Genomic DNA, 57671 nt, shown 5'->3' with positions numbered 1-57671 from the left:
TCGGTTTTCGCGGCGAAGCGCTGGCCAGTATTAGCTCCGTTTCGCGCTTAACGCTGACCTCCCGTACCGCTGAACAGCAGGAAGCCTGGCAGGCTTACGCTGAAGGGCGCGATATGGATGTGACGGTCAAACCCGCGGCGCACCCTGTCGGCACGACGCTGGAAGTCCTGGATCTGTTCTACAACACCCCCGCCCGACGCAAGTTTATGCGTACCGAGAAGACCGAGTTCGGCCATATCGACGAGATCATTCGCCGTATTGCGCTCGCCCGATTCGATGTCGCCATCAACCTCAGCCATAACGGTAAGGTGATGCGCCAGTACCGCGCGGTGGCGGAAGGTGGACAGAAAGAGCGTCGCCTGGGCGCTATCTGCGGGACGCCGTTTCTGGAACAGGCTCTGGCCATTGAGTGGCAGCACGGCGATCTGGCTTTACGCGGCTGGGTTGCCGATCCAAACGCGAGCAGTGCTGCGTTCTCTGAAATTCAGTATTGCTACGTGAACGGGCGCATGATGCGCGATCGTCTCATCAATCACGCGATTCGCCAGGCCTGCGAAGACAAACTCGGGGCCGATCAGCAGCCAGCTTTCGTCCTTTATCTGGAAATCGACCCCCATCAGGTGGATGTAAACGTTCATCCTGCCAAGCATGAGGTGCGTTTCCACCAGTCGCGTCTGGTTCACGACTTCATTTATCAGGGCGTGGCCGCCGTGTTGCAGCAGCAGGCAGCGCCAACTCTGCCGCTGGAGAAGGACGCCCCTGCGCCGCGTCCGCTGCCTGAAAACCGTGTAGCGGCAGGGCGCAACCATTTTGCTGAGCCTGCCGTCGCGCGTGAACCGGAAGCTCCGCGTTTCTCCCCGACCGGGAGCGCACCGCGTCCAACGGGCGCGAACTACCCGAATGCCCAGCCGGGCTATCAGAAGCAGCAGGGAGCGTTGTACCGCAAGCTGCTGGAAACGCCCGCCGTGGAGCGTAAAGAGCACATTCCGCCCGCTCAGCCTTCTCTGGACGGCCATAGCCAGAGTTTTGGCCGGGTGCTGACGATTATCGCGCCCGATATGGCGCTGCTTGAGCGTGACGGCAAACTGATGCTTCTGGCCCTGCCGGTCGCTGAACGCTGGCTCAAGCAGGTGCAGCTTACGCCAGGCGAAAATGCAGCCTGCGCGCAGCCGTTATTAATTCCGGTTCGCCTGAAAATATCCCCTGATGAAACGAGGGTATTGCAGCGCGCAGAGCCGCAGCTGGCGCAAATGGGTATTGAAACTGTGCTCGAACCACAACATGTGACAATTCGTGCAGTGCCTTTACCCTTACGCCAACAAAATTTACAAAACTTGATTCCTGAACTGATAGGCTACCTGGCGCAGCAAACATCATTTGATGCCGCCAACACCGCGCAGTGGATCGCCCGCCATCTGGCAAGCGAACACGCGCCGTGGAGTATGGCGCAGGCCATTAGCGTGCTGGCGGAGGTGGAACGCCTCTGTCCGCATCTGGTGAAAACGCCGCCGGGTGGGTTATTACAACCTGTTGATTTACAAACGGCGATGAATGCCCTGAAACATGATTGACGCAAGTAAGGCGAGCCTGCCTAAGGCAATTTTTTTAATGGGCCCAACGGCCTCCGGCAAAACGGCGCTAGCCATTGAGTTGCGTAAAGTTTTGCCTGTAGAGTTGATTAGCGTCGACTCCGCCCTCATCTACCGGGGGATGGACATCGGCACGGCGAAGCCTGACGCAGAAGAGTTGCGTGCGGCACCGCACCGTTTGCTGGATATTCTCGACCCGGCTCAGGCCTATTCCGCAGCGGATTTCCGCCGGGATGCCTTAGCCGAAATGGCCGAGATAACGGCGGCGGGACGTATACCGCTGTTGGTTGGCGGAACCATGCTCTATTTCAAGGCGTTGCTGGAGGGGTTGTCACCTCTGCCATCCGCGGATCCGGAAATAAGAGCGAAAATTGAGCAGCAGGCGGCAGAGCAGGGTTGGGACGTTTTGCATCAGCAACTGGCGGAGATTGACCCGGTTGCTGCAGCACGGATCCATCCAAATGATCCGCAAAGGCTTTCCCGGGCACTGGAAGTTTTTTTCATTTCGGGTAAAACTTTAACGGAACTGACGCAAACGTCAGGAGACGCTCTGCCGTATCAGGTGCATCAGTTCGCCATCGCCCCGGCGAGCCGTGAACTGCTCCATCAGCGAATTGAGCAGCGTTTTCATCAGATGTTAGCTTCAGATTTTGAAGCAGAAGTGCGGGCGCTATTTGCCCGTGGAGATTTGCATACGGACATGCCTTCCATTCGTTGTGTGGGATATCGCCAGATGTGGTCGTATGTTGAAGGTGAGATTTCATACGATGAAATGGTTTATAGAGGTGTTTGCGCCACGAGACAGTTAGCGAAGCGCCAGATCACCTGGTTGCGCGGTTGGGAGGGTGTTCACTGGTTAGACAGTGAAAAACCGCAACAGGCGTTAAACGAAGTGATTGAGGTTGTTGGTGATATCGCTCACTGAATGTGTACAATTGAGACGTATCGTGCGCAATTTTTCAGAATCGCAAGGTTCTAAGTACAAAACAAGCATATAAGGAAAAGATAGAATGGCTAAGGGGCAATCTTTACAAGATCCGTTCCTGAACGCATTGCGTCGGGAACGTGTTCCAGTTTCTATTTATTTGGTGAATGGTATTAAGCTGCAAGGTCAGATTGAGTCTTTCGATCAGTTTGTGATTCTGTTGAAAAACACGGTCAGTCAGATGGTCTACAAGCACGCTATTTCTACTGTTGTTCCGTCCCGTCCGGTATCTCATCACAGCAATAACGCTGGCGGCGGCACTGGTAGTAACTACCATCATGGCAGCAGCGCGCAGGGTTCTTCAACGCCGGCGCAGGACAGCGACGAGACCGAATAAGGTTTCGCACTGTTATCCACACGGGGAGCCAGGGATCCTGCGTTCCCCGCTGATCTTTTTAGAGAGGTTTACGCTTGTTTGACCGTTATGATGCCGGTGAGCAGGCGGTGCTGGTACACATCTATTTTTCGCAAGACAAAGATATGGAAGACCTCCAGGAGTTTGAATCTCTGGTCTCTTCCGCCGGTGTCGAAGCAATGCAGGTGATTACCGGTAGCCGTAAAGCGCCGCACCCAAAGTATTTTGTTGGTGAAGGTAAAGCAGTCGAAATTGCGGATGCCGTAAAAGCAACCGGCGCGTCAGTCGTGTTGTTTGATCATGCGCTGTCTCCAGCCCAGGAGCGCAACCTGGAAGCCCTTTGCGAATGCCGTGTTATCGATCGCACGGGTTTGATTTTAGATATCTTTGCTCAGCGTGCACGTACCCACGAAGGGAAACTGCAGGTTGAGCTGGCGCAGCTGCGCCATCTGGCAACGCGTCTGGTGCGTGGCTGGACACACCTTGAAAGACAAAAAGGCGGGATTGGTTTGCGCGGCCCGGGTGAAACCCAGCTCGAAACCGACCGTCGTTTGCTGCGTGGCCGAATTACCCAGATCCTTTCACGTCTGGAACGTGTAGAGAAACAGCGTGAACAGGGGCGTCGGGCGCGAACCAAAGCCGACATCCCGACGGTGTCGCTGGTGGGCTATACCAACGCCGGTAAATCCACCCTGTTTAACCAGATAACCGAGGCCCAGGTGTATGCCGCAGACCAGCTGTTTGCGACCCTGGACCCTACGCTGCGCCGTATTGACGTTGCAGACGTCGGTGAAACGGTGCTGGCGGATACCGTAGGGTTTATCCGCCACCTGCCGCATGACCTGGTGGCGGCGTTTAAAGCCACCCTGCAGGAGACGCGACAGGCGACTCTGCTGCTGCACGTGATTGATGCGGCAGACGTGCGCGTGCAGGAGAACATCGACGCGGTCAACGTGGTGCTCGAAGAGATCGACGCCCACGAGATCCCAACGCTGTTGGTCATGAACAAGATCGATATGCTGGACGATTTCGAACCGCGTATCGACAGAGATGAAGAAAACAAACCGATTCGGGTCTGGCTTTCTGCCCAGACCGGTATTGGTGTGCCACTGCTTTTCCAGGCTTTGACAGAACGTCTTTCCGGTGAGGTAGCTCAGCACACGCTGCGACTGCCGCCACAGGAAGGCAGGCTGCGCAGCCGGTTTTATCAGCTTCAGGCGATAGAAAAAGAGTGGATGGAGGATGACGGCAGCGTGGGGATGCAGGTGCGTATGCCGATCGTTGACTGGCGTCGCCTCTGTAAACAAGAACCTGCGCTGGTCGACTACATCGTCTGATCAGAAAGGGGATGCCTGAATAATTCGCCCTTGCATAACAAATATGGAGCATATACATGGCGTGGAATCAGCCCGGTAATAACGGACAAGACCGCGACCCGTGGGGAAGCAGCAAACCTGGCGGCAACTCTGAGGGAAATGGCAACAAAGGTGGTCGCGAGCAGGGGCCGCCGGATCTGGATGATATCTTCCGCAAACTGAGCAAGAAGCTTGGTGGCCTTGGCGGAGGAAAAGGTTCTGGCTCGGGTGGCAATTCCACTCAGAGCTCGCGCCCGCCAATGGGTGGCCGCGTAGTGGGCATCGTGGCCGCTGCGGTAGTCATCATCTGGGCAGCCAGCGGGTTCTACACCATTAAAGAAGCAGAACGCGGCGTAGTCACCCGTTTCGGTAAGTTCAGCCATCTGGTTGAGCCGGGTCTGAACTGGAAGCCGACCTTCATTGACGATGTGACCGCGGTAAACGTGGAATCCGTCCGTGAACTGGCCGCCTCTGGCGTGATGCTGACCTCTGACGAAAACGTGGTGCGCGTTGAGATGAACGTGCAGTACCGCGTGACCGATCCTGAGCGTTATCTGTTTAGCGTGACCAGCGCCGATGACAGCCTGCGTCAGGCGACCGACAGCGCCCTGCGCGGTGTGATCGGTAAATACACCATGGACCGTATTCTGACCGAAGGTCGTACCGTTATTCGTAGCGATACCCAGCGCGAGCTGGAAGAGACCATTCGTCCGTACAACATGGGTATTACTCTGCTGGACGTCAACTTCCAGGCTGCGCGTCCGCCGGAAGAGGTGAAAGCCGCATTTGACGATGCGATTGCTGCCCGTGAAAACGAACAGCAGTACATCCGTGAAGCTGAAGCGTACACCAACGAAGTTCAGCCACGCGCTAACGGTCAGGCGCAGCGTATTCTGGAAGAAGCGCGCGCGTATAAGACGCAGACCATCCTGGAAGCTCAGGGTGAAGTGGCTCGCTTTGCGAAGATCCTGCCGGAATATAAAGCGGCACCGGAAATTACCCGTGAGCGTCTCTATATCGAGACCATGGAAAAAGTGCTGAGCCATACCCGCAAAGTGTTGGTTAACGACAACAAAGGCGGAAACCTGATGGTTCTGCCGCTGGATCAGATGCTGAAAGGCAGTTCTGCGCCAGCAGCGAAAGGCGACACCAGCGGAGCGAATAACCTGCTGCGTCTGCCGCCAGCCTCAACAGGCAGCGCCAGCACGAACACAACGCCTTCTTCGAACGATGGTGACATTATGGACCAACGCCGTGCTAACGCGCAGCGTAACGACTACCAGCGTCAGGGGGAATAAGGATGCGTAAGTCAGTTATTGCGATCATCGTCATCGTACTGGTCGCGCTTTATACCTCGATCTTTGTGGTGAAAGAAGGCGAGCGTGGGATTAAGTTTCAGTTCAGCAGCGTCGTGCGTGATGGCGACAAACGCCCGGTGATTTACGAGCCGGGTCTGCACTTCAAGGTACCGTTTATTCAGTCCGTGAAAACGCTTGATGCGCGTATCCAGACCATGGATAACCAGGCCGATCGTTTCGTGACCAAAGAGAAGAAAGATCTCATCGTTGATTCCTATATCAAATGGCGCATCAGCGATTTCAGCCGTTACTTCCTGGCAACGGGCGGTGGTGACGTTTCTCAGGCAGAAGTGCTGCTGAAACGTAAGTTCTCTGACCGCCTGCGTTCCGAGATTGGTCGTCTGGATGTGAAAGACATCGTGACCGACTCCCGTGGTCGTCTGACCCTGGAAGTTCGCGATGCGCTGAACTCCGGTACAGCGGGCACTGAAGATGAAGTTTCAACGCCGGCAGCAGATGATGCGATTGCCAAAGCGGCTGAACGCGTTCAGGCGGAGACCAACGGTAAAGTGCCGGTGATCAACCCGAACAGTATGGCTGCGCTGGGTATCGAAGTGGTTGACGTGCGTATCAAGCAGATCAACCTGCCAGTTGAAGTGTCCGAGGCGATTTACAACCGTATGCGCGCCGAGCGTGAAGCGGTAGCCCGTCGTCACCGTTCCCAGGGCCAGGAAGAGGCTGAGAAGCTGCGTGCTGCAGCGGACTACGAAGTCACCAAGACGCTGGCGGAATCTGAGCGCCAGGGCCGTATCCTGCGCGGTGAAGGCGATGCCGAAGCGGCGAAGCTGTTCGCGGATGCCTTCAGCCAGGATCCTGACTTCTACGCCTTTATCCGTAGCCTGCGCGCTTACGAGAATAGCTTCCAGAGCAACCAGGATGTGATGGTGCTCAGCCCGGACAGCGATTTCTTCCGTTATATGAAGACGCCGACTAACGCAACGCGATAAACTCAGGCCCGTTTGAGTATTCAAACCACCGCTCCCAACGGAGCGGTGGTTTTCTTTTATAAGGAATAAAAATGAATTCAACGATCTGGCTCGCACTGGCTTTGGTCCTTGTGCTGGAAGGTCTTGGACCGATGCTTTATCCGCGTGCCTGGCGCCGAATGATCGCCACGATGAGTCAGCTGCCGGATAATATTTTGCGTCGTTTTGGCGGCGGTCTTGTGGTTGCGGGCATCGTGATCTACTACATGTTGAGGAAAACGATTGGCTGATCAAAAAGTAGGCGCAATCGGCGTATTTTGAGGTCAAAAAGTGCTGTATATCTGAAAAAGCGATGGTAGAATCCATTTTTAAGCAAACGGTGATTTTGAAAAAAATGGGTAACAACGTCGTCGTACTGGGCACCCAATGGGGTGACGAAGGTAAAGGGAAGATTGTTGATCTTCTGACTGAACGGGCTAAATATGTTGTACGCTACCAGGGCGGTCACAACGCAGGCCATACTCTCGTAATCAACGGTGAAAAAACCGTCCTCCATCTTATTCCATCAGGCATTCTTCGTGATAACGTCACCAGCATCATCGGTAACGGCGTTGTGCTGTCTCCTGCTGCGCTGATGAAAGAGATGAAAGGTCTGGAAGACCGTGGTATCCCTGTTCGTGAGCGTCTGCTGCTCTCCGAAGCCTGCCCGCTGATCCTGGATTATCACGTGGCGCTGGACGTAGCGCGTGAGAAAGCGCGCGGCGCGAAAGCGATCGGCACCACCGGTCGTGGTATCGGTCCGGCTTACGAAGATAAAGTTGCACGTCGCGGTCTGCGCGTGGGCGACCTCTTCGACAAAGCAACCTTCGCTGAAAAACTGAAAGAAGTGATGGAATATCACAACTTCCAGCTGGTGAACTTCTACAAAGCTGACGCTGTTGACTATCAGAAAGTGCTGGATGACGTCATGGCGATCGCTGACATTCTGACCGGTATGGTTGTTGACGTATCCGATCTGCTGGACCAGGCGCGCAAGCGTGGCGATTTCGTCATGTTCGAAGGTGCGCAGGGTACGCTGCTGGACATCGACCACGGTACCTATCCGTACGTAACGTCCTCTAACACCACAGCAGGTGGCGTGGCGACCGGCTCTGGCCTGGGTCCACGCTATGTGGATTACGTACTGGGCATCATCAAAGCGTACTCCACTCGCGTGGGTGCGGGTCCATTCCCGACCGAGCTGTTTGATGAAACCGGCGAGTTCCTCTGCAAGCAGGGTAACGAGTTTGGCGCGACCACCGGTCGTCGTCGTCGTACCGGCTGGCTGGATGCGGTTGCAGTGCGTCGCGCAGTGCAGATCAACTCCCTGTCTGGCTTCTGCCTGACCAAGCTGGACGTACTGGACGGCCTGAAAGAAGTGAAAATCTGCGTAGGCTACCGTATGCCAGATGGCCGCGAAGTGACCACCACTCCGCTGGCTGCTGACGACTGGGAAGGCATTGAGCCAATCTACGAAACCATGCCGGGCTGGTCTGAGACCACTTTCGGTGTGAAAGAGCGTAGCGGCCTGCCGCAGGCGGCGCTGGATTACATCAAGCGTATTGAAGAACTGACCGAAGTGCCGATCGATATTATTTCTACCGGCCCGGATCGTACTGAAACGATGATCCTGCGCGACCCGTTCGACGCATAATCTTCGTGACTGCTGGCCTGCGGGGAGACCCGTAGGCCGGATAAGCGTAGCGCCATCCGGCGACCGCTCCTGGATCTCCGCTTTTTCGCCCCGTCTGTCAAATAAATTAGCCGCTAACTATCTGGCTGGTTTATCATCATTAATGAATATCTCTGCGGTTTGACCGCGTTTTCCCTTTTTCCTGAGGTTGATGTGCAGTTAACAAGTTTCACCGATTACGGCTTACGTGCGCTGATTTACATGGCGTCGTTACCCGAGGGGAAGATGACCAGTATCTCTGAAGTGACAGAGGTCTACGGCGTATCCCGTAATCATATGGTCAAAATAATCAATCAACTTAGTCGTGCCGGATACGTTGCTGCCGTCCGCGGGAAGAATGGTGGGATCCGTCTCGGTAAACCGGCACAGAGTATTCGTGTTGGCGATGTGGTACGTGAACTGGAGCCGCTGTCTCTGGTGAACTGCAGCAGCGAGTTCTGCCACATCACGCCCGCTTGCCGCCTGAAAAAGGCGCTTTCAAAGGCCGTGCAAAGTTTTCTCATGGAACTGGATAACTACACGCTGGCCGATTTGGTTGAAGAGAATCAACCGCTTTATAAATTATTGCTGGTGGAATGAAGAAAATTTCCACCGGAGCTGACAACGGAGGAACCGACATGTCACATGATCCTTTCCAGGAACGCGAAGCCGAAAAATACGCGAATCCTATTCCCAGCCGCGAGTTCATCATTGAACACTTAACAAAACGCGAAAAACCCGCCAATCGTGAAGAACTTGCCGTTGAATTAAACATTGAAGGTGAAGAGCAAATTGAAGCCCTTCGCCGCCGCCTGCGCGCGATGGAGCGTGACGGGCAGCTGGTCTTTACCCGCCGCCAGTGCTACGCGCTGCCAGAACGCCTCGATCTGCTGAAAGGGACCGTCATTGGTCACCGCGATGGCTTCGGCTTCCTGCGCGTAGAAGGCCGTAAGGACGATCTGTACCTCTCATCTGAACAGATGAAAATGTGCATCCACGGCGACCAGATCCTGGCGCAGCCGCTGGGCGCTGACCGTAAAGGCCGCCGCGAAGCGCGCGTGGTACGCGTTCTGGTGCCAAAAACCAGCCAGATCGTCGGCCGCTACTTTACCGACGCGGGCGTAGGCTTCGTGGTGCCGGACGACAGCCGTCTGAGCTTCGACATTCTGATCCCACCTGAAGAGGTGATGGGCGCCCGCATGGGCTTTGTGGTGGTGGTGGAACTCACCCAGCGCCCAACCCGTCGCACCAAAGCGGTAGGTAAAATCGTCGAAGTGCTTGGCGACAACATGGGCACCACGATGGCCGTTGATATGGCATTGCGTACCCATGAAATTCCGTACATCTGGCCGAAAGCGGTTGAAGAGCAGATCGAAAGCCTGCGCGAAGAAGTGCCGGAAGAATCCAAAGTGGGCCGCGTGGATCTGCGCTCCCTGCCGCTGGTCACTATTGATGGCGAAGACGCCCGCGACTTCGATGACGCCGTATACTGTGAGAAAAAACGCGGCGGTGGCTGGCGTCTGTGGGTTGCTATCGCTGACGTAAGCTATTACGTCCGTCCGCACACCCCGCTGGATAACGAAGCCCGCAGCCGCGGTACGTCGGTCTACTTCCCGTCCCAGGTCGTGCCGATGCTGCCGGAAGTGCTGTCTAACGGCCTGTGCTCCCTGAACCCGCAGGTTGACCGCCTCTGTATGGTTTGCGAGATGACCATCTCCACCAAAGGGCGCTTAACCGGCTACAAGTTCTACGAAGCGGTGATGAGCTCGCACGCGCGTCTGACCTATACCAAGGTCTGGCATATGCTGCAGGGCGACCAGGATCTGCGCGAGCAGTACGCGCCGCTGGTCAAACACATCGAAGAGCTGCATAACCTCTACAAAACGCTGGATCAGGCGCGCGAAGAGCGCGGCGGGATCTCGTTTGAGAGTGAAGAAGCGAAATTCATCTTCAACGCCGAACGCCGCATTGAGCGTATCGAGCAGACCCAGCGTAACGACGCGCACAAGCTGATCGAAGAGTGTATGATCCTGGCGAACATCTCGGCGGCACGTTTCGTCGAGAAAGCCAAAGAGCCAGCGCTGTTCCGTATTCACGATAAGCCGACCACGGAAGCCATTACGTCGTTCCGCTCCGTGCTGGCTGAACTGGGTCTGGAACTGCCCGGAGGCAACAAGCCAGAGCCGCGCGATTACGCCGAGCTGCTGGAATCCATTAGCGATCGTCCGGATGCAGAAATGCTGCAGACGATGCTGCTGCGCTCTATGAAGCAGGCGATTTACGATCCGGAAAACCGCGGCCACTTCGGCCTGGCGCTGCAGTCTTACGCCCACTTTACGTCGCCGATCCGTCGTTATCCTGACCTCTCTCTGCACCGTGCGATCAAGTATCTGCTGGCGCAGGAGCAGGGCCATAAAGGGAACACCACCGAAACCGGTGGCTACCATTATTCGATGGAAGAGATGCTGCAGCTGGGTCAGCACTGCTCCATGGCCGAACGTCGTGCCGATGAAGCAACACGCGACGTGGCGGACTGGCTGAAGTGTGACTTTATGCTCGATCAGGTCGGTAACGTCTTCAAAGGCGTGATTGCCAGCGTGACCGGCTTTGGTTTCTTCGTTCGTCTGGACGAGCTGTTCATCGACGGTCTGGTGCACGTCTCCAGCCTGGATAACGACTACTACCGCTTCGACCAGGTCGGCCAGCGCCTGATTGGCGAATCTGGCGGCCAGACCTACCGTCTGGGCGACCGTGTGGAAGTGAAGGTCGAAGCCGTGAATATGGACGACCGTAAGATCGACTTCAGCCTGATCTCCAGCGAGCGCGCGCCGCGTAACGTCGGTAAAACCGAGCGTGAAAGGGCGAAAAAAAACGGTAACGGTAAACCGGGCGGCGGTAAACGTCGTCAGGCGGGCAAGAAGGTAAACTTCGAGCCGGACAGCGCGTTCCGCGGCGAGAAGAAACAGAAGCCGAAGGCGGCGAAGAAAGAAGCCCGTTCAGCGAAAAAACCTTCCGCGAAAACGCAGAAAATCGCTGCCGCCACCAAAGCGAAGCGCGCGGCCAAGAAAAAGCAGGCGGAGTAAATTCTCCCCTCAACCTGACCCTCTCCCCAGCGGGGGGAGGGGAAATACTTATTACGAGAACCATCAATGAGTGAAATGATTTACGGCATCCACGCGGTGCAGGCCCTTCTCGAGCGCGCACCGGAGCGTTTTCAGGAAGTGTTTATTCTGAAAGGGCGTGAAGATAAGCGTCTGATGCCGCTGATCCACGCGCTGGAAGCGCAGGGCGTGGTGATTCAGCTGGCGAATCGCCAGTTCCTGGATGAGAAAAGCGAAGGCGCGGTCCACCAGGGGATCATTGCCCGCGTGAAGCCGGGTCGTCAGTATCAGGAGAACGATCTGCCGGATCTGATTGCCGAGCTGGATAACCCGTTCTTCCTGATCCTCGACGGCGTTACCGATCCGCACAACCTCGGGGCGTGCCTGCGCAGCGCCGATGCGGCGGGCGTGCACGCGGTGATCGTGCCGAAAGATCGCTCCGCGCAGCTGAACGCGACGGCGAAGAAGGTGGCCTGCGGCGCGGCGGAAAACGTTCCGCTGATCCGCGTGACTAACCTGGCGCGCACTATGCGTCTGCTGCAGGAAGAGAATATCTGGATCGTCGGTACCGCCGGTGAAGCGGATCATACTCTGTACCAGAGCAAAATGACCGGCCGTCTGGCGCTGGTGATGGGTGCGGAAGGCGAAGGCATGCGTCGTCTCACCCGCGAGCACTGCGACGAGCTGATCAGCATCCCGATGGCGGGCAGCGTGTCGTCCCTGAACGTTTCCGTTGCGACGGGCATCTGCCTGTTTGAAGCGGTGCGTCAGCGGGGAGAATAAACAGCAAGGCCGTCCACAGGACGGCCTTTTGTGTTTTCTCTCTCTCCCTGTGGGAGAGAGCACCAGACGTTGACAGCCTCACTCCTCCAGTGACCGCAAATGGTCGTCCTTCCTCAGCGTCATCAGCGCGAAAATACTCACTACCGCCGTCGCCATCACGTAATACGCCGGAATATCCAGGTTGCCCGTCTGCTTAATCAGCCCGGTAATAATTAACCCTGCGCATCCCGAGAAAATCGCGTTCGACAACGAGTAGGCCAGCCCCAGCCCCGTATAGCGCACGCGCGTCGGGAACATCTCAGACAGCATCGCCGGGCCCGGACCCGCCAGCATGCCCACCAGACCGCCCGCAATCAGTACCACAACAGCCTTCACCGCCAGCGTGCTCGACTCCGCCTGCAGGATTTTCAGCAGCGGAAGGGCGAGGATCAGCAGCAGCGCGGTGGCGATAATCATCACCGTGCGGCGTCCGATCCGGTCACTCAGGATCCCCGACGGAATGATGGTCAGCGCAAAACCAATATTCGAAATCACCGCTATCAACAGCGCCTGGTTGAACCCGGTGTGCAGCGCCGACTGAAGATAGGTCGGCATAATCACCAGGTAGGTATACCCCGCCGCAGACCAGACCATGACGCGCCCAATCCCCATCACGATGGCCCGGAGCGTGGCGACAGTATCCGCCTGAGCGACAGCCGGTTTATCCTGCTGCTGCACAAAGCTCGGTGTCTCTTCCATACTGACGCGAAGCCACAGCGCCACAACGCCCATGGGCAGCGCCAGGAAGAACGGAATGCGCCAGCCCCAGTCGTGCAGGGCTTCAGGCGTGAGAAGGGTGGAGAGCAGCGCCACGATGCCTGCGCCCGCCAGCAGCCCCAGCGCCACGGTAAAGGACTGCCACGCGCCATAGAGCCCACGCTTGCCGCGCGGGGCGAACTCCGTCATCAGCGAGACCGCGCCGCCGTACTCGCCGCCCGCGAACAGCCCCTGCAGGATGCGCAGCAGCGTAATAATCAGCGGCGCGGCAATCCCGATGCTGGCGTAGACCGGCACAACGCCGATGGCGGCGGTAGCGAGCGTCATCAGCACCAGCACGATGATGAGCGTCGGCTTACGGCCAATCCGGTCGCCGATGCGGCCAAACACCACCGCACCCAGCGGGCGGAAGAAGAAGGCGATGGCAAACGAGGCGTAGGTGAGGATCAGGCTGGTCAGCCCCGCCTCTCCTTCAAGCTGGAAGAAGTTTTTCGCAATGACGGTCGCCAGAAAACCGTAGACCGCAAACTCATACCACTCGATAAAGTTACCAATGGAGCCTGCAATTAATGCTCGCTTGTGCGCGTCCGGTTGCATAACGATCCTCACTTAAGGTGTAAGAATAAATTATTCAACAAAAGCGGAGTCATGAAATAGTTTATTCTTATGTTCTGTGAGCTATTTCACGAATGATATCAGCGGGATCGTGAACGTGTGACTCCCCTCCCATGCAGCGTGCGCGCGGTCTGTCCATACTTATCGTCATTGCCACTGAAGGAGGGAGACAGCATGCACTGGCAGACCCATACCGTTTTCAATCAACCTGCACCGCTTTCCAATAGCAACCTTTTCCTCTCGGACTGCGCCCTGCGCGATGCGGTCGCGCGTGAAGGGGCCGAGTGGGATATTGAGCTGCTCGCCAGCATCGGGCAGCAGTTGGGCACCGCGGAGTCGCTGGAGCTGGGCAGGCTGGCTAACGTCAACCCGCCCGAGCTGTTACGCTATGACGCCACCGGAGAGCGGCTGGACGACGTGCGTTTTCATCCGGCATGGCACTTGCTGATGCAGGGGCTTTGCGCCAACCGCGTGCATAACCTGGCGTGGGAAGAGGAGGCGCGTAAAGGGTCGTTTGTCGCTCGGGCCGCACGCTTTGTGCTTCATGCTCAGGTAGAGGCAGGCACGCTTTGCCCGGTCACTATGACGTTTGCCGCCACGCCGCTGTTGCAGCAGGCGCTCCCCAAAGCATTTCACGACTGGCTGACGCCGCTGCTCAGCGATCGCTATGATCCGCACCTTGCCCCTGGCGCGCAAAAGCGCGGCCTGCTGATTGGCATGGGGATGACGGAAAAGCAGGGCGGCTCGGACGTGCTCAGCAACACCACCAAAGCGGAAAAATGCAGCGACGGCAGCTACAGGCTGGTGGGGCATAAATGGTTTTTCTCCGTCCCGCAAAGCGATGCGCACCTGGTGCTGGCCCAGGCGAAGGGCGGGCTATCCTGCTTTTTTGTGCCGCGCTTTTTGCCTGACGGACAGCGCAACGCCGTGCGTCTGGAGCGCCTTAAGGACAAGCTCGGGAACCGCTCCAACGCCAGCAGCGAGGCGGAGTTTCTCGATGCCTCCGGCTGGCTGTTGGGGGAAGAGGGCGAAGGGGTACGGCAGATCCTCAAAATGGGCGGTCTGACGCGCTTTGACTGCGCGCTGGGCAGCCACGGACTGATGCGTCGGGCGCTCTCGGTGGCGCTGTACCATGCCCACCAGCGTCAGACCTTCGGCAAAAACCTCATCGATCAGCCTTTAATGCGCGAGGTATTAAGCCGGATGGCGCTGGTGCTGGAGGGGCAAACGGCGCTGCTGTTCCGCCTGGCCCGGGCGTGGGACAAGCGTGCCGATCCGCAAGAGGCCGCCTGGGCGCGGCTGTTTACCCCGGCGGCGAAATTTAGCGTCTGTAAAGCGGGCATCCCGTTTGTCGCTGAGGCGATGGAGGTGCTGGGTGGGAATGGATATTGCGAAGAGAGCGAACTTCCCCGCCTGTACCGCGAGATGCCGGTGAACAGCATCTGGGAAGGGTCAGGAAATATTATGTGCCTGGACGTTCTGCGCGTGCTGGCGAAGCAGCCGGGTATTCACGACCTGCTTGCCGACGAGTTTGCGCAGGTGAAAGGGCAGGACAGACACTTCGACCGCAGCTGGCGACAGCTTCAGCAAAAACTGCGTAAACCGCAGGAGGCACAGGGGCGGGAGATCGCGCAGCAGCTTTTCTTGCTGGGTGCCGGAAGCCAGATGCTGCGGCACGCATCGCCCCCGGTGGCGCAGGCGTGGTGCCGTATGATGCTGGATACCCGTGGCGGCACGCTGATGAGCGAGCAGGTGCAAAGCGACCTGCTGCTGCGTGCGACGGGCAGAGTCGGTTAGCCTTTTAGCTGGAACAGGCTCACCAGCTGAGTCAGGTGTGAACCCTTCTCGCGCAGCGTTTGAGCGGTTTGCTCGCTGCGTGAGATGCGGTCGGCATTGATATGCGACGCTTCGCCAATATGGGTCATGGCGAGGTTCACCTGGCCGATCCCGGCGGACTGCTCGCGTGAGGCATGGTTAATCTCGGTGACCAGCTGGCTGATGTTATCGATATGAATGATGATGTCGTCCATCGCCAGGCGCGTCCGTTCAGACAGCGCATGACCCTCACTCACTTTTCTGAGCGTATCGCCAATCAGCTGCTCAATCTCCTTCACCGCGTTAGCGCTGCGACCCGCCAGCGCGCGAACTTCCTGCGCGACTACCGCAAACCCTTTTCCGTGCTCGCCTGCGCGGGCCGCTTCCACTGCCGCGTTCAGCGCCAGAATATTGGTCTGGAAAGCGATGGATTCGATCACGCGCGTGATGTCTTCGATGCGTTTTGACGCTTCGCGAATGTCGTCCATGGTCGACACCGCGTGGGTGACCGTCTCACCGCCCTGATGGACCGCGAGCGAGGTTTCACCCACCAGCTGCTGCGTTTGCTCCATGTTGGCGGCATTTTGCTGCACGGTGGCGGCCAGCTGCTCCATGCTGGCGGACGTCTCCTCCACGCTGCTGGCCTGCTTGTTGATCTGCTCTGAAATCTCGCCAGTGTCGGCGGCCAGCGCGTTGGTGCCCAAATGGATCTCGCCTGCGGCCTCACGAACCTGCAGCACAATTTTTTGCAGGCCGCCGCCGATACCGTTGATAGCATCGATCAGCTGGCCGACTTCGTCCTGACGCGTCACGGGCAGGCTGGAACGGAGATCCCCTGCGGCATATTGTCGGGCAAGATGGATCACGTTGCGCAGCGGTCGGGTCAGCACGCGGCGAATAATGACCACGAACAGGCCAGCAAAAAGGATGGATAAGGCCACGCCGGCCAGCAGGAAGCGATCGCGCATGGCGGTAACGCTTGAGAGCAGCACCGATTTATCCACTTCGCCCACGATAGTCCAGTTCCAGCCCGGCAGCGGGGTATAGGCCATTTTCAGCGTCCGGCCGTCGTCGCTTGTACGCTCCAGCGTGCCGGGTTTGTCACTCAGAAGCTGTTGCTGCGTCGCGCCGTCCCACTGCGGCAGTTTTCCCTCTTCGCTGGCGTGGAACAGGTATTGCCCGCGCGTTTTGCCGTTGCTGCGATCCAGCACGAAGAAGCGACCGCTCTCGCCCAGGCGGCGGTTGAGGATTTTCTCGCGCATGACGTTCCAGGAGTGGGTGATGTCCACCCCGACAAAGACGATCGCAATGACCTGCCCTTCGGCGTTTTTAACGGGCTGGTACTGGGTGATGTAGCGTTTGCCGAACAGCAGCGCCAGGCCGCGGTACACTTCACCTTTGTTGACGGCGGCAAAGGCCGGGCTGGCGTTATCCAGAACGGTACCCATTGCCCGATCGCCATTCTCTTTGCGCAGGGAAGTGGCTACGCGCACAAAGTCGTTACCGCTGCGTACAAACAGCGTCGAAATGGCTCCCGTACGGTTCAGGAACTCGTCCGAAAGGGTGTTATTTTCATGCAGCCCGGTGTCTCCGCCTTTCAGAAGCGGAACGCTAAGTCCGTTAATCGTCTGGGGTTGGGAATTATCAATGTTCAGGGGCTGCGGTAAGAAGGTGGTAAACAGGCGGGTATAGCTCTCAACCTCTTCACTCAGGCTGGTGTTGAACATCTGCACCATGTCGACCATGCCGGTGGACTGATTATGCAGATCTTCGACCGCAAGGGCTTCAAGCTGCTGGCTGGCTTTTTGGCTGAGCAGAAAAGTGAATAGCAGAAACAGCGTGGCGACACTGACGCCAGTTAGCAGCGAGAGTTTCGACCCCAGGCCCGCACGGCGGAAAAAGTTGATCATAAATTGCTCATCATTGAAAAGTTATGGTTCTTCAACGGCAGAGCGGGGATTACGTTTACTGTTTTAATGTAACAAAATGTTATTTAATTGTTCTTTATTGGTTTTATATAAGATAAAAAATTTGCAAAAACGAAAAGCCACTAAAAATAAGTGGCTTTTATCAGGAGGGAGTTTACACGTAGAGAATGGCCTGTACCCGCCAGCGATCGATATGGTTATCTTCCTGCATCTGGATGATGCGATACCATGAAGCACCCTGCTCATCGGCCTTTAATGCCACGACACGTTCAACGTCTTGCGGGCTCCCCGAGATATTATTCACGGAGATCTGGCCAATTTCATTCAGGCCAGTCACACAATCAGCACTGGCGAATTCTGCTGACTGCGCGGTGGTGCTCAGCAGGCCTGCTGAGAGCAACAGTGAGGTCAAAGCAAGAGTTCGTTTCATCGTCAGCTCCATTTCACATATATCCGGTATCCGCCGGGCAATCCTTCGCTAATAAACTCCCTTCCATTGATGCGGGCGTGGAGTTTATTGTGGACAGGAAAATGTCTATGGACGCAAAGCAGTGTAAATCTCGTTCAAAGGAAAACCATTATTTGCGGTACAAAATGGCCTGTGAATACCACTGTCCCGTTATGATGGTTTCGTCGATCATAATGATGACGTAATAATCTGCTTTGGCGGCGACGGCCTGTGCTTTTATTGCCGATTCTGCGTCATCCGGAGAGCCGCGAACCAGCGCGGAGATGGTGCCCATTCGTTGTAATCCTTCCGTCTGATTACGACGAATCTCCTGTGGATGATCGGCGACCGGTGGAGCGGGTTGCGGCGTTCCCTGCAGCGCGCTACAGCCACTCAGCAGAAACACCAGCAATAAAGCAGCAAACCTGCGCATAACCATATCTCGTTTCCTGATAGCCATAGTGTAGTTGTCTGTGAATTTAGTTTTGGGGGAATGTTCCCGAAGTGTTATCTGGTACGTATATTTCGAATGAAAATGACGCGAAAGCGTAACCCAGTTCTCAACATTATGAATCATAGATTCGCACAGGGTCGACAATGATTGAAATTGAAATACGCCACCTCGGCGACCATGAAATTTTACACGCGATGCCGGTGGGTAAACGTGATAAATCGCTGCCTGTTGTGGTTTTTTATCATGGGTTTACCTCATCGAAGCTGGTTTACAGTTATTTTGCGGTAGCGCTGGCGCAGGCGGGTTTTCGCGTGGTGATGCCAGATGCACCCGACCACGGCGCACGCTTTACGGGTAATGAACAGGCGCGGCTGGGTCAGTTCTGGCAGATTCTGCACGGGAGTCTGACCGAGTTTGCCGGGCTGCGCGATGCGCTTTATGGGGCAGGGCTGGTGGCCGGCAATCGTCTGGCGGTAGCCGGGGCATCGATGGGCGGTATGACGGCGCTGGGGATTATGACGCATCATCCTGAAGTGAAGTCTGTCGCCTGTCTGATGGGCTCGGGCTACTTTACTTCGCTGGCGAAGACCCTTTTCCCCCCTCAGAATTTAGCGGAAATGACGGCGACGCTGGCAGAGTGGGAAGTGACCCGGGCATTACCGCGCGTGGCCGATCGTCCGCTGCTGCTGTGGCACGGTGACGCGGATGATGTGGTCCCGCCCGAGGGAACCTTCCGTCTGCAGCAGGCGTTAATCAATGAAGGGCTGGACGGTAATCTGACCTGCCTGTGGGAACCGGGCGTCCGCCACCGCATTACGCCAACGGCGCTGGACGCCACGGTGGCGTTTTTCCGCCAGCACCTGTAACGCGCGGGACTTTGACGCCCTTATCTTCCCGCTTCGGGAGGATCTCTGGGGGCTCTTTTACCGGGAGTATTCCGGAGCTATTCACAAAAAAAAGCCCCCGGGCAGGGGGCAACGTCAACTATGGCTATGTTCTCGTTGTTGGCTTTCCTGGTGCTAGCGTTAAAGCGTTATCGGTAAATATCTGCACTGGCGTGCATATTGCCGTTGCTGCCGGGCTCACGCGTTAACATCACGTAGTAATAGGTTGCGCCCTGCGCATCGGTTTCTTCATTTAGTGCCTGATCTGCTTCACTTTCCGTGGCGAAATTATGATTGATGTAAATTACGCCCAAGCTTTGCACATCATCCATGTTTCTGGCCTGTCGGCTGTCTATCTTGATGGCTGCCATCGCGTTTGCACTGAGCAAAAGCGCCGCCATCATGGCTAATGCGATTTTTTTCATGATATGCGCTCCACGACTACGTGCTGCGAGAGGGGGGATGCTCCTTCTTTAATTCAGGCGATCTCTGATTAAAGTGTAATCACTCATCCGGCGGGGATGCGTGACCATTTCTGATGCAGTTGTTCAAAAAAACAACGCTTCCGGGTGTGACCAATTTTAAATCACCCACTTAGACCCGCTTCGCGCTTTGTGCGAATTATTTGTGCAATCAGCTTGAGTTTCCAGGGGCGCGCAAGTATTATGACGCGTCAATTTTTCAGCCGACCTTTAACACGTTCCTTGCCTCCCCGGGCCTCGGCTGACCCAGACAGGAGGCTGAATAATCCGTAAGGAGCAATTCGATGCGTCATTACGAAATCGTTTTTATGGTCCATCCTGACCAGAGCGAACAGGTTCCGGGTATGATCGAGCGTTACTCTGCTGCCATCACTGGTGCAGAAGGTACGATCCACCGTCTGGAAGACTGGGGCCGCCGTCAGCTGGCTTACCCGATCAACAAACTGCACAAAGCACACTACGTTCTGATGAACGTTGAAGCGCCGCAGGAAGTGATCGATGAGCTGGAAACTACCTTCCGCTTCAACGATGCCGTTATCCGCAGCATGGTTATGCGTACCAAAAACGCAGTTACCGAAGCATCTCCGATGGTTAAAGCGAAAGACGAGCGCCGTGAGCGTCGCGATGATTTCGCAAACGAAACCGCAGATGATTCTGATGCTGGGGATTCTGAAGAGTAATTTCTGATGACCAACCGTCTGGCGTTGTCCGGCATCGTATGCAGGGCTCCCCTTCGAAAGGTCAGTCCATCAGGAATTCCGCATTGCCAGTTCGTGCTTGAGCATCGTTCTGTGCAAGAGGAAGCCGGGTTTCACCGGCAGGCGTGGTGCCAAATGCCCGTTATTATTAGCGGACACGAAAACCAGGCCATTACTCACAGTTTAACGGTCGGTAGCGCAGTAATCGTTCAGGGGTTCATCTCTTGCCACAAGGCAAAGAACGGCCTGAGCAAAATGGTTCTGCATGCCGAGCAGATTGATTTGATAGATTCTGGAGACTAGCCATATGGCACGTTATTTCCGTCGTCGCAAGTTCTGCCGTTTCACCGCGGAAGGCGTTCAAGAGATCGACTATAAAGATATCGCAACGCTGAAAAACTACATCACCGAAAGCGGTAAGATTGTCCCAAGCCGTATCACCGGTACTCGTGCAAAATACCAGCGTCAGCTGGCTCGCGCTATCAAACGCGCTCGCTACCTGTCCCTGCTGCCGTACACTGATCGTCATCAGTAATCGGGCACGGTCCATTAATACGACTTTAAGAGGATAAGGTAATGCAAGTTATTCTGCTTGATAAAGTAGCAAACCTGGGCAGCCTGGGTGATCAGGTTAACGTTAAAGCGGGTTACGCACGTAACTTCCTGGTTCCACAGGGTAAAGCTGTTCCAGCTACCAAGAAAAACGTAGAGTTTTTCGAAGCACGTCGCGCTGAACTGGAAGCCAAACTGGCTGACGTTCTGGCGGCTGCTAACGCTCGCGCTGAAGCAATCAACGCACTGGGCACCGTTACCATCGCGTCTAAATCTGGCGACGAAGGTAAACTGTTCGGTTCCATCGGTACCCGCGATATCGCTGATGCAGTTTCTGCAGCAGGCGTTAAAGTGGCTAAGAGCGAAGTTCGTCTGCCGAACGGCGTTCTGCGTACCACTGGTGAGCACGAAGTTGACTTCCAGGTTCACAGCGAAGTGTTCGCTAAACTGGTTGTTAACGTTGTAGCTGAGTAATTTTTTACTCTGCTCACGTTGAAACGCCGGCCTTGTGCCGGCGTTTTGCTTTTTACAGATCCGGGCCTTAACGCGCCCTGATAAAACTGCCGTCTGGCTGGCGGGTAAACAGCACCTGTTGTCCACTTCCCGTATCAATCGTTAACCCTGTCACCACCCCGCTGGCATTCTGGCGAACCTGTACCATCTGTCCATTCTGCAGGTTACTGAGCGGCTTACCCGCACCTTCCACCTTCGCCATGGCATACACGTCGGTTGGCGGCAGGTTGTGGTCGCGGAACAGCTGTGCCAGCGTTTTACCCGGCTCTACGCGATAGGAACGCCACTGTTGCTCAATGCCGGTAGGCTGTTGCGTCTGAGGCTGAGACGGGGCGGCGGCTTGATCCTGCGGCTGTTCATCCTGAATAGGTTCTGGCTCAACCGGCGCGACCTGACCCGGATCGTTAGACGGGGTCACAAGCTGCGTCTGCATCGGCTGTGCGTCAGGCTGTGGCCGCGCCTGCGACTGAATATCCAGCTGAGCATTGCGGGCGACGGGGGCGGTATCGACATCATCGCCCCCGGAAGGAAGCAGGAAGCCCACGATCACCATCAGCGCGCCAATGATGATCCCTCTGCGATGCAGAGGAGGCAGCGGGTCCATGATGCGAAAATTGTCCGGCGCCTGCCAGATTTTCGCCAGGGTAGGTTTCAGTTCAAATCGCCCGGGCATGGCACTCCTCCTGCTCCGCGTATTTTTTATCCTGTGCCCCGAAGTATAGTTTGCTAACTGCCTGAACGGCGTAGTAAACCCGACATCCGTGACATCAGTTCGGGATTAATCCTGGTTATCTCTATTGTTTCTGTTTCGTCGCGGTTTGTCACCTTAACTTCAGACAAAGTTTTACCCATAAGGGCATGGCTGATATGCTGCCCGCTACTTTAAATGTGATGGAAGGAAAACCCATGACCACCCCGACTTTTGACACTATCGAAGCGCAGGCAAGTTACGGTATCGGCTTGCAGGTAGGACAGCAGCTGAGCGAATCCGGCCTGGAAGGTCTGTTACCTGAAGCGCTGGTGGCGGGTATCGCTGACGCGCTGGAAGGCAAACAGCCTGCCGTTCCGGTAGACGTTGTGCACCGTGCGCTGCGTGAAATCCACGAACGTGCTGACGCCGTGCGTCGCGCGCGCTTCGAAGAGATGGCAGCCGAAGGTGTGAAATATCTGGAAGAGAACCGCGAGCGTGAAGGCGTGAACAGCACCGAATCCGGTCTGCAGTTCCGCGTGATCAATCAGGGCGACGGCGCAATCCCGGCGCGTACCGACCACGTTCGCGTGCATTACACCGGTAAACTGATCGACGGTACCGTGTTCGACAGCTCCGTGGCGCGCGGCGAACCGGCTGAATTCCCGGTCAACGGCGTGATCGCAGGCTGGATCGAAGCTCTGACCCTGATGCCGGTCGGTTCCAAATGGGAACTGACTATCCCGCATAACCTGGCCTATGGCGAGCGCGGCGCTGGCGCGTCCATCCCGCCATTCAGCACCCTGGTCTTTGAAGTCGAGCTGCTGGAAATTCTGTAATCGAATTTTCTTATTTCCTCTCCCCGGTAGGGGAGAGGAAAATAGTGTAAAAACCTATAGTTACGGTGCTATCAACATTTTATCTTGCAAACGAAACTGTTGCGTGTATTTTTGTGAGCTGTTTCGCGCTGTATGAGTGATATGACACTCACTTTCAACATATTATTAACATAATATCTAAATCATAGTATTCATCCCGCCGATTCTTACCTAATATCGATTAGCCCTTACAAGGGAACGTCATCTTTTGACGTATTTAAAGGCCAGAAGAGCCTTAACAACACAGACAGGCATAAACAGGAAAATATCACATGGTAGATCAGGTCAAAGTCGTCGCCGACGAAGAGGCGTCGTCTGAACAGTCGCTACGGCGCAATCTCACAAACCGTCATATTCAGCTCATTGCGATTGGGGGTGCCATCGGTACCGGGCTGTTTATGGGGTCAGGCAAAACCATCAGTCTCGCCGGGCCGTCGATCATATTCGTTTATATGATCATCGGTTTTATGCTGTTCTTCGTGATGCGTGCAATGGGTGAACTGCTGCTCTCGAACCTCGAATACAAATCCTTTAGCGACTTCGCTTCTGACCTGCTCGGGCCGTGGGCGGGCTATTTCACCGGCTGGACCTACTGGTTCTGCTGGGTCGTCACCGGTATGGCGGACGTCGTGGCGATTACCGCCTACGCGCAGTTCTGGTTCCCGGGGCTGTCGGACTGGGTCGCCTCGCTGGCGGTCATTGTTCTGCTGCTGAGCCTTAACCTCGCCACCGTTAAAATGTTCGGTGAGATGGAGTTCTGGTTCGCGATGATCAAAATCGTGGCGATTGTCGGGCTTATCGTCGTGGGTCTGGTGATGGTGCTCACCCACTTCCAGTCGCCAACGGGCGTTCAGGCGTCGTTTACCCATCTGTGGAATGACGGCGGCTGGTTCCCGAAAGGCATTAGCGGCTTCTTTGCCGGCTTCCAGATCGCGGTTTTTGCTTTCGTGGGCATTGAGCTGGTGGGCACGACGGCAGCGGAGACCAAAGATCCCGAGAAGTCTCTCCCGCGCGCGATTAACTCTATTCCGCTGCGTATCATCATGTTCTACGTCTTCGCGCTGATCGTCATTATGTCCGTGACGCCGTGGAGCTCCGTGGTGCCAACCAAGAGCCCGTTCGTTGAGCTGTTCGTGCTGGTAGGCCTGCCTGCTGCCGCGAGCCTGATTAACTTCGTGGTGTTGACCTCTGCGGCGTCTTCCGCGAACAGCGGCGTGTTCTCCACCAGCCGTATGCTGTTTGGCTTGGCACAGGAAGGCGTGGCGCCGAGCGCGTTCGCCAAGCTGTCCAAGCGCGCGGTACCGGCAAAAGGGTTGACCTTCTCCTGCATGTGCCTGCTGGGCGGCGTGGTGATGCTCTACGTGAACCCAAGCGTGATTGGCGCGTTCACCATGATCACCACGGTCTCTGCGATCCTGTTTATGTTCGTCTGGACCATCATCCTCTGTTCATACCTGGTGTACCGCAAGCAGCGCCCGCACCTGCATGAAAAATCGATCTACAAGATGCCGCTGGGCAAGCTGATGTGCTGGGTGTGCATGGCGTTCTTCGTCTTCGTGCTGGTTCTGCTGACGCTGGAAGATGATACCCGTCAGGCACTCATCGTCACGCCGCTGTGGTTTATCGCGCTGGGGCTGGGCTGGGTGTTTATCGGTAAGAAACGTATGGCAGGCGTAAGGTAAAAGCAAAACGGCAACTTCGGTTGCCGTTTTTAGTTTTTCTATTCCCCAGCTAATGCCCGCGGGAACAGAACGTTGTTCTCAAGACTGATGTGTTCCATCAGGTCGTCAATCATCTCGTTAATGCCGTTGTACATCGCTTTCCACGTTGTGCACGCTTCTGGCGGCGGCGTGACGTTGTGGGTGGTGTGTTTGATCACTTCCAGCAGCTCACCCGCATCATCGTGCTCGCTTTCCATCACGCTGATAGGCCCCATCGCCTGGCTTCCCATTCCCTGTTTAATCATCGGGAAGAGGATCTGCTCTTCTTTCATCATGTGGCTGGAAAGCTCTTCATGCAGCAGGGTCAGGTATTTCGCCAGACCGCGCGGTACGGAAGGTTTGTCGGCATGAACGCGCTCAACTTTGGTTGCCTGCAGGATCAGTTCCGGCAGCTGTTCACGGTGACGGTCATGGTATCGCACGATGATATGGTCGATGATTTCAGCAAGCGGGGCGGTTCGCCAGTCTTTGTCGACGGGCTGCCCGGCCAGCTGCGCCAGCTCTGCTTCAATCACCTCAACGTCCAGTTCCTTGCGTGAGGCCGCACGCGCCAGGGTTTGCTTACCGCCGCAGCAGTAATCCATATCGTATTTACGGAACAGCGCAGAAGCGCGAGGAATGGAGAGCGCCAGCTCGCCAAGGGGTTGGTCGCGAAAGGCCATAGCAGTTACCTCGTCATTAATAATATAAGATGCATATTAAATGCATCTTTAAGCCAGCGCTATAACCCTTTAGAGGGAAGGGGGAAAGTGAGATGCAGATCACAAAAAAATACCCCGTTTAACTCTCTGAATGGACTTAGGAAAGTGGTTTAGAAACTTTTTAAAGGTGTAGAAACAGTAAACAACCCGCCGCGCCTGCCGATATATCCACGTCAGACAAACCTGCATATAACAAAGGCAACGCATGTTTAAACGTATAAAAGTCATTACCCTTCTGATTTCGGTGCTGCTTGTGCTCGGCATCATGCAAGTGATTTCCGCGGGTATCTTTATCAACGCGCTGAATAACGATAAAGACAACTTCACCGTGTCGCAGCTCTCCAGCAAGAACGTGGCGGAGTTTACCGATGCGTGGATCAGCCTGAACCAGGCGCGCGTGACGCTGAACCGCGGGATGCTGCGTCTGCAAAGCAGCATGGCCTCTCAGATTAACGGTGGGCAGCTTAATGAGCTGGTCAACACGGCGAAAAATCTGCTCGCCGATGCGCAGGTCCATTACGATAAATACTATGCCCTGCCAAATACGCCGGGCCTGGACGAGAACCTGGCTAACCGGCTTGAAGAGCAGTACCGCATTTACTCTGCAACGCTGACGCAAATGAACGTCCTGCTGAGCCAGGGCAATCTGGAAGACATGTTCAAGCAGAATGCGGAGCAAAAGCAGACCGCGATGCAGGCGGTTTACCGTGAATGGCGCGAAGCGCAGGCAACGCTTACCGATAAAGGCATCCAGGACAATGAAAGCGACTACAAGCGCATCCTGTGGATCCTCTCTGCGGTTATGCTGCTGGTGATTGTGGTGATTATTTCCAGCTGGGTAGCCATGCGCCGCGTGCTGCTGCTGCCTCTGGAAGAGGTGATTAACCATATTCGCGCCATTGCGGCGGGGGATTTAACCCAGCCGATTCAGGCTGAAGGTAAGAACGAAATGGCTATCCTGGCGCGCAACGTCCAGGAGATGCAGGCCTCGCTGGCGAACACCGTGGGCGTGGTGCGTGAAGGTGCGGATACCATCTACACCGGTGCCGGTGAAATTTCTGCCGGCAGCAACGACCTCTCTTCCCGTACCGAGCAGCAGGCCGCGTCTCTGGAAGAGACGGCAGCCAGCATGGAACAGCTGACGGCAACCGTGAAGCAGAACGCCGATAACGCGCGTCAGGCTTCCCGTCTGGCGCTGGACGCCTCCTCTACGGCGAAGAAGGGCGGTAACGTGGTTGAAGGCGTGGTGCGTACGATGGACGAAATCGCCACCAGCTCCAGTAAAATCGCGCAAATTACTAACGTAATCGACGGTATTGCCTTCCAGACTAACATCCTGGCGCTGAACGCGGCGGTGGAAGCGGCGCGCGCGGGCGAGCAGGGCCGTGGTTTTGCGGTGGTGGCAGGGGAAGTGCGTACTCTCGCCCAGCGCAGCGCCCAGGCGGCGAAAGAGATCAAAGCGCTGATCGATGATTCCGGCGAGCGCGTGAACGCGGGCTCCCAGCTGGTTAACGAAGCCGGGGAGACGATGGCGGAGATCGTTAATGCGGTCACCCGCGTGACGGACATCATGGGTGAAATTGCCTCGGCCTCTGACGAGCAGAGCCGCGGTATCGACCAGGTGGGCCAGGCGGTAGCCGAGATGGACCGCGTGACCCAGCAGAACGCCTCGCTGGTAGAGGAGTCTGCGGCCGCGGCGGCGGCGCTGGAAGATCAGGCTGCACGCCTGAACGAAGCGGTGGCGGTGTTCAAAATCACCCGCAACCAGGCGGTCAAAGCGGCGCCGGTGAAAACCTATGTACCTAAAGCGCAGCCCGCAGCGGCGGCGTCTGAAGGGAACTGGGAAACGTTTTAACATCATGCCGGGTGGCGCTGGCGCTTACCCGGCCTACGAAACGGCTCCTTGTAGGCCGGGTAAGGCGGAGCCGCCACCCGGCAAAAATCACACCTCCGACGCCGGAACGACCCTCGGTTTTTCCGGCTTCGCTCTTACCGCCATCACCACTCCTACCACCAGCAGCGCGATGCCGCAGGCCGTGAATAGCGGCGGCAAGCTCTGGCGCATCAGGAAGGTATAAAGCAGTCCGGCCAGGGTTTCGAAGACAATCAGCGGCCCTAAAATGACCGTCGGCAGCTTCTGGCTGGCAATATTCCAGCACAGCGCGCCCACCCATGAGCACAGCACCGCAATCGCAACCATCAGGCCGATAAACACCCACGGTCTTGGCCCGAAGGGTTGGGCGAAGTCTGGCTGTTGATGGCCTAACCAGATGCACGCCCCGGCATAGCCCACCAGCGAGACGGGCAGCGTGACCAGCGCCTGCGCCGTCGCCCACATCATCGGGTGCTTGTCCGGGTTCTCCCGCAGCCAGCGCGCGTTGCGCAGGGCATACCATGCCCAGCACGCCACGGAAATGAACGCCAGCACAATGCCAGAGCCGTAACGCCACAGGTCAACATCCGCCTGCCCGTGACGCAGCTCGGCAATATTGACGCATACCAGCCCCACGGCGGTGCATACCAGCGCCGGCGCCATTTTTGACCACGCCAGTTTGCCATCGCGGTGGCTGTAGAGCAGGTTAGCAAAGACGGGGATGACGACCGGCAGCGTGCCGATAATCATGGTAGATACCGGCGCACCGGTACGCTGAATGGCACTCGCAAGGCAAACGTAGTAGATAAGATTGCCCATCATGGTCAGCGCCAGCGCGGTGCCCCAGTCCTGACGGCTGAGCTGACGCAAGCGCGCGCGTCCCAGCCACGCCAGGGGCAGAGCAATCAGCCCGAGCGCCAGATAACGTCCGGTCGACTGCAGTATTGCCGGATACTCGGGCACGATTAATGGGCCGACAAAAATCAGCCCCCACATCATCCCGGCCAGAAGGGCATACAACACTCCACTAATCATTTTTCCATCCACAGGTATTTACGCTGCATGCAGTGTAGGAGGGGAAAATGCGTGCGTATTGTATGAGATTGCGCATTAGCGCCGGGTGACCTGCTTCTGGTAGCGCACGGGCGTAATGCCGTAGCGGCGGGTAAACGCGCGGGTTAAGTGGGACTGGTCGGTCAGCCCGGTCGCGGCTGCCACTTCGGCGGCGGGCATGCCGTGGGTGAGGAACGCTTTGGCGCGCCAGAGGCGAATGGCCATCAGCATCTGGTGCGGCGTAACGTGAAAATGGGCTTTGAATTGTCGCTGGAAATGGTACGGGCTGAGCGATACGACGCTGGCCAGCTCGTCCAGCGTCAGGGCGTGCATGTAGTTGTCGTGCAGGTACTCGCGCACGCGTTCGAAGCGGTGCGCGCCTTCCTGAATCACCGGCGCGTGATGGGCCAGCGGCTGGAAGGTCTCAATCAGATCCAGCAGTAATCCTTTTTGCGCAAGCGGATCGTCCGTATGCCACAATCCGTAAATCAGCCTGCCGATTTGCTGCGAGCGCAGCGGGTCATGACGCGTGACATCGCTAAACCACCAGTGCCGGAGGCCGGTCACCTCTTCCAGAAGATCGGGTTCGATATAGACCATCCGGTAGCGCCAGCCGCCTTCGGTGGCGGATTCGCCGGTATGGATCTCGTCCGGGTTCATGGTGACGACGGATTTTTCCGCCGCGAGATGCTGGGTACCGCGATAGCGAAAGCGTTCGGCACCGGTTTCAATCGTGCCGATCCCGAAGGCTTCATGGGTGTGAGGCTCAAAGGCGTAGTCAGAAATATGCGCGTGATAAAGCTCCAGGCCCGGCAGCTGCGCAAGATGGCGAAAGCGCGCGCTGTCTCTTTCATCATTAAACTGTTCAGGTACGCCTTGCACGTTGAGCCTCCTCGTGGTCATCTTTTCATTATCAGAGATGACCGGAATTTATGCACTAAACATCTTTGCCCGGACGGTCTTACGGTAATCCCCCGGTGAAACCGTTGTTTTATGCTTAAACTGGCGATTAAAGTGCGCAATATCCTGATATCCAACCGCATTTGCAATCTCCTGAATACACAGATTGGTGGATTGCAGCATTGTCATGGCGGATTCAATTCTGGCGGTTAATAAATACTGCAGTGGGGACATGTCGGTGGCATTTTTAAAGCGGCGATTAAAGTTGCGCAAACTCATGCTAGCCATATCTGCAAGATTCTGCATGGATATATCCGAGGCGCAGTTGGCTTTTATCCAGATTTGAATTTGAATAATATCTTCATCCGGATGGGGTTTGTTTTCTTCACTGTAACACTGACGTTCAAACTGGCTACGAATTTCATGGAAAAATGTCCGTTGAGTATGTGTGGCTACACGTTTCCCGTATATCGTTTCAATAAAATGAATCGTCAGATCTGACAGGGCCTTAACGCTTGCGGCGCAGAAAATATTATCGGCCTGAGTGAGAAAATGTTTTGTCTGTAATTTTACGCTGGGGTAGTCGCGCGAGAATTGTTTGAAGTAGTGCCAGTGGGTGGTGGCGGGCTTTCCGTTGAGCAATCCCGACTCCGCCAGAAAACAGCAGCCCGTTCCGACGGCGGCGATGCGGGTTCCTCGCGCGGCCTGCTCGGTCAGCCATTCCAGAAGCTCAGGCTGTCTGACCACTGCGCGAGGATTGCGCCACAGGGCAGGAAGATAGATAACGTCATAGTGCCTGTCTGCGGCAAGGGTGGTATCGGCGGTAATGCTAAAGCCACTGTGCGTCAGGATGGGCTCGCTGTTTATGCCAATGGTATTCACCTTCAGAATATTCTCCGGGCGACAGAGCCTGAAGGACGACTTTTCCGGTTTGTGCGCGCCTGCGTGGGATGTTGTTTTTTGCTCAGCTAAATAGCTACTGGCTGCCGCTTTCCACATTTCAATCGGAAGACTGAGACCGGAACTTAGCATGCGTTCACATAACACAAATCCTATTTGTGTATTTGTCATTTTTGATTAATACCTGTTTTGACTATTATTTTTGGTGGCTCATCGTTGCCGTGGCCAAAAAAGTCAGCGTTTTGGCTGGATTTTCATATTAGCTTTTGTTGGTGATTTGTAAACTAATATCTGAAATTATCGCACTTGCTTAATAAAATAAATCCACGACCACGAGAGAATAAATTATGGTGAAATTACCCGTAATAACGGCTTTTGGCGGCTATGGTCCAGCTGGTCGTAGTTCTTCACATCATGCATTTCGTCGAATGATTATTGAGTCATTATCGGAAGAGGAACGGCAGAAAACATTATTATCGTTAGCCATCCTGATGGGCGTCCTTAAATATGATGAAGGTGGGTATTACGATATTTCCGGTAAAAGATTCACACCTGCTCAGGCTGCCGCGAGGATAAAAGACGAGGTGCTTGAGGGAACCCTTATCAGAAAAATTACGCGCGACTACTTTGATGTCGATGCTATTGCCGGCCATGCAAAATTGAATATGGCTTCAGGCGAAGAGGGATTCAGTTTTAATATATCTGCCAGGCAATTACCTCAACCCTTACCGGCGGGATGGCACGTTGAGGAATTAGCGGGTCGGCGCGTCCGTATTACCGTTCAGGGAGAGATGGACTGTAAAATTGAGGCGTTGCTGCGCACGGAGGTTCAGGCTGCAGGGCTGTTGCCGCAGGGATTTCGTCCGGGCGACCATTACAATTCGCAGTTCCATCCGCGGGCGTTACAGATGGCGATTGTCGGGGCGTCAGACGCCATCAACGCGCTGGGGATCCCGTGGCGAGAGGTACAGGCCAAAATCACGCCGGATCAGCTCGGCGTCTATTCGGGCAATATCATGGGGCAGCTCGACGATTATGGCTTTGGCGGAATGCTGCAGTCGCGCCTGAAAGGCCATCGCGTCAGCGCCAAACAGTGCCCGCTGGGCCTGAACAGCATGTGCGCCGATTTCCTCAATGCGTATGTGCTGGGTAGCGTCGGTCATACCAGCGCCACGCTGGGGGCATGCGCCACGTTTCTGTATAACCTGAATGCGGCAGCCGAAGATATCAAAGCGGGGCGCATTCGCGTAGCCGTCGTTGGCAGCGCCGAAGCGCCGGTCACCTCAGAAGTGATTGAAGGATTCGATGCCATGGGCGCCCTGGCAACGAAGAGCAAGCTTAAGCACATTGATGACACGGAAACGGCCGACTGGCGCAACAGCAGCCGCCCGTTTGGCAACAGCTGCGGTTTTGTTATCGCAGAATCCAGCCAGTATGTCGTGTTAATGGACGACGAGCTGGCGCTGCAGCTTGGCGCAGAGATCCACGGTTCGGTGGGGAACGTCTTTATCAACGCTGACGGCTTTAAACGTTCTATTGCGTCGCCGGGTCCGGGGAATTACATCACCATGGCGAAAGCCGTAGCCTCTGCGGTATCGATGGCCGGGATAGAGACGGTGCAGAAGGGATCGTTTATTCAGGCGCATGGCTCAAGCACGCCGAAGAATTGCGTCTCCGAGGCGGATATTTTTGACCGCATTGCGCAAGCCTTTTCGATTCGCGACTGGCCGGTGACGGCGGTGAAATCGTACCTCGGCCACTCCCTGGGGCCCGCCAGCGGCGACCAGCTGATCGGCTGCCTCGGCGTCTTCCGCTACGGTATTTTGCCGGGAATTAAAAGCGTGTCCCACATCGCACCGCAGGTGAACGATGCGCGCTTAACCATTCCTCTTCAGGACTGCAAATTAGAGGAAGGCCAGGGACAAATTGCCTTTATTAATTCAAAAGGCTTTGGCGGTAATAATGCCACGGGGGTGGTTTACTCGCCAAAGCTTACCCATCAATGGTTGCGCAAACGCTATGGGGACGCGGTGTTTGCGGATTATCAGCAGCGTAACCGCCAGGTGCGACGTCAGGCTAACGCCTACGACCAGGCGGCGTCGCAGGGTGAACTTAATGTCATTTATCTTTTCGGCCAGCAGGGGATAAATGAGGAAGATATTAAGATTGATATGAATGGCATCACCATTCCCGGATTTGAAAAACCGATAACGTACGCGACGGATAAAGAATACCCGGACTTTTAATCGTTATATCTGTTTTTATTATTAATAAATATGAGCGGGCCGGGTAAGGGAAATCACCCGGCCGCAGGAAAGAACGGTGACACTGTTAAAGAATGGCTTTAATACTCTGCGCCAGCGGCGTCGTTGCGCGCCCGATCAGTTTGCTCAGCGTATGGCTATCGTCAAAGAGTCCCCCTTTGGACGCACCCACATCCGAGTCCGCCAGCATATCTGCCAGCCCTGCAGGCAGGCCGACGCTTTTCAGGGCGGCGGCAAAATCCGCTTCACTGAGATTCTGATAGGTTACCGGCTTCCCGCTCTGTTTGCTGAGTTCAGCCGCCAGTTCGCTCAGCGTCCAGCCGTGGTCGCCCGCCAGTTCGTAGACCTTGCCCGCGTGGCCCTCTTCAGCAATCACTTTGGCGGCTGCCGCGGCATAGTCGGCGCGGGTGGCAGAGGCAATTTTGCCTTCGCCTGCCGCACCAATAAACACGCCGTGTTCCAGCGCAGGCGGCGCGCTCGCCAGGTAGTTTTCGGTATACCAGCCATTGCGCAGCAGGGCATAAGGGATGCCGGACGCCGCCAGCGCTTTTTCAGTGGCAACATGTTCAACATGCAGACCCAGCGGGGAGTTGTCCGCATGCAGCAGGCTGGTGTAGGCGATAAATTTCACGCCTGCCGTTTTGGCGGCGTTAATCACGTTCTGGTGCTGGGTTGCGCGCTGGCCGACTTCGCTGGAAGAGATCAGCAGCAGCTTATCCACGCCGCTCAGCGCGGCGGTGAATGCGGCTTCATCCGTGTAGTCCGCCTGGCGAACGACAATTCCCTGCTGGCTTAAGGCCTGCGCTTTCGCCGGGTTACGTACGATGGCCACAATCTGGCTGGCCGGTACGGTTTTCAACAGCTGTTCGATAACGAGATGGCCAAGCTGGCCGGTAGCGCCGGTAATCGCGATCATGATGAATCTCCTTCGTGTTTGTCTGGTGTTGTGGCACACTAGCACCATAGCTAACTTTTAGTAAGTACGTACAAAAAGGTAAGTATGAAAACAACGATACCGACGCTCAGCGAACAAATGCGCGATGGCAATCTTTTCGCGGAACAGTGCCCGTCACGCGAGGTGCTCAAACACGTGACCAGCCGCTGGGGTGTCCTGATTCTGCTGGCCCTGCGCCAGGGAACGCATCGCTTTAGCGATCTGCGCCGTAAAATGGGCGGGGTGAGCGAAAAGATGCTGTCCCAGTCACTCCAGGCGCTGGAGCAGGACGGGTTTGTCGATCGCGTGTCGTATCCGGTGGTGCCGCCGCACGTAGAGTATAGCCTGACGCCGATGGGGATTGAGGTCAGCGAGAAAGTCGCCGCGCTGGCGGACTGGATTGAGGTGAATACGCCGAAGGTGATGGCGAATCGGGACGATCGCGCGGCCTGATGTCTTCACCCTGACCTAATGCCTGCGTGGGCGACCCCCCTCTCCCTTGAGAGAGAGGGCTGGGGTGAGGGGGGAACATATAACTCTGGTGGTCATTCCGTTCACTTTATGTTCCTTGCTACTCTGTAACGACATGGCCTGTGAACGTGCCAGGGCGGCTCAATCGCCGCCGCCCTGGCGACCCGGGCTCCCGGCGGTAAATCGCCGCTTCGCGGATTGCTCGCCCCATCCCTGGGGCTCACCCTTTCAGGGCCAGCTCAGGCGCTGTCCAAAATTGCTCCCGGCAATTTTGTCCTCAGCTTATTCTTTCAGGCTATCGGGTCGGGCATGAGCCTGCATCCCTGCAGGCCACGCCCTCTCGGCGCATCCTTGCGCCTCGCCCCGGCCTTGCGGAAACGCTTCGGCGATTTACAGCCGGACCAGGGCATCGCTGCAATTCATTAATTTTTCTGAAGAAATATTCATCGCTTCGAGTTGGAAAATTACTGAGGCCCCCTCTCCCGTAGGGAGAGGAAACAAACACGAAAAACGGCAACGTATGTTGCCGTTTTGTTTTTACTTGCTCAAATCCACCTGATAAATCGCGAACCCGATATCATCCGTTGCGACCTTCTTCATCGGATACTGGGCATTATCCTTGATAAACGCGGCTGCCTTATCGGACGGCGACGTTTCTATGCGGATATCCAGCTTCGTATCGCTGTGGATCGGCGCGAGGCGCCAGTTGTTGTCCACCGCCGGATGAATTTCGCCCGCCTTCTTCGACTCCGCGCTGATCCACGCCGCCAGCACCGAGCGGTTCTCGTCCGGCGAGGCAAAGGCGATGTGGCTATCTCCCGTACCGGCAAACTTACCGCCGTAGGCGCGGTAGTTATTGGTCACCACCAGGAAGGTGGCATTCGGGTCGATCGCCTTGCCGTTGAAGGTCAGGTTTTTGATGCGCTCCGCCTGCGGGTTGATCGCCTGACACTCGCCGTCATATTTCGCCGGCTGGGTGACGTCAATCTGGTAGTTCACGCCGTCGATCACGTCGAAGTTATAGGTACGGAAGCCGTCCCAGTTAATCAGCGACTGCGGCTTACTGCTGTGCGGGTCAATCTGGTTAAACTGTCCGGCAGAGCACTCCAGCCACTCTTTCACCTCCTGGCCCGTCGCTTTTACCACCACCAGCGTGTTCGGGTAGAGGTAGAGATCGGCGGCGTTACGGAAGGTCAGCTGGCCCTTTTCGACTTCAACATAGCTTGCCGGGTCGTTCTTACGCCCGCCCACCTTGAATGGCGCAGCCGCTGACAGGACCGGCAGTTTTGCCAGATCCGGATCGCCCTGCACAAAGTGTTCCGCATAGGCTTTCTGCGCCATGTTGACGACCTGAACGGTCGGGTCGTCCTGCACCAGCGCCAGGAAGCTGTACATGTTATCGGCGGATTTGCCGATCGGCTTGCTGACGAATTCGCGCGTGGCGTCGTGATCGTGCTTCAGCACGTCGACCAGTTTTTTATCTTCCGCCGCCAGAGATTTTTTAGCCGCAGCGTCGTAAATCGGGCGCGCTTCGGCTTTTGACTGCGTCACCTTCCAGCTGCCGCCGTCGTTATTCAGCACCAGATCCACCACGCCAAGATGGTCGCCCCACATGCCCGGCATCACCGAAGGCACGCCGTTGAGCGTCCCTTTCTCAATGTCCGCTCCTTTGATGCTGGCGAAATCTTTGCCCGGGAAGACCGCGTGGGCGTGGCCGAACAGGATCGCGTCGACGCCCGGGACTTCACTCAGATAGTAAACGGAGTTTTCTGCCATGGCCTGATACGGATCGGCGGAGAGACCCGAGTGGGCGACAACGATCACCAGATCGGCGCCTTTTTCGCGCATTTCCGGCACGTATTTCCGCGCGGTTTCGGTGATGTCGTTAACGGTCACTTTACCGTCGAGGTTGGCTTTATCCCACGTCATGATCTGCGGCGGCACAAAGCCGATATAGCCGATTTTCAGCGTCTGTTTTTTACCGTCATGGTCGACGACGTTTGTCTCTTTAATCAGGTAAGGGGTAAAGAGCGGCTTTTGCGTCTTAACGTCGATGATATTGGCGTTAACGTACGGGAATTTCGCACCGGCGAGCGCATCGTGCAGGTATGTCAGACCGTAGTTGAATTCGTGGTTACCGAGGTTGCCGACGGTATAGTCCAGGGTGTTCATCGCTTTATAAACAGGATGGATCTCGCCTTTTTTCAGCCCCCTGGTCGCCATGTAATCCCCGAGCGGACTGCCCTGAATGAGGTCGCCATTGTCGACCAGCACGCTGTTTTTCACTTCGCCACGCGCCGCATCGATCAGGCTTGCCGTGCGTACCAGGCCGAATTTTTCCGTCGGGGTATCTTTGTAGTAATCGAAGTCCATCATGTTGCTGTGCAGATCGGTCGTTTCCAGAATACGCAGATCTACCGTCGCCGCCTGCACGCTTGCTGCAATCAGCGTCGCCAGAAGCGTTGCACTAAACTTAATCATCAGAGGAGTCCTTTTTTCGATGCAGAGCACAAAAGAGTATGTATCTATAGCTTGTTGCTTACAGAAATGTGAATCCTGACAGAAAAAAGTCACCTGAAACCGGAATTGCTTCACAGATAGCGGAATTGTTCACATTACGATATAACTAAAACAAAGAGTTAACCTCACTGCGTTAACAAAGAGGTGGAAAATGCTAGATAAAATTTGTCAGCTCGCACGGGATGCGGGAGATGCCATCATGCAGGTGTATGACGGCAGTAAACCTATGGAGGTGGTCAGCAAAGCCGACGACTCTCCGGTCACGGCGGCGGATATCGCGGCGCATAAGGTGATCCTGAAAGGATTACAGGCTTTAACGCCGGACATCCCCGTTCTGTCAGAAGAAGCGCCGCAAAGCTGGGACGAGCGCCAGCACTGGCAGCGTTACTGGCTGGTCGATCCGCTGGACGGGACAAAAGAGTTCATCAAGCGCAACGGTGAATTCACCGTCAATATCGCCCTGATTGAGAAGGGCAAAGCGGTGCTGGGCGTGGTCTACGCGCCGGTGATGAAGGTGATGTACAGCGCCGCAGAAGGGAAGGCGTGGAAGGAAGAGTGCGGCGTGCGCAAGCAGATCCAGGTGCGCGATGCGCGTCCACCGCTGGTGGTGATTAGCCGCTCGCACAGCGACAGCGAGCTGCAGGAGTACCTGCAGCAGCTGGGTGAACACCAGACCACCTCGATTGGCTCATCGCTGAAATTCTGCCTGGTGGCGGAAGGCCATGCGCAGCTCTACCCTCGCTTTGGGCCAACCAACGTCTGGGATACCGCGGCAGGTCATGCCGTTGCCGCGGCCGCCGGGGCGCATGTTCATGACTGGCAGGGCAAGCCGCTGGACTATACCCCGCGCGAATCCTTCCTCAACCCCGGCTTCCGCGTCTCTATTTACTGAGCCAGCAGCTTATGCAGCAGGTCGACAACCTGCTGCACCTCTTCCTGGGTTAACGCGCCGTCTTTCGCCCACTGTACGCGGCCCTCTTTATCCAGCACGATAATCGCGGAGCTCTCTTCTTCCAGCTGCCAGGCCTTACGGGTTACGCCGTTGCTGTCGACGATAAACTGCGACCACGGGTAGAGCTTTTTATTGCTCTCAAGGCTGGAGCGCACAAACATCCCGGAGCCCGGAATGGCGTCGTCGGTGTTAACAATGGTGGTCGTCTGGTAGCGGTCGTGAGGGAATTTTGCGGCCTTGATCGCTTCCACCAGGGTAGCATTTTTCTCTTTTGCGGATGTACGACCGGCAATATGTTGTACAACTCTCACTTTGCCCGCGAGCTGCGCGCTATTCCAGGGTTTGTAGCTAAACTTATCATTGTCGAGAATCAATTCTCCCCGGTCAGCAATGCCGACTGGCGGTACACGTTGTCCTTTTTCAATGTTGTGAGCGGAAGCCCACAGCGGCAGCAGCAGGCAGGCTGCTGCAAGGATATTACGTAGGGTCATGGCGTTTCCTTATTGTTTGCAGGTGATCCGACCACTTGGTCTTGCGCTTTTAATCATAAGTGCGATCAATGGGGTTTTCCCGCAATCCCGATGCCAGTTTGCGGGCGAACGCACATATCCATGAAAAAACGACGGCTTATACTGCGCCCGGTCACGCTTTGCAAAGATTATTCTGAATAATTGTAATCAAACGGTAAATAAACTTATGCACACTGGGTAACACCGTAGTTCTGGTCTATAGTCATTGGGCATTAAAATTTGCGCTCAGGACAGTCGGGCCGATTGTGGCACCGCAAGAGCGTATGATTCGCAGGAGATACAAGAATGAAAATTTTCCAACGCTACAACCCGCTTCAGGTGGCGAAGTACGTGAAGATCCTGTTCCGTGGACGGTTGTATATCAAGGATGTTGGCGCTTTTGAGTTTGATAAGGGCAAGATCCTTGTCCCAAAAGTGAAGGACAAACAGCACCTGTCTGTGATGTCCGAAGTCAACCGTCAGGTTATGCGTCTGCAGACTGAGATGGCTTAACCAACGTGCTATGCAGTAGTTAAAAAAAACGGCTCCCAATGGGAGCCGTTGATGTTTGTAGAGGCTGGCGCTTTACGCCGACACCTTCTCTTCCGCGTCCGGCAGCTTCGGTACCAGTACGGTCGGTTTATTGTCGATGCGGGTCACGAGCAGCTGGTCGATGCGGTAGTTATCAATATCCACCACTTCAAACTTGTAGCCGGAGAACTTCACCGAGTCGGTACGTTTCGGGATCTTACGCAGCATAAACATCATAAAGCCGCCGATGGTCTCGTAGTTGCCGGACTGCGGGAACTCGTCGATATCCAGCACACGCATCACGTCTTCAATCGGTGTGCCGCCATCAATCAGCCACGAATTATCGTCGCGCTGAACAATCTGCTCTTCCAGCCCCTGGCCAACCAGGTCGCCCATCAGTGTGGTCATCACGTCGTTCAGGGTGATAATACCCACCACCAGCGCGTATTCGTTCATGATAACCGCGAAGTCTTCCCCGGCGGTTTTGAAACTTTCCAGCGCTTCTGAGAGCGTCAGGGTGTCCGGCACAATCAGGGTATTGCGGATCTGCACGCCGCTGTTGAGCGCCAGGCTCTGGTTTGCCAGCACGCGGTTCAGCAGGTCTTTGGAGTCGACGTAACCGATGATGTGGTCGATATCTTCATTACAGACCAGGAACTTAGAGTGCGGATGCTGCGCTACTTTGTTCTTCAGGCTCTGCTCATCTTCATGCAAATCGAACCAGATAATGTTTTCACGGCCCGTCATGGAAGACGGCACGGTACGGGATTCCAGCTCGAACACGTTCTCAATCAGCTCGTGCTCCTGCTTGCGCAGCACCCCGGCCAGCGCGCCGGCTTCCACCACCGCATAAATGTCGTCAGAGGTGATGTCGTCTTTACGCACCATCGGCAGCTTAAAGATGCGGAAAATGACGTTCGCCAGGCCGTTGAAGAACCACACCAGCGGACGAAACACGTACAGACAGAAGCGCATCGGGTTGATGATACGCAAAGCCACAGCTTCTGGCGCAATCATACCGATGCGTTTCGGGGTCAGGTCTGCAAAGAGGATGAACAGGCCGGTTACCAGCGAGAAGGAGAGGATAAAGCTCAGCTGTTCGGCCAGTTCAACGGACATGTACTTAACAAACAGACTATAAAACGCTGGAGAAAACGCAGCATCACCCACGATACCGCCGAGAATGGCGACCGCGTTGAGGCCAATTTGCACCACGGTGAAGAACATCCCGGGATTTTCCTGCATTTTCAGGATGCGGGTGGCATTGATGTTGCCTTCATCGGCAAGCAGCTTCAGTTTGATTTTACGGGACGCGGCCAGCGAGATCTCAGATATCGAGAAAAACGCGCTGACGGCAATCAGACAAAGTATTACTAAAATACTGTTTAACATAGTTTATCCGGCTTCTCGCCAGATCCTCAGAAGGGGAGTTGATACCATTTGTGTGAAAACACATTGAAAATCAGCTCGTAGCGTTGAGCCGATTATTTCAGCGGGTAGTATAGCGTAAAGAGATGTAAATCTGCCAGAGGTCACAATTTGGCATAAAAAAGACCGGACAGCGTGGCGCTGTCCGGTACGGGCGACGATTTAACGGCTGATAATCAGGCCAGCTGTGGCGGCAGGCAGACGCCGATGCCCCCGATACCGCAGTAGCCGTACGGGTTTTTATGCAGATACTGCTGGTGATCGTCCTCGGCATAGTAGAACGGTTTCGCGGTGGTGATTTCCGTCGTCACCTCGCGCGTATCGCCCGCTTCACGCATGGCCTGCTGGAAACGCTCAAGGCTGGCGCGTGCGGCGGCATCTTGCTCGGGCGTGAGCGGATAAATGGCCGAACGGTACTGTGTGCCGTGGTCGTTGCCCTGACGCATGCCCTGCGCCGGGTCGTGGTTTTCCCAGAAGACCTGCAGGAGTTGCTCGTAGCTGATGACTGCAGGGTCATAGACCACGCGTACCGCTTCCGCATGCCCGGTTTCGCCGGAGCAGACTTCGCGATAGGTCGGATTCGGCGTGTAGCCGCCCGTGTAGCCAGCCGCCGTGCTGTAAACGCCGGGCAGCTGCCAGAAGAGGCGCTCAACGCCCCAGAAGCAGCCCATGGCGAACAGGGCGATTTCCATTCCCTCCGGCACGTTGGTCATGGAATGGTTATTGACGGCGTGTAAGGTCGCCACAGGCATAGGGGTGTTGCGTCCCGGTAATGCATCAGTTTGTGAAACCAGATGCTTTTTGTCGAATAAACTCACGATGGGGCCTCCCGGGGTGCGATGTTTCGGTTAAGGTTGTCACGAAGCGTTTAATTGAACACAATAAATGCGTTGAATGAGTCTAGATTTAATCATAAGAAATATTTGGGTGTTACACCCGTTTTCAACCCGTGATTTGGGTTTTTGGCCAACAGGCCGTATTTTGCCGCGGAGCGGTACTTCATTTGCTTCCAGGGTGGAAACAGGGATATTCAGGAGAAAACGTGACAAAAATCCGCCAGTTATGTTTAGTCAGTGTGTTGCTGACAAGCGGGATTGCCAGCGCGGCGAATGTCCGTTTGCAGGTTGAGGGGTTATCCGGGGCGCTGGAAAAAAACGTGCGTGCGCAGTTGTCGACCATCCAGAGTGATGAGGTGACGCCGGACCGGCGTTTTCGCGCGCGCGTCGATGACGCTATCCGTGAAGGGCTTAAAGCGCTGGGGTATTACGAACCCACCATTGATTTCGATCTTCGCCCGCCGCCAAAGAAGGGGCGCCAGGTTCTTATTGCCCGCGTTTCGCCGGGTGAGCCGGTATTGATTGGCGGCACGAACGTTATCCTGCGCGGCGGGGCGCGTACCGACCGGGATTACCTGGACCTGCTCAGCACGCGGCCGAAAATCGGTACCGTGCTTAACCACGGTGACTACGACCATTTCAAAAAAGAGCTGACGAACGTTTCCCTGCGTAAGGGCTACTTCGACAGCCAGTTCAATAAAAGCCAGCTGGGGATTGCGCTGGATCGGCGTCAGGCCTTCTGGGATATCGACTACGACAGCGGGGAACGCTACCGCTTTGGCGATGTGACGTTTGAAGGTTCGCAAATTCGTGAAGAATACCTGCAAAACCTCGTGCCGTTCAAAAAAGGGGATTACTACCAGTCGAGAGACCTGGCGGAACTGAACCGTCGTCTTTCCGCTACCGGCTGGTTTAACTCCGTGGTTGTCGCACCGGAATTTGATAAGTCTCGCAAAACGAAGGTGTTGCCGCTGCATGGCGTTGTCTCGCCGCGCACCGAGAACACCATTGAGACCGGTGTTGGCTACTCGACGGATGTTGGACCACGCGTGAGAACCTCGTGGAAAAAGCCGTGGATGAACTCGTACGGTCACAGCCTGACCACCAGCCTGAGCCTCTCTGCGCCCGAGCAGCAGCTGGATTTCAGCTACAAAATGCCGCTGCTGAAAAACCCGCTTGAGCAATATTACCTTGTGCAGGGCGGTTTTAAGCGCACCGACTTGAACGACACCAAGCAGGATTCTACGACCCTTGCGGTCTCCCGCTTCTGGGATCTCTCCAGCGGCTGGCAGCGCGCCATTAACCTGCGCTGGAGCCTGGACCACTTTACCCAGGCCAACGTCACCAATACCACCATGCTGCTTTATCCGGGCGTGATGATCAGCCGTACCCGCTCGCGCGGCGGCCTGATGCCGAGCTGGGGCGACTCACAGCGCTACTCCATCGATTATTCCAACTCCGCCTGGGGCTCCGACGTGGATTTCTCGGTGATTCAGGCGCAAAACGTCTGGATCCGCACGCTGTACGACAAACACCGCTTTGTGATGCGCGGCAATCTCGGCTGGATTGAAACGGGAGACTTCGAGCGCGTTCCGCCGGATCTGCGCTTCTTCGCCGGGGGCGACCGCAGCATTCGTGGGTATAAGTACAAATCGATCTCACCTGAGAACGAGAAAGGCCAACTGACCGGTGCATCAAAACTGGCGACCGGATCGCTGGAGTATCAGTACAACGTCAGCGGAAAGTGGTGGGGCGCTATGTTTGTTGACGGCGGTGAGGCGGTGAACGATATCCGCCGCAGCGACTTTAAAACCGGCGCGGGCGTGGGCGTACGCTGGCAGTCACCCGTCGGGCCCATCAAGCTCGACTTCGCCGTGCCTGTCGGTGACAAAGAAGAGCACGGATTACAGTTTTACATCGGTCTGGGGCCTGAATTATGAGTTTATGGAAGAAAATAAGCCTCGGGGTGCTGATTTTTATCGTGCTGCTGCTCGGTACGGTGGCGTTTCTGGTGGGAACGACGACCGGGCTGCATCTGCTGTTTAACGCTGCGAACCGCTGGGTGCCGGGGCTGGAGATTGGCCAGGTAACGGGCGGCTGGCGCGATCTGCGTCTGAAGAATATCCGCTACGAGCAGCCGGGCGTGGCGGTGAACGCCGGGGAGTTCCACCTGGCGGTGAAGCTGGGCTGCCTGCGCGACAGCAAGCTCTGCGTCAACGATCTGTCGCTTAAAGACGTCAACGTGGCGATAGATTCGAAAAAAATGCCGAAGTCTGCGCCGGTCGAGGAAGAGGACAGCGGCCCGCTGAATCTCTCCACGCCGTACCCGATCGCGCTCTATCGGGTCGCGCTCGATAACGTCAATATCAAAATCGACGACACCACCGTGTCCGTGATGGATTTCACCTCCGGCCTGCGCTGGCAGGAGAAAAACCTCACCCTGACGCCGACGTCCCTGCAGGGCTTGCTGATCGCGTTGCCGAAGGTGGCAGACGTGGCGCAGGAAGAGATCGTCGAGCCGAAGATCCAGAACCCGCAGCCGGAAGAAAAGCCGCTGGGCGAAACGCTGAAAGATCTCTTCTCGAAGCCTGTCCTGCCGGAAATGACCGACGTTCATCTGCCGCTGAACCTCAACATCGAGGAGTTCAAAGGCGAGCAGCTGCGCCTGACCGGCGATACCGATCTGACGGTCTATAACATGCTGCTGAAAGTCAGCAGCATTGACGGCAACATGAAGCTCGACGCGCTGGATATCGACACCAACCAGGGCTCGGTGAATGCGTCGGGGAATGCCCTGCTGCGCGACAACTGGCCGGTGGACATCACGCTTAACAGTGCCCTCAACATCGATCCGCTGAAAGGCGAAAAGGTGAAGGTCAAAGTGGGCGGTGCGCTGCGCGATAAGCTGGATGTCGGGGTGAATCTCTCCGGCCCGGTGGACATGGTCCTGCGCGCGCAAACGCAGCTGGCGGAAGCCGGGCTGCCGCTCAATCTGGAGGTTGTCAGCAAGCAGCTTTACTGGCCGTTCACCGGCGAAAAGCAGTTCCAGGCCGATGATCTGAAGCTGAAGCTGAGCGGCAAGATGACCGACTACGCGCTCTCGTTCCGCACCGCGGTGAAGGGACAGGGCGTGCCGCCCGCGAACATCACGCTGGATGCGAAGGGCAACGAACGGCAGGTCAACCTCGACAAGCTGACCGTCGCGGCGCTGGAAGGCAAAACCGAGCTGACCGCGCTGCTCGACTGGCAGCAGGCGATCAGCTGGCGCGGCGAGCTGAAGCTGACGGGCATTAACACCGCCAAAGAGGTGCCGGACTGGCCGTCGAAGCTGGATGGCCTGATTAAAACCCGCGGCAGCCTGTACGGCGGTACGTGGCAGATGGACGTGCCGGAAATCAAGCTCACCGGGAACGTGAAGCAGAACAAGGTTAACGTTGAAGGCTCGGTGAAAGGCAACAGCTATCTGCAGTGGGTTATCCCGGGGCTGCACGTGGCGCTGGGCCGCAACACGGCGGATATCAAAGGCGAGCTGGGGGTGAAGGATCTCAATCTGGACGCCACCATCGACGCGCCGAATCTGGATAACGCCCTGCCGGGTCTGGGCGGCACGGCGAAAGGCCTCGTGAAAGTGCGCGGTACGGTGGAGGCGCCGCAGCTGCTGGCGGACATTACCGCCAATAACCTGCGCTGGCAGGAGCTGAGCGTTGCCCGCGTCCGCGTGGAAGGGGATGTGAAATCCACCGATCAGATCGGCGGTAGCCTGAACCTGCGCGTGGAGCGCATTTCTCAGCCGGACGTGAACATTAACCTGGTCACCCTGGACGCCAAAGGGAACGAGAAACAGCACGACCTCCAGCTGCGCGTGCAGGGCGAGCCGGTCTCCGGCCAGCTTCACCTCACCGGCAGCTTCGACCGCAAAGAAGAACGCTGGAAAGGGACGCTGGATAACACGCGTTTCAATACGCCGGTCGGGCCGCTGGCGCTCTCGCGATCCATTGCCCTCGACTACCGCAACGCCGAGCAGAAGATAAGCATTGGGCCACACTGCTGGACCAACCCGAATGCGGAGCTGTGCGTGCCGCAGACCATCGATGCGGGTGCGGAAGGGCGCGCGCAGATCAACCTCAACCGCTTCGATCTGGCGATGCTGAAGCCGTTTATGCCGGACACGACCCAGGCCAGCGGCGTCTTCAGCGGGAAAGCCGATGTGGCCTGGGACACCACCAAAGAGGGGCTGCCGCAGGGCAGCGTCACGCTGTCCGGGCGTAACGTGAAGGTGACGCAGGAGGTCAACGACGCGCCGCTGCCGGTGGCGTTCGATACCCTGAACCTGAGTGCCGATCTGCATAACAATCGCGCGCAGCTGGGGTGGACGATCCGCCTGACCAACAACGGTCAGCTGGACGGGCAGGTCCAGATTACCGATCCGCAGGGTCGGCGTAATCTGGGCGGCAACGTCAACATCCGTAACTTCAACCTGGCGATGGTGAACCCGATTTTCGCGCGCGGGGAAAAAGCGGAGGGCATGCTGAACGCTAACCTGCGCCTGGCCGGTAACGTGCAAAGCCCGCAGCTGTTCGGTCAGATGCGGCTCAGCGGCGTGGATATCGACGGTAACTTCATGCCGTTTGACATGCAGCCCAGCCAGATCGCGATGAACTTCAACGGTATGAGCTCGACGCTGAGCGGCTCGGTATTGACGCAGCAAGGGCAAATCAACCTGAGCGGCGACGCGGACTGGAGCCAGCTCGACAACTGGCGCGCCCGAATTGCCGCGAAGGGCAGCAAGGTGCGCATCACCGTACCGCCGATGGTGCGCCTGGACGTCTCGCCTGATGTGGTCTTTGAAGCCACGCCAAGCCTCTTCACGCTTGACGGACGCGTCGACGTGCCGTGGGCGCGCATCGTGGTTCACGACGTGCCGGAAAGCGCGGTCGGCGTCTCAAGTGATGAAGTGATGCTCAATGAAAATCTGAAACCTGTCGAACAGAAGAGCGCGGGCATACCGATCAATAGTAACCTCATCGTGCACGTGGGAAATAACGTGCGGTTGAATGCGTTTGGGCTGAAGGCGAGGCTGACGGGCGATCTGAAAGTGGCGCAGGATAAACAAGGGCTTGGCCTGAACGGGCAGATCACTATTCCTGAAGGGCGTTTCCACGCCTATGGTCAGGATCTGATTGTGCGCAAAGGCGAGCTGCTGTTCTCCGGTCCACCGGATCAGCCCCTGCTGAACATCGAGGCGATTCGTAACCCGGAAGCGACGGAAGATGACGTCATTGCTGGCGTTCGCGTCACCGGTTCCGCCGACGAACCGAAGGCGGAGATCTTCTCTGACCCGGCGATGTCGCAGCAGGAAGCGCTCTCTTATCTGCTGCGTGGACAAGGTCTGAACAGCGGACAAAGCGACAGTGCGGCGATGACCTCGATGTTAGTGGGTCTGGGGGTTGCACAAAGTGGGCAGGTTGTGGGTAAAATCGGCGAGACGTTCGGCGTAAGCAATCTGGCGCTGGACACCCAGGGCGTGGGTGACTCCTCGCAGGTGGTGGTCAGCGGGTATGTACTGCCGGGTCTGCAGGTAAAATATGGTGTGGGGATCTTTGACTCACTGGCAACTCTCACGTTACGCTATCGCCTGATGCCCAAGCTATATCTGGAAGCAGTGTCCGGCGTAGACCAGGCACTTGATCTGCTCTATCAGTTTGAGTTTTAGCAATGCGAATATTTGTCTACGGCAGTTTACGAACCAAGCAAGGCAACAGTCACTGGATGACCAATGCCCTGCTGCTGGGGAATTACAATATCGAGAACTACCAGTTGTACAGCCTGGGCCACTATCCAGGCGCGGTTCCGGGCGAAGGAACAGTACAGGGTGAAGTCTATCGTATTGATAACGCGACGCTTGCCGAACTTGATGCCTTGCGCACCAGGGGCGGTGAATACGCACGCCAGTTGATCCAGACGCCGTACGGAAGTGCGTGGATGTACGTCTACCAGCGTCCGGTCGAAGGGTTAACGCGGATTGTAAGCGGTAACTGGTTAGACAGAGACCAGTACTGAAAAAAACAACGCCACCGTGAGGTGGCGTTGTTTTTTTTATTCCTTCAACTCTCTTCTGTATCCCGGCGTCGGGTTAAAAACAGAGGAACGAACAGCATGATGTACGGGGCAATTAGCCATAAAAAACACAAGGCGCGTGAACGGCCATAGTAGTTTATGCACCGCGTATTGCTTGAAATGACGGGCAGGAAAAACAGTAAAAACAGCAGAATCACATAATCGCTTCGATAAGGGATCCATAAGTAAAACAAAAACCAGGCAAGCTGGAATGTCATGATGCAGAGATACTGCCATTTACTGTCTTTACCGTAACAGTCAAACGCCTTTATGTAGCCCATCTTTATGCTTTGAAGAAAGAAACTTAGCATGTATAACGCTCACGATCGCGACGGTCAGGAGTGTGCTCATCAGCAACGCCCCTAAAAAATAGCTTTGGGTGATATCAGTAGCACCCGAGCCTAAAGTATGCAATTTACTATAACCTCTATCTACTGCAACAAAAAGCGTATATAGCCCTATGTTAATAAAGAATTGCAGAAGACAAGAAAAAAAGATATTTCTGGGAATTGTTTTTAATAGAGTGAGTAACGCATAAATAATGCTTGATGATAGCGCGAAGTAAAGTCCGTTAAGTAAACCAGATAGTAATGCGCTATTTATTTGACTGAATATTAAATGATCGCTTCCATAGTACCATGACAGATATTCAACATAAGTACTTCTGCCAAAGACAAAGGAAGCAATAATAAGGACGAATAGGCTTATGACATGGCTTTTCTTACTCATAATTTTGCTCCCTTAGATAGCAGCTCCTTCATCGTTTTACTGGCTTCTAGCTGATCTTTGATTATGGCAAGGTCACGAGTATTGTGGTTATATTTTGCAATAGCGGTTGGTGTACCCTTACCACCATTATCCATAAAGAAGACTATATCCTTACGACCATAAAGAAGGACTTGTGGGATGGGATCACGCCCATAACTCACCGCCTGTGGAAGGGAGTGGATAGACTCTGTCGTGAGGAAGCGAGGAATATTTTCATGCTCAATATTACCTAAAGGCGTGGTGGCAACAAGGGAGCCGATAAAATCGGTCGTATACACTAACGCATCTGTATCCTTGGTCGTTACTTTTGAACCCGTAATATATTTTATCTGTTGCCAAAGGGTAATATCTTTAGGGGTAACCTTAACACCATCCATAAACATATCCTGCTTGCGTTTTAGCTGAATGACAGTACGGTGCACCTGTGTCAAAGAGGGGCTGATTTCCCCAATAGAAGGCATATAACCATCGCGGGAATACAACCGTTCAATGATAAAATAAATTCCAGTTGGGCGGGCAACATCAATGTTAATGGATGACATATGAATCCTGTAATGAATGGGGATTAATGATCATCATGACAGTATGTTGTGAACAGCCAGGCTATTCAACCACTCCCACTATAAATGATAGGGAGTCTTTTTTTGTTTTTAATATCCAAAACAAAAGGAATGGGATTATTCTTAAAAGTTAAGTTTGTACTACTCTCAACCAGGGAAATAAAAAAGCCCCGACTCGCGGGGCCTTCATTAACAGCAGTAAGAATTACTTCTTAGCAGCGCGTTCGAAGGAGGCGATGATTTCTGCTTTCGCCGCTTCTGCGTTGTCCCAGCCGTCAACTTTAACCCACTTGCCTTTTTCGAGGTCTTTGTAATGCTCGAAGAAGTGAGTGATCTGCGCTTTCAGCAGCTCTGGCAGGTCGTTCACATCTTTGATGTGATCGTATTCTTTGCTCAGCTTGGTGTGCGGTACCGCAACCAGCTTCGCATCTTCACCGGATTCGTCGGTCATTTTCAGCACGCCAACTGGACGGCAGCGAATGACGGAGCCTGGCTCCAGTGGGTATGGCGTTGGGACCAGCACGTCAACCGGGTCACCGTCCAGAGACAGGGTGTGGTTGATGTAACCGTAGTTGCACGGATAGAACATCGCGGTAGACATGAAACGGTCTACGAACAGGGCGCCGCTCTCTTTGTCCACTTCGTATTTGATCGGATCTGCGTTAGCCGGGATTTCGATAACTACGTAGATGTCTTCTGGCAGTTCTTTACCCGCTGGGACGTTGAGTAAGCTCATGTCGGTGTCCTTTAAAATGGATGGTAAACAAGTGGCAGGTATTATAGCCAACTCGCGCTGAATGTCTCCGCCTGTTTTCGCTTTCTCTCCCCGCTTTTCCCATTTTTCAGACCCTTTCCATGACAGAAAAATCCATAAACTCAGCCGCATTTTTCATGGTGAAATGAAAGCGATTACAAACTTGTGATTAACGTTTTATTCACTTTTCTGAAGTGTGATGTAACGCAATTCGTTACATATTTCATGGGCTATAGTCATTTCGCAGAACATCTTTTAACCAACAATAAACACCCCTACGAGGACGCTCATATGTGGAAGCGCTTACTTCTTGTCACAGCAGTTTCGGCAGCCATGTCGTCTATGGCGATGGCCGCTCCCTTAACCGTAGGTTTTTCGCAGGTCGGCTCTGAATCTGGCTGGCGAGCGGCAGAAACCAACGTTGCGAAAAGCGAGGCTCAGAAACGCGGCATTACCCTGAAAATCGCCGATGGTCAGCAAAAACAAGAGAATCAGATCAAAGCCGTGCGCTCCTTTATCGCCCAGGGCGTGGATGCCATCTTTATTGCACCCGTCGTGGCGACCGGCTGGGAACCCGTCCTGAAGGAAGCGAAAGACGCTGAGATCCCGGTCTTCCTGCTCGACCGTTCCATCGACGTTAAAGACAAATCCCTCTATATGACCACCGTGACCGCCAACAACGTGCTGGAAGGGCAATTGATTGGCGACTGGCTGGTGAAGCAGGTTGACGGCAAGCCGTGTAACGTCGTTGAGCTGCAGGGCACCGTGGGCGCGAGCGTGGCCATTGACCGTAAAAAAGGCTTTGCTGAGGCCATCGCTAAAGCGCCAAACATCAAGATTATCCGCTCTCAGTCCGGCGACTTTACGCGCAGTAAAGGTAAAGAGGTCATGGAGAGCTTCATTAAGGCTGAAAACAACGGCAAGAACATCTGCATGGTTTACGCCCACAACGATGACATGGTGATCGGTGCGATTCAGGCGATTAAAGAAGCGGGCCTGAAGCCGGGCAAAGATATCCTCACCGGCTCTATCGACGGCGTGCCGGACATCTACAAAGCGATGATCGACGGCGAAGCCAACGCCAGCGTGGAGCTGACGCCAAACATGGCGGGCCCGGCATTCGACGCGCTGGAGAAATTCAAGAAGGACGGCACGATGCCTGAGAAGGTGACGGTCACCAAGTCCACGCTCTACCTGCCTGACACGGCGAAAGAAGAGTTAGAGAAGAAGAAAAATATGGGCTACTAAGACCCGCGCCCCTCACCCCAGCCCTCTCCCCGGAGGGGAGAGGGAGAAAGGCAGGGCGGAGCTGGATATTAACAATTGGCACGATCAATCCCCTCTCCCCTCCGGGGAGAGGGTCAGGGTGAGGGGGAAAACCATGACCACTGAACAACACCAGGAAATCCTCCGCACAGAGGGCTTGAGTAAATTCTTCCCCGGCGTAAAGGCGCTGGATAACGTTGATTTCAGCCTGCGGCGCGGTGAGATTATGGCGCTGCTGGGCGAGAACGGCGCGGGAAAATCGACGCTGATTAAATCCTTGACCGGCGTTTATCACGCCGATCGCGGCACCATCTGGCTGGAAGGCAACGCCATTTCGCCGAAAAATACCGCCCATGCCCAGCTGCTGGGGATCGGGACGGTGTACCAGGAAGTAAACCTGCTGCCGAATATGTCGGTGGCGGATAATCTGTTTATTGGCCGTGAGCCGCGACGTTTTGGCCTGCTGCGCCGCAAAGAGATGGAGGCGCGGGCGACAAAGCTGATGGAATCGTACGGCTTCTCCCTTGACGTCCGCGAGCCGCTGAACCGCTTTTCCGTGGCGATGCAGCAGATCGTCGCCATTTGTCGCGCGATCGATCTCTCGGCAAAGGTGCTGATCCTCGACGAACCCACCGCCAGCCTCGATACCCAGGAAGTTGAGATGCTCTTTACCCTGATGCGCCAGCTGCGCGATCAGGGCGTCAGCCTGATCTTCGTTACCCACTTCCTCGATCAGGTATATGAGGTAAGCGATCGCATCACGGTGCTGCGCAACGGCAGCTTTGTCGGCTGCCGCGAAACCTGCGAGCTGCCGCAGATCGAACTGGTGAAAATGATGCTGGGCCGCGAGCTGGAAACCAACGCCCTTCAGCGCGCCGGGCGCACGCTGCTCAGCGAGAAACCGGTCGCCGCGTTCAGCGATTACGGTAAGAAAGGGGTGATCTCGCCGTTTAATCTGGAAGTCCGCCCTGGCGAAATTGTCGGGCTGGCGGGCCTGCTGGGCTCCGGCCGGACCGAAACCGCCGAGGTGATATTCGGAATCAAGCCGGCCGACAGCGGCACCGCGCTGATCAAGGGCAAACCGCAAACCCTGCGATCCCCGCATCAGGCCTCCTGTCTGGGCGTCGGCTTCTGCCCGGAAGATCGGAAAACGGACGGCATTATTGCCGCGGCTTCGGTGCGGGAAAATATCATTCTGGCGCTGCAGGCCCAGCGCGGCTGGCTGCGCCCGATCCCCCGTAAAGAGCAAAACGCCATTGCCGAGCGCTTTATCCGTCAGCTGGGTATTCGTACCCCGAGCGCGGAACAGCCTATCGAGTTCCTCTCCGGCGGCAACCAGCAGAAGGTGCTGCTCTCCCGCTGGCTGCTGACCAAACCCCAGTTCCTGATCCTCGACGAACCGACCCGCGGCATTGACGTGGGGGCGCACGCCGAAATTATCCGGCTTATCGAAACCCTGTGCGCGGACGGTCTGGCGCTGCTGGTTATTTCGTCCGAGCTGGAAGAGCTGGTGGGCTATGCCGATCGCGTCATCATCATGCGCGATCGCAAACAGGTGGCAGAGATCCCGCTGGATAAGCTGTCCGTTCCGGCGATCATGAATGCCATCGCGGCATAAGGAGTAAATCGTGATGCCCCGTTCGCTTTCGCAAACCGGTGAGTCTAAGCGCCGCTTCAGCTGGCCAACCGGCACGCCGCAAATCGCAGCGCTGCTGGTGGTGCTGCTGGTTGATAGCCTGGTCGCGCCGCATTTCTTCCAGATTATCGTGCAGGATGGCCGCCTGTTTGGCAGCCCGATAGACATTCTAAACCGTGCCGCGCCCGTGGCGCTGCTGGCCATCGGGATGACGCTGGTCATCGCCACCGGCGGGATTGACCTCTCCGTCGGCGCGGTGATGGCTATCGCCGGGGCCACGGCAGCCTCCATGACCGTGTCCGGACACAGCCTGCCGGTGGTACTGCTGGCGGCCTTAGGCACCGGCGTGCTGGCCGGATTATGGAACGGCATTCTGGTGGCGGTGCTGAAAATTCAGCCCTTTGTCGCCACCCTTATCTTAATGGTGGCCGGGCGCGGCGTGGCGCAGCTGATTACCTCCGGGCAGATTGTCACCTTTAACTCGCCGAGCCTGGCGTGGATCGGGAGCGGCAACCTTCTGTTCTTCCCGACGCCGGTGATCGTTGCCCTGGTCACGCTCGTTGTCTTCTGGCTTTTCACCCGCAAAACGGCGCTGGGCATGTTCATTGAAGCCGTCGGGATCAACATCCGCGCCGCGCGCAACGCCGGGGTCAACACCCGTCTGATGGTGATGCTGACCTACGTGCTGAGCGGCGTCTGCGCCGCCATCGCCGGGGTCATCGTCGCGGCGGATATTCGCGGGGCCGATGCCAACAACGCGGGGCTCTGGCTGGAGCTGGACGCGATCCTCGCGGTGGTGATCGGCGGTGGATCGCTGATGGGCGGGCGCTTTAACCTGCTGCTTTCGGTGATTGGCGCGCTGATCATTCAGGGAATGAACACCGGGATCCTGCTCTCGGGGTTCCAGCCGGAACTCAACCAGGTGGTGAAAGCGGTGGTCGTGCTTTGCGTGCTGATCGTCCAGTCGCCGCGCTTTGTCAGCATCATTAAGGGGATCCGTGGCCATGATAAAACGTAATTTACCGTTGATGATCACGCTGGGCGTGTTTGTGCTGGGGTATCTCTACTGCCTCACCCAATTCCCCGGTTTTGCGTCGACGCGCGTGATCTGCAATATCCTGACCGATAACGCCTTTTTAGGCATCATCGCCGTCGGGATGACCTTTGTGATCCTTTCCGGCGGGATCGATCTCTCCGTCGGGTCGGTGATCGCGTTTACGGGCGTGTTCCTCGCGAAGGCGATAGGCTTCTGGGGGATCTCTCCGCTGGTGGCGTTTCCGCTGGTGCTGGCGATGGGCTGCGCGTTTGGGGCCTTTATGGGGCTGCTGATCGACGCGTTAAAAATCCCGGCGTTTATCATTACCCTCGCGGGGATGTTCTTCCTCCGTGGGGTGAGCTATCTGGTCTCGGAAGAGTCGATTCCGATTAACCATCCGGTGTACGACACGCTCTCCAGCCTGGCGTGGAAAATTCCCGGCGGCGGCCGCCTGAGCGCGATGGGGCTGCTGATGCTGGGCGTGGTGGTGATTGGCATCTTCCTCGCCCACCGTACCCAGTTTGGTAATCAGGTTTACGCCATCGGCGGTAACGCCACGTCGGCAAACCTGATGGGGATCTCCACCCGCAGCACCACCATCCGCATCTATATGCTCTCGACCGGCCTGGCGACGCTGGCGGGTATCGTCTTCTCGGTGTATACCCAGGCGGGTTATGCCCTTGCAGGCGTGGGCGTTGAGCTGGATGCGATTGCTTCTGTGGTCATTGGCGGCACGCTGCTCAGCGGCGGGGTGGGGACGGTGCTGGGAACGCTGTTCGGCGTGGCGATCCAGGGGCTGATACAAACCTATATCAACTTTGACGGCACGCTCAGCTCCTGGTGGACGAAGATCGCCATCGGCATTCTGCTGTTTATTTTTATTGCCCTGCAGCGTGGCCTGACGGTGCTCTGGGAGAACCGTCAAAGCTCGCCTGTTACCCGCGTAAACACATCGGTAACAGAGCGATAACACGCTGAATTTGCTTAAAGTCTAAACATTTTCCGGTAGCGGCCGATACTCTTTTTTTATGCCCAGAAATATCTCGCTACCGGAAATAATATCATGCTTAAAACGCTATCGATTCGTACCGGCTTGCTCTCTTTACTGGCCGTTATGACCCTTCTGCTGCTGATTGTCAGCGGCATTGGAATTTATGCCCTCACACAGAGTTCTTCTTCACTGCAGCGTATTAATCACCTTCAGGGTGAGCAGATGGTGCAGCTTAATTCAGGCTATACGCTGATCCTGCGCGCGCGCAATGAGGCGGGCCAGGCCGTCCGCATGATGGAAATCGGCATGCTGGACGATGCGGCCAAAGCGGTAAAAAACATCAATCAGGAAGTTGCCCTGGCCCAGAAAACGCTGAAAGGCGTGATCGACGGCGGCGTGGCTGACGAGCAGGGGCAACAGCTGCTCGATAAAGTGGCGGCCAGCCTGGCGACGTATAGCCAGCAGGGGATCAACCCGATGCTGAAAACCCTGAATGACCAGAGCGCGGACGGTTATTACGATCTGCTGGAGAAGACGCTGATTCCGGTGGCGAAGCAGTTTGATAACGATATGCAGGCGTTCCAGAAATGGAGCGAAGCGCGTGGTCAGGCGGAAGTGAGCGCCGTGCAGGCGAGTAAAACCCGCGTACTGATCCTGATTATCGTCGCAGCGCTGCTGACGGCGGGTATTATCGTGCTCGCGTGGCTGGTGCTGCGCCATATGCTGCTCAAGCCGCTTTCGGCATCGATCGCTCAGCTGGAGAACGTGGCTGCGGGGGATTTAACCCATACGCTGAATGCCCCCGCGAGCCAGGAGTTTAACCGCCTCAACGCGGTGATAGAGGAGATGCGACAGTCGCTGATGAACTCGGTTATGCGGGTACGCGATGCCAGCTCGCAAATTGACACCGGTAGCCGCGAGCTGACGCTGGGAAACCGCGATCTTGCCGAGCGTACGGAATCCACCGCCACGTCGCTGGAGCAGACGGCGGCCAGCATGGAACAGATCACCGCGACGGTGAAGCTCAACGCCGATAACGCCGAGCAGGCGCACCAGCTGGCGAAGTCGGTGTCCGACACGGCCGATCACGGCAGCGAAATGGTTTGCTACGTAATTGAAAAAATGCGCGATATCTCCGGCAGCTCGGCGCGCATCGCCGACATCCTGAGCGTGATCGACGGTATTGCCTTCCAGACCAATATCCTGGCGCTTAACGCCTCCGTGGAAGCGGCGCGCGCGGGCGAGCAGGGGCGCGGGTTTGCCGTCGTCGCGGGCGAAGTGCGAAACCTTGCCAGCCGCAGTGCCGACGCGGCGAAAGAGATCCGATCGCTTATCAGTGATTCGCAGACCCACGTTAACGAGGGCAGCGAGCTGGCCCAGCAGGCCGGCGAAACCATGGACGAAATCGCAACTGAAGTGCTGCGCATGACCAAACTGATGCGTGAGATTGCGACCGCGTCTCAGGAGCAGAGCCGCGGTATTGAGCAGGTGAATATTGCGGTGAATCAGATGGACGAAACGGCGCAGCAGAATGCGGCGCTGGTGCAGCAATCCTCCGCCGCGACCCGCTCTCTTGAGGAGCAGTCGCGTCAGCTGATGGAAGCCATGTCATCATTCAAAGTGACGACTCAGACCGCTGCATAATATTACCCAGCCCCGGTACGTTCTGTGCCGGGGTTTTATTTTTTTCGGAATTAACTGCCGCAATATTATCGTGAATTTCACCCATTAATATTTCCAGCGAACTGGTTAAAGCTAACGCTTTTTCCGTCGGTTCAAGATATAAACCTTTGCGGAAAAATAATGGTTCATCAAAGAGTTGATTAAAACGCTTTAGGGCCAGACTCACCGCCGGACGTGACATCTCCAGACGCAAAGAGGCTTTAGCCATGCTGCCGCAGCGGACGATTTCAATAAATACAGGGATAAGATTTAAATCAATGCCGGTATTAGCACGGGAATAATTGTTCATTGCGGTTCTGCTCCACGAAATATCTGTCAAACTGTTATGGAAATAATGCAGGAGCAGTGGTGAATATTAAAGCATGTTTTTTATAAACACTTATACGGTAAAACATATAAATGACCAGGGGAGCCAGAACGGCTCCCCTGTAGAGAGGCATTACGCGTCCGGATACTCACGGATAAAACGTTCAACGTCTTCAACCATGTGGTTGTTGCCGACGAAGAATGAACGGCGCTGGTGAAGGCTTTCCGGCACGATATCCAGAATACGCTCTTTACCGTCGCTCGCCTTGCCGCCCGCCTGTTCGGCGAGGAACGCCATCGGGTTGCACTCGTACAGCAGGCGCAGCTTCCCGTCCGGGTGGCTGGCGGTGCTTGGGTAGAGGTAGATACCGCCTTTCAGCAGGTTACGGTGGAAATCCGCGACCAGAGAGCCAATATAGCGTGACGTGTACGGGCGCTGGGTCGCTTTATCTTCTTCCTGGCAGAATTTAATGTACTTCTTCACGCCGTTCGGGAAGCGGATGTAGTTGCCTTCGTTGATGGAGTAGGTGTTGCCCTTCTCCGGGAAGCGCATGCGTTCCTGGCTCAGGCAGAAAACGCCCAGTGAAGGATCGTACGTAAAGGCGTGAACTCCGCAGCCGGTGGTGTACACCAGCATGGTGGAGGAGCCATAAACGACGTAACCGGCAGCAACCTGGTTAATGCCCGGCTGCAGGAAATCTTCTTCGGTCACCGGCGTGCCAACAGGCGTGACGCGGCGGTAGATGGAGAAAATGGTACCGACAGAAACGTTAACGTCGATGTTTGAGGAGCCGTCGAGCGGATCCATCAGAACAACGTATTTAGCGTGTTCACACCCTTCGAAAACAACAATTTCATCTTCTTCTTCAGAGGCGATACCCGCAACGATGTCGCGCGCGCGCAGTGCAGCTTTCAATTTTTCATTTGCGAACAGATCGAGCTTCTGTTGAACCTCGCCCTGAACGTTCTCGGCACCGCTGGCACCCAGGATATCGACCAGACCGGCCTTGTTGATATCGCGGTGGATGATCTTAGCGCCCAGCTTTATTGCCGACAGCAAAGCAGTGAGTTCACCGGTAGCATGAGAGAACTCGTGCTGCTTTTCGACAATAAATTCACCTAACGTTTTCATAACACTTTCCCTGCATCTTTGTGAGTAGAGCGATTGTATGTTCACTAAAACGACTAAAGCCCAACAATCTTAACAAACATTCAAATATTAGCGCAGAGGTGAATCGCGCCAGCAACATACGGATTTACCTGAAATGCGTTTCACAGCCGCTAACATGTGAGTAAAATGTGCGCCACATTGAAGAAGGATAGTGACGTATGCGCATTCATATATTGGGGATTTGTGGCACTTTCATGGGCGGACTGGCAATGCTGGCGCGCTCGCTGGGCCATGAAGTGACAGGTTCGGACGCCAATGTGTATCCGCCAATGAGCACACTTCTGGAGAAACAGGGCATCTCGTTAATTCAGGGCTACGATGCCAGCCAGCTGGATCCCGAGCCGGACCTGGTGATCATCGGCAACGCCATGACCCGCGGCAATCCGTGCGTCGAGGCGGTTCTGGAACGCAATATTCCGTTCATGTCCGGCCCGCAGTGGCTGCATGACTTCGTCCTGCGCGACCGCTGGGTGGTTGCCGTTGCCGGTACCCATGGCAAAACCACGACCGCGGGCATGGCGACCTGGATCCTCGAAGCCTGCGGCTACAAGCCGGGCTTCGTGATTGGCGGCGTACCGGGTAATTTCGACGTTTCTGCGCGTCTGGGTGACAGCCCGTTCTTCGTGATCGAAGCCGACGAATACGACTGCGCGTTCTTCGACAAGCGCTCCAAGTTCGTGCATTACTGCCCGCGCACGCTGATCCTCAACAACCTTGAGTTCGACCACGCGGATATTTTTGACGACCTGAAAGCGATCCAGAAACAGTTCCACCACCTGGTGCGCATTGTTCCGGGCCAGGGGCGCATCATCCTGCCGGAGAACGACATCAACCTGAAGCAGACGATGGCGATGGGCTGCTGGAGCGAGCAGGAGCTGGTGGGCGAGCAGGGCCACTGGCAGGCGAAGAAACTCAA

At 55.9% G+C, this 57671-nt stretch carries 53 protein-coding genes (2 of these 53 cut by a window edge); 33 read left to right on the top strand and 20 right to left on the bottom strand.

All coding sequences use genetic code 11. The features are described 5' to 3' along the window. From mutL to rlmB, 11 genes are all read left to right on the top strand, one after another. Nucleotides 1–1571 carry the 3' portion of a DNA mismatch repair endonuclease MutL gene (gene mutL, locus USF70_RS17445; RefSeq protein ID WP_087823498.1) on the top strand. It extends 274 nt beyond the left edge of the window, so only the last 1571 of its 1845 coding nucleotides appear in the window; its start codon lies off the left edge, out of view; the stop codon is at nt 1569–1571. Then, the gene (gene miaA, locus USF70_RS17440) at nt 1564–2514 is read left to right on the top strand and encodes a tRNA (adenosine(37)-N6)-dimethylallyltransferase MiaA (RefSeq protein WP_320735854.1); all 951 of its coding nucleotides are present in this window, start codon (nt 1564–1566) and stop codon (nt 2512–2514) included. The genes mutL and miaA overlap by 8 nt, the downstream gene beginning before the upstream one ends. Nucleotides 2515–2599: 85 nt before the next feature. Then, nucleotides 2600–2911, top strand: coding sequence for an RNA chaperone Hfq (gene hfq / locus USF70_RS17435; RefSeq protein ID WP_023334248.1), 312 nt, complete (start codon nt 2600–2602; stop codon nt 2909–2911). A 74-nt stretch (nt 2912–2985) separates the two neighbouring features. Next, nucleotides 2986–4266: a ribosome rescue GTPase HflX gene (gene hflX, locus USF70_RS17430; RefSeq protein ID WP_023310136.1), complete on the top strand. Its 1281-nt coding sequence runs from the start codon at nt 2986–2988 to the stop codon at nt 4264–4266. 56 nt (nt 4267–4322) lie between these two features. After that, the gene (hflK, locus tag USF70_RS17425) at nt 4323–5582 is read left to right on the top strand and encodes an FtsH protease activity modulator HflK (protein ID WP_024907334.1); all 1260 of its coding nucleotides are present in this window, start codon (nt 4323–4325) and stop codon (nt 5580–5582) included. Between the two features lie 2 nt (nt 5583–5584). After that, complete coding sequence (hflC, locus tag USF70_RS17420) at nt 5585–6589, top strand: protease modulator HflC (protein WP_023334250.1); 1005 nt, start codon at nt 5585–5587, stop codon at nt 6587–6589. A gap of 71 nt (nt 6590–6660) precedes the next feature. Then, the gene (locus USF70_RS17415; protein ID WP_003855996.1) at nt 6661–6858 is read left to right on the top strand and encodes a DUF2065 domain-containing protein; all 198 of its coding nucleotides are present in this window, start codon (nt 6661–6663) and stop codon (nt 6856–6858) included. Nucleotides 6859–6962: 104 nt separating this feature from the next. Then, nucleotides 6963–8261, top strand: coding sequence for an adenylosuccinate synthase (locus USF70_RS17410; RefSeq protein ID WP_024907332.1), 1299 nt, complete (start codon nt 6963–6965; stop codon nt 8259–8261). A 192-nt stretch (nt 8262–8453) separates the two neighbouring features. Continuing rightward, nucleotides 8454–8879, top strand: a complete 426-nt coding sequence (gene nsrR, locus USF70_RS17405) for a nitric oxide-sensing transcriptional repressor NsrR (protein WP_023334253.1) — start codon at nt 8454–8456, stop codon at nt 8877–8879. A 38-nt stretch (nt 8880–8917) separates the two neighbouring features. Beyond that, nucleotides 8918–11362, top strand: a complete 2445-nt coding sequence (gene rnr, locus USF70_RS17400; RefSeq protein ID WP_167818981.1) for a ribonuclease R — start codon at nt 8918–8920, stop codon at nt 11360–11362. A 66-nt stretch (nt 11363–11428) separates the two neighbouring features. Beyond that, complete coding sequence (gene rlmB / locus USF70_RS17395) at nt 11429–12163, top strand: 23S rRNA (guanosine(2251)-2'-O)-methyltransferase RlmB (protein ID WP_010427468.1); 735 nt, start codon at nt 11429–11431, stop codon at nt 12161–12163. 78 nt (nt 12164–12241) lie between these two features. Here rlmB and USF70_RS17390 read toward each other — a convergent pair whose 3' ends face one another. Further along, nucleotides 12242–13516 carry an MFS transporter gene (locus USF70_RS17390; RefSeq protein ID WP_087823503.1) on the bottom strand — a complete coding sequence of 425 codons (1275 nt, stop codon included), beginning with the start codon at nt 13514–13516 and terminating at the stop codon, nt 12242–12244. 192 nt (nt 13517–13708) lie between these two features. Here USF70_RS17390 and USF70_RS17385 point away from each other — a divergent pair, with 192 nt between their 5' ends. Continuing rightward, nucleotides 13709–15331, top strand: coding sequence for an isovaleryl-CoA dehydrogenase (locus tag USF70_RS17385; RefSeq protein ID WP_033144468.1), 1623 nt, complete (start codon nt 13709–13711; stop codon nt 15329–15331). Here the strand turns inward: USF70_RS17385 and USF70_RS17380 are convergent. The 3 genes from USF70_RS17380 to bsmA form a co-directional block, all read right to left on the bottom strand. Next, on the bottom strand, nt 15328–17259 hold the full coding sequence (locus USF70_RS17380) for a methyl-accepting chemotaxis protein (RefSeq protein ID WP_087823506.1): 1932 nt from the start codon (nt 17257–17259) through the stop codon (nt 15328–15330). The two genes, USF70_RS17385 and USF70_RS17380, sit on opposite strands and share 4 nt — an antisense overlap. A gap of 172 nt (nt 17260–17431) precedes the next feature. Continuing rightward, the gene (gene yjfN, locus USF70_RS17375; RefSeq protein WP_032665074.1) at nt 17432–17719 is read right to left on the bottom strand and encodes a DUF1471 family protease activator YjfN; all 288 of its coding nucleotides are present in this window, start codon (nt 17717–17719) and stop codon (nt 17432–17434) included. 136 nt (nt 17720–17855) lie between these two features. Continuing rightward, complete coding sequence (gene bsmA / locus USF70_RS17370; RefSeq protein ID WP_029740376.1) at nt 17856–18185, bottom strand: biofilm peroxide resistance protein BsmA; 330 nt, start codon at nt 18183–18185, stop codon at nt 17856–17858. A 137-nt stretch (nt 18186–18322) separates the two neighbouring features. Here bsmA and yjfP point away from each other — a divergent pair, with 137 nt between their 5' ends. After that, nucleotides 18323–19045 (top strand): esterase, encoded by a 723-nt coding sequence (gene yjfP, locus USF70_RS17365; RefSeq protein ID WP_033144470.1) that lies wholly within the window; start codon nt 18323–18325, stop codon nt 19043–19045. Between the two features lie 167 nt (nt 19046–19212). Here yjfP and yjfY read toward each other — a convergent pair whose 3' ends face one another. After that, nucleotides 19213–19488 carry a DUF1471 family protein YjfY gene (gene yjfY / locus USF70_RS17360; protein WP_033144471.1) on the bottom strand — a complete coding sequence of 92 codons (276 nt, stop codon included), beginning with the start codon at nt 19486–19488 and terminating at the stop codon, nt 19213–19215. A 341-nt stretch (nt 19489–19829) separates the two neighbouring features. Here yjfY and rpsF point away from each other — a divergent pair, with 341 nt between their 5' ends. The 4 genes from rpsF to rplI are packed head-to-tail and all read left to right on the top strand — an operon-like array spanning nt 19830 to nt 21269. Then, nucleotides 19830–20225 (top strand): 30S ribosomal protein S6, encoded by a 396-nt coding sequence (gene rpsF, locus USF70_RS17355; RefSeq protein ID WP_014068637.1) that lies wholly within the window; start codon nt 19830–19832, stop codon nt 20223–20225. Between the two features lie 6 nt (nt 20226–20231). Continuing rightward, a complete protein-coding gene (gene priB / locus USF70_RS17350; protein ID WP_008502895.1) occupies nt 20232–20546 on the top strand; it encodes a primosomal replication protein N in 315 nt (104 codons plus the stop codon). 4 nt (nt 20547–20550) lie between these two features. After that, nucleotides 20551–20778: a 30S ribosomal protein S18 gene (gene rpsR / locus USF70_RS17345; RefSeq protein ID WP_000135199.1), complete on the top strand. Its 228-nt coding sequence runs from the start codon at nt 20551–20553 to the stop codon at nt 20776–20778. Nucleotides 20779–20819: 41 nt separating this feature from the next. Continuing rightward, entirely contained in the window at nt 20820–21269 is a 450-nt protein-coding gene (gene rplI, locus USF70_RS17340; RefSeq protein WP_023310148.1) for a 50S ribosomal protein L9, read from the top strand. A gap of 67 nt (nt 21270–21336) precedes the next feature. On the opposite strand, the gene USF70_RS17335 is transcribed toward rplI, so the two are convergent. Continuing rightward, nucleotides 21337–21981 (bottom strand): OapA family protein, encoded by a 645-nt coding sequence (locus tag USF70_RS17335; protein ID WP_047059481.1) that lies wholly within the window; start codon nt 21979–21981, stop codon nt 21337–21339. 233 nt (nt 21982–22214) lie between these two features. On the opposite strand from USF70_RS17335, the gene fklB reads away from it, so the two are divergent. Together fklB and cycA are read left to right on the top strand one after the other, a co-directional pair. Then, nucleotides 22215–22835 (top strand): FKBP-type peptidyl-prolyl cis-trans isomerase, encoded by a 621-nt coding sequence (fklB, locus tag USF70_RS17330; protein ID WP_008502892.1) that lies wholly within the window; start codon nt 22215–22217, stop codon nt 22833–22835. Nucleotides 22836–23146: 311 nt separating this feature from the next. Next, complete coding sequence (cycA, locus tag USF70_RS17325) at nt 23147–24556, top strand: D-serine/D-alanine/glycine transporter (protein WP_048977313.1); 1410 nt, start codon at nt 23147–23149, stop codon at nt 24554–24556. 38 nt (nt 24557–24594) lie between these two features. Here cycA and ytfE read toward each other — a convergent pair whose 3' ends face one another. Then, nucleotides 24595–25257 (bottom strand): iron-sulfur cluster repair protein YtfE, encoded by a 663-nt coding sequence (gene ytfE / locus USF70_RS17320; RefSeq protein WP_033144474.1) that lies wholly within the window; start codon nt 25255–25257, stop codon nt 24595–24597. 244 nt (nt 25258–25501) lie between these two features. Here ytfE and USF70_RS17315 point away from each other — a divergent pair, with 244 nt between their 5' ends. Then, on the top strand, nt 25502–27151 hold the full coding sequence (locus USF70_RS17315; protein WP_033144475.1) for a methyl-accepting chemotaxis protein: 1650 nt from the start codon (nt 25502–25504) through the stop codon (nt 27149–27151). Nucleotides 27152–27238: 87 nt separating this feature from the next. Here the strand turns inward: USF70_RS17315 and USF70_RS17310 are convergent, their stop codons facing one another. The 3 genes from USF70_RS17310 to USF70_RS17300 all read right to left on the bottom strand — a co-directional run bounded on the left by USF70_RS17310 (nt 27239) and on the right by USF70_RS17300 (nt 30193). Further along, complete coding sequence (locus USF70_RS17310; protein WP_033144476.1) at nt 27239–28204, bottom strand: DMT family transporter; 966 nt, start codon at nt 28202–28204, stop codon at nt 27239–27241. Nucleotides 28205–28279: 75 nt separating this feature from the next. Beyond that, on the bottom strand, nt 28280–29104 hold the full coding sequence (locus USF70_RS17305) for an AraC family transcriptional regulator (RefSeq protein WP_033144477.1): 825 nt from the start codon (nt 29102–29104) through the stop codon (nt 28280–28282). Between the two features lie 48 nt (nt 29105–29152). Next, on the bottom strand, nt 29153–30193 hold the full coding sequence (locus USF70_RS17300) for a GlxA family transcriptional regulator (RefSeq protein WP_320735853.1): 1041 nt from the start codon (nt 30191–30193) through the stop codon (nt 29153–29155). A gap of 620 nt (nt 30194–30813) precedes the next feature. Between USF70_RS17300 and USF70_RS17295 the strand changes: the two genes are divergently transcribed. Further along, nucleotides 30814–32268 (top strand): beta-ketoacyl synthase, encoded by a 1455-nt coding sequence (locus USF70_RS17295; protein ID WP_320735852.1) that lies wholly within the window; start codon nt 30814–30816, stop codon nt 32266–32268. Between the two features lie 85 nt (nt 32269–32353). On the opposite strand, the gene USF70_RS17290 is transcribed toward USF70_RS17295, so the two are convergent. Next, nucleotides 32354–33202 carry an SDR family oxidoreductase gene (locus tag USF70_RS17290; protein WP_033144480.1) on the bottom strand — a complete coding sequence of 283 codons (849 nt, stop codon included), beginning with the start codon at nt 33200–33202 and terminating at the stop codon, nt 32354–32356. An 84-nt stretch (nt 33203–33286) separates the two neighbouring features. On the opposite strand from USF70_RS17290, the gene USF70_RS17285 reads away from it, so the two are divergent. Next, nucleotides 33287–33673 carry a winged helix-turn-helix transcriptional regulator gene (locus USF70_RS17285; protein WP_023331869.1) on the top strand — a complete coding sequence of 129 codons (387 nt, stop codon included), beginning with the start codon at nt 33287–33289 and terminating at the stop codon, nt 33671–33673. A 555-nt stretch (nt 33674–34228) separates the two neighbouring features. On the opposite strand, the gene USF70_RS17280 is transcribed toward USF70_RS17285, so the two are convergent. Next, nucleotides 34229–36172, bottom strand: coding sequence for a bifunctional 2',3'-cyclic-nucleotide 2'-phosphodiesterase/3'-nucleotidase (locus USF70_RS17280; RefSeq protein ID WP_320735851.1), 1944 nt, complete (start codon nt 36170–36172; stop codon nt 34229–34231). A 190-nt stretch (nt 36173–36362) separates the two neighbouring features. Between USF70_RS17280 and cysQ the strand changes: the two genes are divergently transcribed. Beyond that, a complete protein-coding gene (cysQ, locus tag USF70_RS17275; protein WP_023310160.1) occupies nt 36363–37103 on the top strand; it encodes a 3'(2'),5'-bisphosphate nucleotidase CysQ in 741 nt (246 codons plus the stop codon). On the opposite strand, the gene USF70_RS17270 is transcribed toward cysQ, so the two are convergent. Next, complete coding sequence (locus tag USF70_RS17270; RefSeq protein ID WP_033144484.1) at nt 37097–37654, bottom strand: YtfJ family protein; 558 nt, start codon at nt 37652–37654, stop codon at nt 37097–37099. The genes cysQ and USF70_RS17270 overlap by 7 nt on opposite strands. Nucleotides 37655–37978: 324 nt before the next feature. On the opposite strand from USF70_RS17270, the gene USF70_RS17265 reads away from it, so the two are divergent. Further along, complete coding sequence (locus USF70_RS17265; RefSeq protein ID WP_008501430.1) at nt 37979–38185, top strand: DUF1107 domain-containing protein; 207 nt, start codon at nt 37979–37981, stop codon at nt 38183–38185. A 72-nt stretch (nt 38186–38257) separates the two neighbouring features. Here the strand turns inward: USF70_RS17265 and USF70_RS17260 are convergent, their stop codons facing one another. Beyond that, nucleotides 38258–39595, bottom strand: coding sequence for a hemolysin family protein (locus USF70_RS17260; protein ID WP_032662457.1), 1338 nt, complete (start codon nt 39593–39595; stop codon nt 38258–38260). Between the two features lie 212 nt (nt 39596–39807). Next, on the bottom strand, nt 39808–40449 hold the full coding sequence (gene msrA / locus USF70_RS17255; protein WP_029741954.1) for a peptide-methionine (S)-S-oxide reductase MsrA: 642 nt from the start codon (nt 40447–40449) through the stop codon (nt 39808–39810). A 224-nt stretch (nt 40450–40673) separates the two neighbouring features. On the opposite strand from msrA, the gene tamA reads away from it, so the two are divergent. From tamA to USF70_RS17240, 3 genes are read left to right on the top strand one after another with little or no spacing between them, the layout of a single operon-like run. Further along, nucleotides 40674–42407, top strand: a complete 1734-nt coding sequence (gene tamA / locus USF70_RS17250) for an autotransporter assembly complex protein TamA (protein WP_064673133.1) — start codon at nt 40674–40676, stop codon at nt 42405–42407. After that, nucleotides 42404–46180: an autotransporter assembly complex protein TamB gene (gene tamB, locus USF70_RS17245; RefSeq protein WP_232938694.1), complete on the top strand. Its 3777-nt coding sequence runs from the start codon at nt 42404–42406 to the stop codon at nt 46178–46180. Before tamA ends, tamB begins: the two co-directional genes overlap by 4 nt. Nucleotides 46181–46182: 2 nt before the next feature. Next, a complete protein-coding gene (locus USF70_RS17240) occupies nt 46183–46527 on the top strand; it encodes a gamma-glutamylcyclotransferase (protein WP_014830431.1) in 345 nt (114 codons plus the stop codon). A gap of 315 nt (nt 46528–46842) precedes the next feature. Here the strand turns inward: USF70_RS17240 and USF70_RS17235 are convergent, their stop codons facing one another. The 3 genes from USF70_RS17235 to ppa all read right to left on the bottom strand — a co-directional run bounded on the left by USF70_RS17235 (nt 46843) and on the right by ppa (nt 48648). After that, on the bottom strand, nt 46843–47313 hold the full coding sequence (locus USF70_RS17235) for a hypothetical protein (RefSeq protein WP_048977042.1): 471 nt from the start codon (nt 47311–47313) through the stop codon (nt 46843–46845). Further along, nucleotides 47310–47894, bottom strand: coding sequence for a hypothetical protein (locus USF70_RS17230; RefSeq protein ID WP_032662463.1), 585 nt, complete (start codon nt 47892–47894; stop codon nt 47310–47312). Before USF70_RS17230 ends, USF70_RS17235 begins: the two co-directional genes overlap by 4 nt. A 223-nt stretch (nt 47895–48117) precedes the next feature. Further along, nucleotides 48118–48648: an inorganic diphosphatase gene (ppa, locus tag USF70_RS17225; protein ID WP_010427397.1), complete on the bottom strand. Its 531-nt coding sequence runs from the start codon at nt 48646–48648 to the stop codon at nt 48118–48120. Nucleotides 48649–48957: 309 nt separating this feature from the next. Here ppa and ytfQ point away from each other — a divergent pair, with 309 nt between their 5' ends. The 5 genes from ytfQ to USF70_RS17200 all read left to right on the top strand — a co-directional run bounded on the left by ytfQ (nt 48958) and on the right by USF70_RS17200 (nt 55239). Next, nucleotides 48958–49914 (top strand): galactofuranose ABC transporter substrate-binding protein YtfQ, encoded by a 957-nt coding sequence (ytfQ, locus tag USF70_RS17220; RefSeq protein ID WP_014882271.1) that lies wholly within the window; start codon nt 48958–48960, stop codon nt 49912–49914. Between the two features lie 133 nt (nt 49915–50047). Further along, nucleotides 50048–51550, top strand: coding sequence for a galactofuranose ABC transporter, ATP-binding protein YtfR (ytfR, locus tag USF70_RS17215; RefSeq protein ID WP_167818975.1), 1503 nt, complete (start codon nt 50048–50050; stop codon nt 51548–51550). Nucleotides 51551–51560: 10 nt separating this feature from the next. Next, nucleotides 51561–52586 (top strand): galactofuranose ABC transporter, ATP-binding protein YtfT, encoded by a 1026-nt coding sequence (gene ytfT, locus USF70_RS17210; protein ID WP_165356711.1) that lies wholly within the window; start codon nt 51561–51563, stop codon nt 52584–52586. After that, on the top strand, nt 52573–53574 hold the full coding sequence (gene yjfF, locus USF70_RS17205) for a galactofuranose ABC transporter, permease protein YjfF (protein ID WP_167818974.1): 1002 nt from the start codon (nt 52573–52575) through the stop codon (nt 53572–53574). The genes ytfT and yjfF overlap by 14 nt, the downstream gene beginning before the upstream one ends. Nucleotides 53575–53667: 93 nt before the next feature. Next, complete coding sequence (locus USF70_RS17200; RefSeq protein ID WP_033144491.1) at nt 53668–55239, top strand: methyl-accepting chemotaxis protein; 1572 nt, start codon at nt 53668–53670, stop codon at nt 55237–55239. Here USF70_RS17200 and USF70_RS17195 read toward each other — a convergent pair. Next, a complete protein-coding gene (locus USF70_RS17195) occupies nt 55211–55567 on the bottom strand; it encodes a helix-turn-helix domain-containing protein (protein ID WP_236902417.1) in 357 nt (118 codons plus the stop codon). The two genes, USF70_RS17200 and USF70_RS17195, sit on opposite strands and share 29 nt — an antisense overlap. 150 nt (nt 55568–55717) lie before the next feature. Next, nucleotides 55718–56716 (bottom strand): class 1 fructose-bisphosphatase, encoded by a 999-nt coding sequence (gene fbp, locus USF70_RS17190; protein WP_023310178.1) that lies wholly within the window; start codon nt 56714–56716, stop codon nt 55718–55720. 197 nt (nt 56717–56913) lie between these two features. Between fbp and mpl the strand changes: the two genes are divergently transcribed. Next, nucleotides 56914–57671 carry the 5' portion of a UDP-N-acetylmuramate:L-alanyl-gamma-D-glutamyl-meso-diaminopimelate ligase gene (gene mpl / locus USF70_RS17185; protein ID WP_029739256.1) on the top strand. 622 nt of this gene lie beyond the right edge of the window, so 758 of the gene's 1380 nt are visible here — the first part of the coding sequence; its start codon is at nt 56914–56916; its stop codon lies off the right edge, out of view.

The organism is Enterobacter sp. 237C8 (assembly GCF_034106865.1).
GTDB lineage: Bacteria > Pseudomonadota > Gammaproteobacteria > Enterobacterales > Enterobacteriaceae > Enterobacter > Enterobacter asburiae_B.
This window is presented reverse-complemented; position numbering and strand designations above follow the sequence as displayed.

What these genes read in the sequence shown, in the direction of transcription:
- ytfE (WP_033144474.1), bottom strand. Translation starts at nt 25,257, where the DNA reads ATGGCCTTTCGCGACCAACCCCTTGGCGAGCTGGCGCTCTCCATTCCT.
- yjfN (WP_032665074.1), bottom strand. Translation starts at nt 17,719, where the DNA reads ATGGAGCTGACGATGAAACGAACTCTTGCTTTGACCTCACTGTTGCTC.
- USF70_RS17295 (WP_320735852.1), top strand. Translation starts at nt 30,814, where the DNA reads ATGGACTGTAAAATTGAGGCGTTGCTGCGCACGGAGGTTCAGGCTGCA.
- USF70_RS17410 (WP_024907332.1), top strand. Translation starts at nt 6,963, where the DNA reads ATGGGTAACAACGTCGTCGTACTGGGCACCCAATGGGGTGACGAAGGT.
- USF70_RS17280 (WP_320735851.1), bottom strand. Translation starts at nt 36,172, where the DNA reads ATGATTAAGTTTAGTGCAACGCTTCTGGCGACGCTGATTGCAGCAAGC.
- yjfY (WP_033144471.1), bottom strand. Translation starts at nt 19,488, where the DNA reads ATGAAAAAAATCGCATTAGCCATGATGGCGGCGCTTTTGCTCAGTGCA.
- yjfF (WP_167818974.1), top strand. Translation starts at nt 52,573, where the DNA reads ATGATAAAACGTAATTTACCGTTGATGATCACGCTGGGCGTGTTTGTG.
- USF70_RS17195 (WP_236902417.1), bottom strand. Translation starts at nt 55,567, where the DNA reads ATGAACAATTATTCCCGTGCTAATACCGGCATTGATTTAAATCTTATC.
- priB (WP_008502895.1), top strand. Translation starts at nt 20,232, where the DNA reads ATGACCAACCGTCTGGCGTTGTCCGGCATCGTATGCAGGGCTCCCCTT.
- USF70_RS17415 (WP_003855996.1), top strand. Translation starts at nt 6,661, where the DNA reads ATGAATTCAACGATCTGGCTCGCACTGGCTTTGGTCCTTGTGCTGGAA.
- ytfR (WP_167818975.1), top strand. Translation starts at nt 50,048, where the DNA reads ATGACCACTGAACAACACCAGGAAATCCTCCGCACAGAGGGCTTGAGT.
- hflK (WP_024907334.1), top strand. Translation starts at nt 4,323, where the DNA reads ATGGCGTGGAATCAGCCCGGTAATAACGGACAAGACCGCGACCCGTGG.
- tamB (WP_232938694.1), top strand. Translation starts at nt 42,404, where the DNA reads ATGAGTTTATGGAAGAAAATAAGCCTCGGGGTGCTGATTTTTATCGTG.
- USF70_RS17260 (WP_032662457.1), bottom strand. Translation starts at nt 39,595, where the DNA reads ATGTTAAACAGTATTTTAGTAATACTTTGTCTGATTGCCGTCAGCGCG.
- USF70_RS17335 (WP_047059481.1), bottom strand. Translation starts at nt 21,981, where the DNA reads ATGCCCGGGCGATTTGAACTGAAACCTACCCTGGCGAAAATCTGGCAG.
- USF70_RS17240 (WP_014830431.1), top strand. Translation starts at nt 46,183, where the DNA reads ATGCGAATATTTGTCTACGGCAGTTTACGAACCAAGCAAGGCAACAGT.
- rpsR (WP_000135199.1), top strand. Translation starts at nt 20,551, where the DNA reads ATGGCACGTTATTTCCGTCGTCGCAAGTTCTGCCGTTTCACCGCGGAA.
- USF70_RS17290 (WP_033144480.1), bottom strand. Translation starts at nt 33,202, where the DNA reads ATGATCGCGATTACCGGCGCTACCGGCCAGCTTGGCCATCTCGTTATC.
- USF70_RS17265 (WP_008501430.1), top strand. Translation starts at nt 37,979, where the DNA reads ATGAAAATTTTCCAACGCTACAACCCGCTTCAGGTGGCGAAGTACGTG.
- USF70_RS17285 (WP_023331869.1), top strand. Translation starts at nt 33,287, where the DNA reads ATGAAAACAACGATACCGACGCTCAGCGAACAAATGCGCGATGGCAAT.
- ytfQ (WP_014882271.1), top strand. Translation starts at nt 48,958, where the DNA reads ATGTGGAAGCGCTTACTTCTTGTCACAGCAGTTTCGGCAGCCATGTCG.
- hfq (WP_023334248.1), top strand. Translation starts at nt 2,600, where the DNA reads ATGGCTAAGGGGCAATCTTTACAAGATCCGTTCCTGAACGCATTGCGT.
- fbp (WP_023310178.1), bottom strand. Translation starts at nt 56,716, where the DNA reads ATGAAAACGTTAGGTGAATTTATTGTCGAAAAGCAGCACGAGTTCTCT.
- hflC (WP_023334250.1), top strand. Translation starts at nt 5,585, where the DNA reads ATGCGTAAGTCAGTTATTGCGATCATCGTCATCGTACTGGTCGCGCTT.
- USF70_RS17310 (WP_033144476.1), bottom strand. Translation starts at nt 28,204, where the DNA reads ATGATTAGTGGAGTGTTGTATGCCCTTCTGGCCGGGATGATGTGGGGG.
- USF70_RS17200 (WP_033144491.1), top strand. Translation starts at nt 53,668, where the DNA reads ATGCTTAAAACGCTATCGATTCGTACCGGCTTGCTCTCTTTACTGGCC.
- USF70_RS17315 (WP_033144475.1), top strand. Translation starts at nt 25,502, where the DNA reads ATGTTTAAACGTATAAAAGTCATTACCCTTCTGATTTCGGTGCTGCTT.
- miaA (WP_320735854.1), top strand. Translation starts at nt 1,564, where the DNA reads ATGATTGACGCAAGTAAGGCGAGCCTGCCTAAGGCAATTTTTTTAATG.
- rplI (WP_023310148.1), top strand. Translation starts at nt 20,820, where the DNA reads ATGCAAGTTATTCTGCTTGATAAAGTAGCAAACCTGGGCAGCCTGGGT.
- USF70_RS17270 (WP_033144484.1), bottom strand. Translation starts at nt 37,654, where the DNA reads ATGACCCTACGTAATATCCTTGCAGCAGCCTGCCTGCTGCTGCCGCTG.
- cysQ (WP_023310160.1), top strand. Translation starts at nt 36,363, where the DNA reads ATGCTAGATAAAATTTGTCAGCTCGCACGGGATGCGGGAGATGCCATC.
- rpsF (WP_014068637.1), top strand. Translation starts at nt 19,830, where the DNA reads ATGCGTCATTACGAAATCGTTTTTATGGTCCATCCTGACCAGAGCGAA.
- USF70_RS17300 (WP_320735853.1), bottom strand. Translation starts at nt 30,193, where the DNA reads ATGACAAATACACAAATAGGATTTGTGTTATGTGAACGCATGCTAAGT.
- USF70_RS17230 (WP_032662463.1), bottom strand. Translation starts at nt 47,894, where the DNA reads ATGTCATCCATTAACATTGATGTTGCCCGCCCAACTGGAATTTATTTT.
- USF70_RS17380 (WP_087823506.1), bottom strand. Translation starts at nt 17,259, where the DNA reads ATGATCAACTTTTTCCGCCGTGCGGGCCTGGGGTCGAAACTCTCGCTG.
- ppa (WP_010427397.1), bottom strand. Translation starts at nt 48,648, where the DNA reads ATGAGCTTACTCAACGTCCCAGCGGGTAAAGAACTGCCAGAAGACATC.
- USF70_RS17235 (WP_048977042.1), bottom strand. Translation starts at nt 47,313, where the DNA reads ATGAGTAAGAAAAGCCATGTCATAAGCCTATTCGTCCTTATTATTGCT.
- fklB (WP_008502892.1), top strand. Translation starts at nt 22,215, where the DNA reads ATGACCACCCCGACTTTTGACACTATCGAAGCGCAGGCAAGTTACGGT.
- yjfP (WP_033144470.1), top strand. Translation starts at nt 18,323, where the DNA reads ATGATTGAAATTGAAATACGCCACCTCGGCGACCATGAAATTTTACAC.
- bsmA (WP_029740376.1), bottom strand. Translation starts at nt 18,185, where the DNA reads ATGGCTATCAGGAAACGAGATATGGTTATGCGCAGGTTTGCTGCTTTA.
- USF70_RS17385 (WP_033144468.1), top strand. Translation starts at nt 13,709, where the DNA reads ATGCACTGGCAGACCCATACCGTTTTCAATCAACCTGCACCGCTTTCC.
- USF70_RS17390 (WP_087823503.1), bottom strand. Translation starts at nt 13,516, where the DNA reads ATGCAACCGGACGCGCACAAGCGAGCATTAATTGCAGGCTCCATTGGT.
- rlmB (WP_010427468.1), top strand. Translation starts at nt 11,429, where the DNA reads ATGAGTGAAATGATTTACGGCATCCACGCGGTGCAGGCCCTTCTCGAG.
- cycA (WP_048977313.1), top strand. Translation starts at nt 23,147, where the DNA reads ATGGTAGATCAGGTCAAAGTCGTCGCCGACGAAGAGGCGTCGTCTGAA.
- rnr (WP_167818981.1), top strand. Translation starts at nt 8,918, where the DNA reads ATGTCACATGATCCTTTCCAGGAACGCGAAGCCGAAAAATACGCGAAT.